General features: G+C 65.2%; 50 protein-coding genes (2 of these 50 only partly in view). 26 read left to right on the forward strand and 24 right to left on the reverse strand.

The genetic code is table 11. The features are described 5' to 3' along the window. On the reverse strand, window positions 1–369 hold the 5' portion of the coding sequence (locus tag ASC45_RS08030) for a TatD family hydrolase (RefSeq protein WP_055450664.1). It extends 495 nt beyond the left edge of the window; only the first 369 of its 864 coding nucleotides appear in the window; it begins with the start codon at window positions 367–369; the stop codon falls past the left edge of the window. Between the two features lie 203 nt (window positions 370–572). Here ASC45_RS08030 and ASC45_RS08035 point away from each other — a divergent pair, with 203 nt between their 5' ends. From ASC45_RS08035 to maiA, 10 genes are all read left to right on the forward strand, one after another. Then, window positions 573–3,467 (forward strand): bifunctional glycoside hydrolase/polysaccharide deacetylase family protein, encoded by a 2,895-nt coding sequence (locus tag ASC45_RS08035; protein WP_055450520.1) that lies wholly within the window; start codon window positions 573–575, stop codon window positions 3,465–3,467. A gap of 16 nt (window positions 3,468–3,483) precedes the next feature. Beyond that, window positions 3,484–7,161 (forward strand): tetratricopeptide repeat protein, encoded by a 3,678-nt coding sequence (locus ASC45_RS08040; protein ID WP_055450521.1) that lies wholly within the window; start codon window positions 3,484–3,486, stop codon window positions 7,159–7,161. Between the two features lie 37 nt (window positions 7,162–7,198). Further along, entirely contained in the window at window positions 7,199–7,765 is a 567-nt protein-coding gene (locus tag ASC45_RS08045; protein WP_072243015.1) for a penicillin-binding protein activator LpoB, read from the forward strand. 28 nt (window positions 7,766–7,793) lie between these two features. Further along, a complete protein-coding gene (locus ASC45_RS08050; RefSeq protein ID WP_055450523.1) occupies window positions 7,794–9,284 on the forward strand; it encodes a hypothetical protein in 1,491 nt (496 codons plus the stop codon). Beyond that, complete coding sequence (locus ASC45_RS08055; RefSeq protein WP_055450524.1) at window positions 9,281–10,429, forward strand: hypothetical protein; 1,149 nt, start codon at window positions 9,281–9,283, stop codon at window positions 10,427–10,429. The genes ASC45_RS08050 and ASC45_RS08055 overlap by 4 nt, the downstream gene beginning before the upstream one ends. A gap of 22 nt (window positions 10,430–10,451) precedes the next feature. Beyond that, on the forward strand, window positions 10,452–12,158 hold the full coding sequence (gene pelF / locus ASC45_RS08060) for a GT4 family glycosyltransferase PelF (RefSeq protein ID WP_055450525.1): 1,707 nt from the start codon (window positions 10,452–10,454) through the stop codon (window positions 12,156–12,158). Beyond that, on the forward strand, window positions 12,159–13,529 hold the full coding sequence (gene pelG, locus ASC45_RS08065; RefSeq protein ID WP_055450526.1) for an exopolysaccharide Pel transporter PelG: 1,371 nt from the start codon (window positions 12,159–12,161) through the stop codon (window positions 13,527–13,529). A 73-nt stretch (window positions 13,530–13,602) separates the two neighbouring features. After that, window positions 13,603–14,148: a VOC family protein gene (locus ASC45_RS08070; RefSeq protein WP_055450527.1), complete on the forward strand. Its 546-nt coding sequence runs from the start codon at window positions 13,603–13,605 to the stop codon at window positions 14,146–14,148. After that, window positions 14,145–15,158, forward strand: a complete 1,014-nt coding sequence (locus ASC45_RS08075; RefSeq protein WP_055450528.1) for a fumarylacetoacetate hydrolase family protein — start codon at window positions 14,145–14,147, stop codon at window positions 15,156–15,158. Before ASC45_RS08070 ends, ASC45_RS08075 begins: the two co-directional genes overlap by 4 nt. Next, window positions 15,155–15,799, forward strand: coding sequence for a maleylacetoacetate isomerase (gene maiA / locus ASC45_RS08080; RefSeq protein ID WP_055450529.1), 645 nt, complete (start codon window positions 15,155–15,157; stop codon window positions 15,797–15,799). The genes ASC45_RS08075 and maiA overlap by 4 nt, the downstream gene beginning before the upstream one ends. A gap of 6 nt (window positions 15,800–15,805) precedes the next feature. On the opposite strand, the gene phhA is transcribed toward maiA, so the two are convergent. After that, window positions 15,806–16,657 carry a phenylalanine 4-monooxygenase gene (phhA, locus tag ASC45_RS08085; protein WP_055450530.1) on the reverse strand — a complete coding sequence of 284 codons (852 nt, stop codon included), beginning with the start codon at window positions 16,655–16,657 and terminating at the stop codon, window positions 15,806–15,808. A 15-nt stretch (window positions 16,658–16,672) separates the two neighbouring features. Next, entirely contained in the window at window positions 16,673–17,779 is a 1,107-nt protein-coding gene (gene hppD, locus ASC45_RS08090; protein WP_055450531.1) for a 4-hydroxyphenylpyruvate dioxygenase, read from the reverse strand. A gap of 335 nt (window positions 17,780–18,114) precedes the next feature. Here hppD and kynB point away from each other — a divergent pair, with 335 nt between their 5' ends. The 5 genes from kynB to ASC45_RS08115 all read left to right on the forward strand — a co-directional run bounded on the left by kynB (window position 18,115) and on the right by ASC45_RS08115 (window position 22,061). Beyond that, window positions 18,115–18,762 (forward strand): arylformamidase, encoded by a 648-nt coding sequence (gene kynB, locus ASC45_RS08095; protein ID WP_055450532.1) that lies wholly within the window; start codon window positions 18,115–18,117, stop codon window positions 18,760–18,762. Further along, complete coding sequence (gene kynU / locus ASC45_RS08100; protein ID WP_055450533.1) at window positions 18,759–20,042, forward strand: kynureninase; 1,284 nt, start codon at window positions 18,759–18,761, stop codon at window positions 20,040–20,042. The genes kynB and kynU overlap by 4 nt, the downstream gene beginning before the upstream one ends. Then, a complete protein-coding gene (gene kynA, locus ASC45_RS08105; RefSeq protein WP_055450534.1) occupies window positions 20,039–20,896 on the forward strand; it encodes a tryptophan 2,3-dioxygenase in 858 nt (285 codons plus the stop codon). Before kynU ends, kynA begins: the two co-directional genes overlap by 4 nt. Before the next feature lie 6 nt (window positions 20,897–20,902). Then, window positions 20,903–21,391 (forward strand): Lrp/AsnC family transcriptional regulator, encoded by a 489-nt coding sequence (locus tag ASC45_RS08110; protein WP_055450535.1) that lies wholly within the window; start codon window positions 20,903–20,905, stop codon window positions 21,389–21,391. A gap of 127 nt (window positions 21,392–21,518) precedes the next feature. Next, on the forward strand, window positions 21,519–22,061 hold the full coding sequence (locus ASC45_RS08115) for an NUDIX hydrolase (protein WP_055450536.1): 543 nt from the start codon (window positions 21,519–21,521) through the stop codon (window positions 22,059–22,061). A 4-nt stretch (window positions 22,062–22,065) separates the two neighbouring features. Here ASC45_RS08115 and ASC45_RS08120 read toward each other — a convergent pair whose 3' ends face one another. Beyond that, on the reverse strand, window positions 22,066–22,806 hold the full coding sequence (locus ASC45_RS08120; protein WP_055450537.1) for a sulfite exporter TauE/SafE family protein: 741 nt from the start codon (window positions 22,804–22,806) through the stop codon (window positions 22,066–22,068). A 58-nt stretch (window positions 22,807–22,864) separates the two neighbouring features. Between ASC45_RS08120 and ASC45_RS08125 the strand changes: the two genes are divergently transcribed. Further along, window positions 22,865–23,602, forward strand: a complete 738-nt coding sequence (locus tag ASC45_RS08125) for a helix-turn-helix domain-containing protein (protein WP_055450538.1) — start codon at window positions 22,865–22,867, stop codon at window positions 23,600–23,602. Window positions 23,603–23,671: 69 nt separating this feature from the next. Here the strand turns inward: ASC45_RS08125 and ASC45_RS08130 are convergent, their stop codons facing one another. The 9 genes from ASC45_RS08130 to hrpA all read right to left on the reverse strand — a co-directional run bounded on the left by ASC45_RS08130 (window position 23,672) and on the right by hrpA (window position 35,829). Beyond that, the gene (locus tag ASC45_RS08130; RefSeq protein WP_055450539.1) at window positions 23,672–24,151 is read right to left on the reverse strand and encodes a FixH family protein; all 480 of its coding nucleotides are present in this window, start codon (window positions 24,149–24,151) and stop codon (window positions 23,672–23,674) included. A gap of 23 nt (window positions 24,152–24,174) precedes the next feature. After that, window positions 24,175–25,602, reverse strand: a complete 1,428-nt coding sequence (gene ccoG / locus ASC45_RS08135; RefSeq protein ID WP_055450540.1) for a cytochrome c oxidase accessory protein CcoG — start codon at window positions 25,600–25,602, stop codon at window positions 24,175–24,177. A gap of 105 nt (window positions 25,603–25,707) precedes the next feature. Further along, window positions 25,708–26,652, reverse strand: coding sequence for a cytochrome-c oxidase, cbb3-type subunit III (gene ccoP, locus ASC45_RS08140; RefSeq protein WP_055450541.1), 945 nt, complete (start codon window positions 26,650–26,652; stop codon window positions 25,708–25,710). Further along, the gene (locus ASC45_RS08145; protein ID WP_055450542.1) at window positions 26,649–26,843 is read right to left on the reverse strand and encodes a CcoQ/FixQ family Cbb3-type cytochrome c oxidase assembly chaperone; all 195 of its coding nucleotides are present in this window, start codon (window positions 26,841–26,843) and stop codon (window positions 26,649–26,651) included. The genes ccoP and ASC45_RS08145 overlap by 4 nt, the downstream gene beginning before the upstream one ends. A gap of 8 nt (window positions 26,844–26,851) precedes the next feature. Continuing rightward, entirely contained in the window at window positions 26,852–27,493 is a 642-nt protein-coding gene (ccoO, locus tag ASC45_RS08150) for a cytochrome-c oxidase, cbb3-type subunit II (RefSeq protein ID WP_055450543.1), read from the reverse strand. A gap of 19 nt (window positions 27,494–27,512) precedes the next feature. Then, window positions 27,513–28,955 (reverse strand): cytochrome-c oxidase, cbb3-type subunit I, encoded by a 1,443-nt coding sequence (gene ccoN, locus ASC45_RS08155; protein ID WP_055450544.1) that lies wholly within the window; start codon window positions 28,953–28,955, stop codon window positions 27,513–27,515. A gap of 159 nt (window positions 28,956–29,114) precedes the next feature. Beyond that, window positions 29,115–29,324, reverse strand: a complete 210-nt coding sequence (ccoS, locus tag ASC45_RS08160; RefSeq protein WP_055450545.1) for a cbb3-type cytochrome oxidase assembly protein CcoS — start codon at window positions 29,322–29,324, stop codon at window positions 29,115–29,117. A 9-nt stretch (window positions 29,325–29,333) separates the two neighbouring features. After that, window positions 29,334–31,850 (reverse strand): heavy metal translocating P-type ATPase, encoded by a 2,517-nt coding sequence (locus ASC45_RS08165; RefSeq protein WP_055450546.1) that lies wholly within the window; start codon window positions 31,848–31,850, stop codon window positions 29,334–29,336. 76 nt (window positions 31,851–31,926) lie between these two features. Next, a complete protein-coding gene (gene hrpA, locus ASC45_RS08170; RefSeq protein ID WP_055450665.1) occupies window positions 31,927–35,829 on the reverse strand; it encodes an ATP-dependent RNA helicase HrpA in 3,903 nt (1,300 codons plus the stop codon). A gap of 50 nt (window positions 35,830–35,879) precedes the next feature. Between hrpA and argA the strand changes: the two genes are divergently transcribed. The 4 genes from argA to ASC45_RS08190 all read left to right on the forward strand — a co-directional run bounded on the left by argA (window position 35,880) and on the right by ASC45_RS08190 (window position 40,598). Further along, window positions 35,880–37,205, forward strand: a complete 1,326-nt coding sequence (argA, locus tag ASC45_RS08175; protein WP_055450547.1) for an amino-acid N-acetyltransferase — start codon at window positions 35,880–35,882, stop codon at window positions 37,203–37,205. A 60-nt stretch (window positions 37,206–37,265) separates the two neighbouring features. Further along, a complete protein-coding gene (locus ASC45_RS08180; RefSeq protein ID WP_055450548.1) occupies window positions 37,266–37,538 on the forward strand; it encodes an oxidative damage protection protein in 273 nt (90 codons plus the stop codon). A gap of 266 nt (window positions 37,539–37,804) precedes the next feature. Then, window positions 37,805–39,097 carry an OmpP1/FadL family transporter gene (locus ASC45_RS08185; protein WP_055450549.1) on the forward strand — a complete coding sequence of 431 codons (1,293 nt, stop codon included), beginning with the start codon at window positions 37,805–37,807 and terminating at the stop codon, window positions 39,095–39,097. Window positions 39,098–39,191: 94 nt separating this feature from the next. Next, window positions 39,192–40,598 carry an exonuclease domain-containing protein gene (locus tag ASC45_RS08190; RefSeq protein WP_055450666.1) on the forward strand — a complete coding sequence of 469 codons (1,407 nt, stop codon included), beginning with the start codon at window positions 39,192–39,194 and terminating at the stop codon, window positions 40,596–40,598. 15 nt (window positions 40,599–40,613) lie between these two features. Here the strand turns inward: ASC45_RS08190 and fdx are convergent, their stop codons facing one another. From fdx to iscR, 7 genes are all read right to left on the reverse strand, one after another. Beyond that, window positions 40,614–40,952, reverse strand: a complete 339-nt coding sequence (gene fdx / locus ASC45_RS08195; RefSeq protein WP_055450550.1) for an ISC system 2Fe-2S type ferredoxin — start codon at window positions 40,950–40,952, stop codon at window positions 40,614–40,616. Window positions 40,953–40,981: 29 nt separating this feature from the next. Next, window positions 40,982–42,877, reverse strand: coding sequence for a Fe-S protein assembly chaperone HscA (hscA, locus tag ASC45_RS08200; protein WP_055450551.1), 1,896 nt, complete (start codon window positions 42,875–42,877; stop codon window positions 40,982–40,984). Window positions 42,878–42,963: 86 nt separating this feature from the next. Continuing rightward, window positions 42,964–43,491 (reverse strand): Fe-S protein assembly co-chaperone HscB, encoded by a 528-nt coding sequence (hscB, locus tag ASC45_RS08205; protein ID WP_055450552.1) that lies wholly within the window; start codon window positions 43,489–43,491, stop codon window positions 42,964–42,966. Further along, window positions 43,491–43,814 (reverse strand): iron-sulfur cluster assembly protein IscA, encoded by a 324-nt coding sequence (gene iscA, locus ASC45_RS08210; protein ID WP_055450553.1) that lies wholly within the window; start codon window positions 43,812–43,814, stop codon window positions 43,491–43,493. The genes hscB and iscA overlap by 1 nt, the downstream gene beginning before the upstream one ends. Before the next feature lie 34 nt (window positions 43,815–43,848). After that, entirely contained in the window at window positions 43,849–44,274 is a 426-nt protein-coding gene (gene iscU / locus ASC45_RS08215; RefSeq protein WP_055450667.1) for a Fe-S cluster assembly scaffold IscU, read from the reverse strand. A gap of 203 nt (window positions 44,275–44,477) precedes the next feature. Then, a complete protein-coding gene (locus ASC45_RS08220; protein ID WP_055450554.1) occupies window positions 44,478–45,698 on the reverse strand; it encodes an IscS subfamily cysteine desulfurase in 1,221 nt (406 codons plus the stop codon). 109 nt (window positions 45,699–45,807) lie between these two features. Then, window positions 45,808–46,344 (reverse strand): Fe-S cluster assembly transcriptional regulator IscR, encoded by a 537-nt coding sequence (gene iscR / locus ASC45_RS08225; protein WP_055450555.1) that lies wholly within the window; start codon window positions 46,342–46,344, stop codon window positions 45,808–45,810. A gap of 281 nt (window positions 46,345–46,625) precedes the next feature. On the opposite strand from iscR, the gene ASC45_RS08230 reads away from it, so the two are divergent. The 4 genes from ASC45_RS08230 (at window position 46,626) to ASC45_RS08245 (ending at window position 51,205) form a co-directional block, all read left to right on the forward strand. Continuing rightward, window positions 46,626–47,516, forward strand: coding sequence for a LysR family transcriptional regulator (locus ASC45_RS08230; RefSeq protein ID WP_055450556.1), 891 nt, complete (start codon window positions 46,626–46,628; stop codon window positions 47,514–47,516). Between the two features lie 20 nt (window positions 47,517–47,536). Beyond that, entirely contained in the window at window positions 47,537–48,601 is a 1,065-nt protein-coding gene (gene selD / locus ASC45_RS08235; protein WP_055450557.1) for a selenide, water dikinase SelD, read from the forward strand. Between the two features lie 210 nt (window positions 48,602–48,811). Continuing rightward, window positions 48,812–49,405: a TRAP transporter small permease subunit gene (locus ASC45_RS08240; protein WP_055450558.1), complete on the forward strand. Its 594-nt coding sequence runs from the start codon at window positions 48,812–48,814 to the stop codon at window positions 49,403–49,405. Next, on the forward strand, window positions 49,406–51,205 hold the full coding sequence (locus tag ASC45_RS08245) for a TRAP transporter large permease (protein ID WP_055450559.1): 1,800 nt from the start codon (window positions 49,406–49,408) through the stop codon (window positions 51,203–51,205). 68 nt (window positions 51,206–51,273) lie between these two features. Here the strand turns inward: ASC45_RS08245 and ASC45_RS08250 are convergent, their stop codons facing one another. Next, window positions 51,274–51,888: an SCO family protein gene (locus tag ASC45_RS08250; RefSeq protein WP_055450668.1), complete on the reverse strand. Its 615-nt coding sequence runs from the start codon at window positions 51,886–51,888 to the stop codon at window positions 51,274–51,276. 160 nt (window positions 51,889–52,048) lie between these two features. On the opposite strand from ASC45_RS08250, the gene ASC45_RS08255 reads away from it, so the two are divergent. Beyond that, on the forward strand, window positions 52,049–52,303 hold the full coding sequence (locus tag ASC45_RS08255) for a hypothetical protein (RefSeq protein WP_055450560.1): 255 nt from the start codon (window positions 52,049–52,051) through the stop codon (window positions 52,301–52,303). Here ASC45_RS08255 and ASC45_RS08260 read toward each other — a convergent pair. Continuing rightward, window positions 52,295–52,909 carry an SCO family protein gene (locus tag ASC45_RS08260; RefSeq protein WP_072243023.1) on the reverse strand — a complete coding sequence of 205 codons (615 nt, stop codon included), beginning with the start codon at window positions 52,907–52,909 and terminating at the stop codon, window positions 52,295–52,297. The genes ASC45_RS08255 and ASC45_RS08260 overlap by 9 nt on opposite strands. 208 nt (window positions 52,910–53,117) lie before the next feature. Between ASC45_RS08260 and ASC45_RS08265 the strand changes: the two genes are divergently transcribed. Then, window positions 53,118–54,077, forward strand: coding sequence for a substrate-binding domain-containing protein (locus ASC45_RS08265; protein ID WP_141655760.1), 960 nt, complete (start codon window positions 53,118–53,120; stop codon window positions 54,075–54,077). Window positions 54,078–54,119: 42 nt separating this feature from the next. Here ASC45_RS08265 and clpB read toward each other — a convergent pair whose 3' ends face one another. Continuing rightward, window positions 54,120–56,705: an ATP-dependent chaperone ClpB gene (gene clpB, locus ASC45_RS08270; protein WP_055450670.1), complete on the reverse strand. Its 2,586-nt coding sequence runs from the start codon at window positions 56,703–56,705 to the stop codon at window positions 54,120–54,122. A 94-nt stretch (window positions 56,706–56,799) separates the two neighbouring features. Next, on the reverse strand, window positions 56,800–57,671 hold the final stretch of the coding sequence (locus ASC45_RS08275) for a Tex family protein (RefSeq protein WP_055450562.1). It continues 1,531 nt past the right edge of the window; the window shows 872 of its 2,403 coding nt (coding positions 1,532–2,403); its start codon lies beyond the right edge, outside the window — the gene reads right to left on this strand; it ends in the stop codon at window positions 56,800–56,802.

Here is a 57,671-nt window from a genome sequence, read left to right on the forward strand (position 1 = left end):
GTCTCGGGCCAGACGCAGTTGCGCCGCATAGAAGTGCTGCTGGCGTTCGCGGTCCAGGCCGGGCACGAAAAAGTCCAGCCCGATTTCGCCGATACCGACGAAATGCGGATCGTGCAGCGCCCGCTCCACGGTCTGCCGCAGCTCGTCGAGGTCAGTGTCCAGCGCACGACCGACATACAGCGGGTGGATGCCCAGCGCGTAAGCCCAGCCGCTGGCGCGCGCCAGGGTCTGCACGGTGGCGAAGTTGGCCTTCTCCACTGCCGGAATCACGCCGCAGGCCACGCCGACAAGGCGCGCGCGCTCTGCCGCCACTGCACCCCGTCCTTCGAATTCACCCGCGTCGAGATGCGCGTGGGTGTCCACCCAGATCGGCTCGAAGGGAGCGCTTGGCGCGGAACGAGGTATCAGAGACATGAACGGCAGGGTAAAAAATCACAAACTCGTCAAGCATTTTGCCCAAACATAGAGTCAGGCGCCTGAAAAATGAAGAAAATCATGGGTATACCGGAACCGGCTGCCAAGGCGCATGAAGCTTTAACCCATCCGGGCACCGCACTTCACCTGATCCGATCATGCAACGCCGACGCTTTCTTCAATCTCTCGCCCAGACCCGCCTGTTCTCCAACCCGCTGGGACGCCGAGGCCTGCTGGGCCTGGGCCTGCTCGCGGCGGGCAGCGGGCGTGCCATGGCGCAGACCGCCTGCACCTGCGGTGATTGTCCATCCTGTCTGCAAGGCACGGCCGCTGCCAGCCCGGCGGACGCGCCATCGGTGGCTTTTTACTATGGCTCGCGCATTCCGGTGGACGACCTGCGGGCGTTCGACTGGGTGGTGCTGGAGCCACAGCACGCGCTGGCGCAAGACCCGAAGATCGTTTCCGCGCTCGGCCCCGACACCCTGGCGCTGGCTTATGTGTCGGTGGGCGAAGTCACGCCCGATCGCCCCTACTACGCCGACATGCCCAAGGCTTGGCTGCCCGCCTCGAATGCCGCCTGGGGCTCGAGGGTGGTCGACCAGACGGCCGCCGGCTGGCCCGCATTTCTGCGCGAACGCATCGTCAAACCGCTGTGGGATGCGGGCTTTCGCGCGTTTTTCCTCGACACCCTCGACTCCTACCAACTGCTCGCCAAAACGCCCGCCCAGCGCCAGCAGCAGGCCCAGGCGCTCACCGAAACCCTGCGCGGGCTGGTGGCTGCTTTTCCCGGCATCCGGCTGATGCTCAACCGCGGCTTCGAGCTGGTGGATGCCACGCTGGCGCCCAGCATCGTGGCGGTCGCCGCCGAGTCGCTCTACCGCGGCTGGAATCAGGGCGATTCGTCCTTTGTAGAGGTCGCCGCAGCCGACCGGGAATGGCTGCTGGCACGCTTTGCCGAGATGCGCGGGCAGTTCAAGCTGCCCGGCATCGCCATCGATTACTGCGCGCCGAAGGATCGCGCGCTGGCGCGGCAGACCGCGCAAAAAATCGCCGCGCATGGGCTCATTCCCTGGGTGGCCGATCCACAACTCGAAAGCCTGGGCGTGGGCAGTGTGGAACTGGTGCCAAGGCGTGTGCTGCTTCTGCACTCCTGCGAACAAGGCGACAGCCCCGAACTGCAATTACAGAGCGCGCATCTGTACGGCGCCATGCCGCTGGAATACCTCGGCCTGGTGCCCGAATACCGCTTCGTGGGAGCACCCGCCATCACCGAGCCGCTGGCCGGGCGCTATGCGGCCATCGTGCTCTACCCCGACGACGGCAAGGTGTCCGGCGAGGTGCGGACCATGCTCAGACGGGCGCAGGCCGAAGGCGTACCCGTGGCGATCCTGGGCTACACCGACTTCGACGTGCTGGCCGAACTGGGCGCGATGGTCGGCGAGGGCCAGCTTGCCGCACCGATCGCGGTGCAGCGCCAGCCGGGCACGCCCAATGGCGAGGTCATTCCGCTGATCACCGCACAGAACTCGGTTCCGCTGGCCGCTGGTCCAGGCGCTCAGGTCTGGCTGCGAGCCACCGGCGCCGACGGTCAGGTGATGGACGGCGCCGCCATCACGCCCTGGGGTGGGTATGCGCTGGGATCGTTTGGCGTCTTCAACCTCCCCGGCAACACCGGCACCCGCTGGTCGGTGGAGCCGATCGCCTTTTTCCGTGCGGCGCTGCGCGTGGGGCAAGACCCCATGCCCGATATCACCACCCGCACCGGACGCCGGGTGTTTTTTGTGCATTTCGACGGCGACGGCTGGCCCAACGCCTGCGACCGGCCTGGCTCGCCGCTGGCCTGCGAAGTGCTGGTGAGCGAATTCCTCGAAAAGTACAAGGTGCCCACGCTGGCCTCGGTCATCATCGGCGAGATCAGCCACGAAGGGCTGTACCCCAAGACCGCCGACACCAGCCAGAAATGGGCCAAACGCATGTATGCCCTGCCCTGGATCGAAGTCGGTAGCCACACCTGGAGCCATCCCTTCAACTGGGTCGAGGCCAGCAAGACGCACAGCCTGGGTACGCCGAGCAAGGCCTACCCCTACGGTTTTTACCTGCCCCTGCCCAACTACACCTTCAGCACCCGCAGCAATGTCATCGGCGCGGCGGAGTACATCGACGACAAGCTCTGCCCGCCGGGCAAGAAGTGCAACATGATTCTGTGGCCGGGTGACTGCAATCCGCCCAACGAGGCTGTGGCCATGGCCTACGAGTACGGCCTTGGCAACATCAATGGCGGGGGCGCGCCGATCAGCAAGACCCGGCCCACGCTGTCGGACATCTGGCCAATGGGCATTCCCAAGGGCAAGTATTTCCAAGTCTATGCGCCGTGCTCGAACGAGGAGGATTACACGCACAATTGGACCGGCCCCTACTTCGGTTTCGAGCGCGTGATCGAGAGCTATCAGATGACCGATACTCCCCGCCGCTTCAAGCCCATCGACGTTTACTACCACCCCTACATCGTGACCAAGGCCGCTGGCGCCAAGAGTCTGCACACCGTCTATCAATGGGTTCTCAAGCAACCGACCCACGCCATCTACGGCCATCAATACTTCCGCAGTGTCAACGACTGGCGGCGGGCCACGGTGGCCAGGCGGCTGGCCGGAGGCTGGCGGTTGCGCGGCGGCGCCGAGTTGCGACAGTGGTGCCAGCCGATGGGAGCCACCCCGCCGCAACTGGCGCAGTGCCAGCACGTCGTCGGCTGGAACACGCATGGCGAGCAGCGCTACATCCACGTCAGCACCGGGCAGGCGGTGCTGCTGACCGGCACCGAAGGCGCGGCCGCGCCGCGGCTGGTCGAGGCCAACGCCGATGTCCGGCGCTGGGAGATGCAGACCGACGGCAGCGTGCGGATCGAACTGCAGGGGCATCTGCCCGTCGAGGCGGAGTTCCAGCTTCCCGCCGGGTGGACGGCGCAGACGGCAGCCGCCCAACAGGACAAAACCGACAAAGGGTTGCGCGTGCGCGCCAGCACCACCGCGCTTGCCCTCACGCTGCGCCGGGCCTGACCGACAATAGGCCCCAATGCCGGACACCAAGCGCCTTGCCCCTCGCGACCCGCTGCACATCTCGCCCGATGACCCGCGGCGCAGCAGGTTGTTTCCGCGCGGCACGCTGCTGGGGTTGGGCCTGCTCTGTGTCGGTACGTTGGCGCTGGTCTACCCTGGGCAGCGGCTCATGCAGCTGCTGGCTTCGAGCCCCGACAACACCCTGGCCATCGATTACCTGCGCCACCTGGTCGATCTGCGCGGCGGAGACATCGACCTGCGACTGATGCTGGCGCAACGCTACGAGAGAATCGGCCGTCAGCAGCAGGCGCTCGACACTCTGGGCAACCTGCAAAGCCCGCAGGCCGACGCACTGCGGCTGAAAATCTGGAAGACCCGCTGGTTCGACGCCCGCGCTCTGGGGCATCGCGCTGAAGAAGCGCAGGCCCGGCAGGCGCTCTCCGCCCTGCTTCAGCGCACCACGCCCACCCGCTTCACCGAGTGGCGCGACACCCTGCTGCTTCTGCAGGGCCTGGACGAACCCAAGGCGGTGCAGCGTCTGGCGGCGATGGTCACCCATTTCCTGCCGCTGCCACCCGCGGCGGCCATGCAGGCCGCACAGTTGCTCGTAGGGCTGCACGCCGACGCGCTGGCGGCGCAGGTGCTGTTCGATACCGCCAAGACCCAGGTCACCGATGCCGAGCGCCAAACCCTGCTCCAGGCCGGGGCTCGGGCGCTGCTGGCCTCGGGGCAACCGAAGCTGGCCTACCAGCGCACCGCGGCGGCGATGCAAGGCTTGAAGCCCGCGCCGACGATGGCCTGGTTCATGGTGCAGCTGGCACTGGGCGCCAACCAGCCGCAGAACGCCGTGCTCTGGCTGCGGCAGGCCGTCGATCTCGATCAGCCCGCGCCACAGCTCGGCAGGGCACTCACCCCGGCACAGCGCGAACTGGCCTGGCAGGTCCTGCTGGCCGGTGGCGACCTGGCGGGCGCGGTGCGCATGGCCGACGCCGCGCTGGCCCAATCTCCCGACCGCGCCTGGGCCGAGCGCCGCGCGCAGGTGCTCGAATGGAGTGGCAAGCCCGACGCCGCGATGCAGCAATGGATCGCCTTGCTGCGTGCCCAGTTCAGCCAGCACGCGCTCGATGAACTGCGTCGCCTTGCGCTGGCACTGCATTCCAGCAGCGGCATGGACGTCTACTGGGAGCAGCGCGCCGCGCGCGGCACCCTTCTTACTACCGACGAATGGCTGCAATACGCCCAGGCGCTGGAAGTGCGCGGCCACCCGGAGCAGGCGGTGCGCATCCTGCGGCAGGCGTCGGCGAAAGAACCCGGAGTCCTGACCGCTCTGGCCTGGCTGCTGGGCAATATGGGCGAGGTCGAGGCGTCGCTCTCCACCTATGCACAGGCGCTGCAGCGTGGCTCGCTCGACCTGCGCGGCAGCATCGACTACGCCATCGCCCTGCTGCAAAGCGGCCAGTTCGCGCAGGCGCGGCAGGTGCTCGAAGCCACGCAGCGCCTGCCGGGCGCCGACGATCTGCGCGCCACGCACCAGGGTCTACTGGGCGACATCGCCTGGGACATGGGCGAATCGCGCAGCGCCGAGGAGGCTTACGACAGCATCTGGCAAAGCCTCGCACTGCGCGACCGCATCAAGCCCTATCAGCTTCAGCGTCTCATCGCCCTGGTGCAGAAATCGCAGGGCGACGCCGCTGCGCTGCGCCTGCTGCCGCAGGCCTGGGCGCGCTCGCCCTCGGAGGCGCTGGGGCTGCTCTGGCTGCAGTCGCTGGTGCGCCAGCCCAGCCTGCAGGGCATCGACACCTGGCAGCGCATGGTGCTGGGCAGCGAAGCCGGGGCTCCGCTGCGCCATGATGCGCAGATGTATGCCGCACGTGCTCAGGTCTGGCGCGGGCTGGGCCGCACCGATCTGGCCCTGGCCGACCTGCGCGAGGCGCTGCGACTTGATCCACGCAACACCGACAACCAGATCGCCCTGCTGTGGATGCTGATCGACGCCAACCAGCTCGACGCCTTGCGGCAGGACATGGCGCTTTACAGCCGCAGCCTGACGGGCCTGCCCGAAGGGCTCGACGTGCTCAGCGCCGCGGCGCAGACGGTGGGCGATACCGCTGCCGCTTTGCGCTACAGCCAGCCGCTCTACCCGCGCAAGAAGTCCGATGCGCTGTGGCTGCTCAACTACGGCGATCTGCTGGCCCAGGCGGGCGACAGCCGTCGCGCCCGGGCCGCCTACGATCAGTCCTGGCGCCTGTTGCAGCGCCCGTCGGCCGCCGCACCTGCCGCAGCCAAGGGCGGCACCGACCGCACGCTTGACCCGCTGCTGGCACGACTGCGCCTGAGTCATGGTCGCCTCGACGGCGCAGGCCAGCAGGCGCTGCTGGCGCAGTTGCGCGACAAGCTGCACAGCGGCACGCTCAACGCGCAGCAGACCCTGCAAGCCAATGCCGCCATCGCCGACTGGCTGCTGCGTCTGGACACCGACTCCGCGGCGCGCTGGTGGCTGGCGCGGCGCGTGCTCACCCCGGCGGCGCGGCAGTCCATCGAGCTGCAGATGGCCCTGCGCGAAGGTGACCGCGAGACCGTCCGCCGCCTGCTGCAGCAAGGCGCTGCACGCCATCTGCTGCCACAAGACAGGGCTGAGGCCGAGCGCATCGCCGGTCATCCCATGCAATCGCTGGCCGAGGCCGAGCAAGTGCTGGAGCAAGCCGCCGAACGCGGCCAGGACAACCCGGCGCTGCAAGGCCTGGCAAGGCAGACCGCAGAGCAGCAGCTCGCGCTGGCGCATCGCGCCACACTCACAATGGAGCACCGACAAATCGACAACGTGGTGCGCCAGGGACCGGTGCTGCGGCTGTCGCTGCAACTGAGCGGCCAGTGGCGGGTACAGGCGCAAGCCAGCCGACAGGCCATGCACAGCAACAACACCGAGGCGCTGGTCGGCGTGCCCTCGACCTGGAATGACGCGCAGTTCGGCCTGCAGTGGCAGGGCGAGCGCTCGCGCCTGGGGGGCACCCTCTCGCACAACACCGCGGTGGGCAGCCTCAACGGCTGGCGCCTCGACGGCAGCACCCGCCTGCCCGGACAGATCGAGGCGCAGGTGCAGGCCGAATACCACGCGGTGGCCGATGAGTCCGGCCCGTTGCAGATCGCGGGCAGCCGCGACCGGCTGCAGCTGCGGCTGTCGCGCGATTTCGGCCGGGTCTGGGCGAACGTGAGCACTGCGGTGATGTCGTATGACACCCGCCGCGGCAATCCGCTGGGGCATGGCACCAGCACCCAGTTCGAACTGGGTCTGTGGCTGCGCCGCCAGGAGCCCGATCTCAGCGTCAAGCTGCTGGGCTATTCCAACCGGTTCAGCGCCAACGCCGGGCCACCACTGCCCGACTACGCGCCTCTGGTGCCGGGCGGTGGCGCGCCCACCGCCGCGTTCTTCATGCCCGCCGGCGACGACGTCTTCGGCCTGGGGCTGGGTTTCAACATGGCGCACGGCGACACCTACACCCGGCGCTGGCTGCCCTATGCCGAGGTCGATGTGCTGCAATCACGCCGGTTGGGGCTGACCAACAACCTGAATCTGGGCATCCACGGGCCGCTGTTCGGGCCCGATGAACTGTCCTTCAGTTACCAGCGCCAACAGAACACCTCGGGCCTGAACCGGCAGTGGAATCTGCAATACCGTTTATGGTTCGGTCGATGACCGCGTTCTTGTCACCCTGATGAAGCAGGAGAGTTCCATGACCCCATCCTCCCCCACTCGCCGCGTCTTGCTCGGCATCGCTGGTTCCGCGGCCGTGCTGCTTGCCGGTTGCGCCGTCACCGCGCTGCCCGGACAGTCGCTCACCGTGCCCGCCGACGCCAAGTTCGCGGTGCTTCCCCTGAGCAATGCCACCGACGTGCCGCTGGTCGAGCGCCGGGCACAGGCGATCACGGTGTCGCTGCTGCAGCAAAAAGGGCTGCGCAATGTGCTGGTCTATCCGCAAAAGAGCGGCGACAACCCGCTGGAGGCCGAACCCGTGGTGAACCCGGCGCAGGCTCTGGCCTGGGCCAGGCAGCAGGGCGCACGCTACGCGTTGTCGGGCACAGTCACCGAATGGCGCTACAAGACCGGGGTGGACAGCGAGCCCGCCGTGGGCATCACCCTGCAGGTGACCGACTTACCCACCGGCGAGGTGGTCTGGAGCGCCAGCGGCGGACGGTCGGGCTGGGGCTATCAGGCGCTGGCCGCCGTGGGGCAGTCGCAGATCGAAGCCTTGCTGCGCGGCATCCGCTTGACGGCAGCCCAACCCACCGCGGCAAAGTGAGCACGTCGCGCACGCACACGCACCGGGCATGAAACTCGACAAACTCTCCACCCGCGTCACCCGCCGCATGCGCAGCGAATCGGCGCTCATGCGCTGGCGCTGGCTGCGCTACTGGCGACCCAACACGCAGTCGGGGCGGCTGGTCGCCATGGTCGAGAGCGTGCTGCTGCCGGTGCTGGTGCTGTGGCTCGGACATCTGCTGCGCCCGCTCGACCCGCTAGGCGCGCATGCCGGATTTCCCTGGTCCTGGTTCGGCCCGTGGCTGATCGCGGTGCGCTACGGCGCGGGCTACGGCCTGTTCGGCGTGGCGTTCTACGCCGCCTTCTGGAAGTTTTCGCCGATGCTGCTCGGCTCGGCTGCGAACAGCGCATTTCCGGCCGAGTTCTTTCTCGGCGGCATGCTGATGACGCTGATCCTGGGCGAGTTCGGCGCGGCCTTCCGCAACCGTCAGGTGCTGCACCGCGAAGTGACCAAAGACCTGACCGCGCGGCTGGAGCGCACCAAGCGGCGTCTGTTCGTCGTCAAGGAGGCGCTGTCCACGCTGGAACAGGAGCTGACCGACCGCCCCATGACCCTGCGCGACGCCCTGCTCGACCTGCGCCGCACCTTCGCCTTTCAGGGCAATCGCGCCGCGCTGCCCGCCCCTGCCACCACGCCGGGCCTGCCTGCGGCTGCGCCGCTGCCCGATCCGCGCGCCTTCCTGCAACTGCTCAGCCAGTCGTGCCGGCTAGTGGAAGCCGGCATCTTCGTGCGCGAGATCAGCCCGCAGGGCCTGCAATGGCGGCTGGCGGCTTCGCTCGGCCAGGCGCTGCCGGCGCTCGACGTCGACGATGTGCTGATCAACCGCGTGCTGGAATCGCACCAGTCGGTACATATCGCCCAGGCTGCGCTCAACACCTCCGAGACCAACCCCTGGGTATTCGCCGCCCCATTGCGGCTCGACGAATACGACGAAGTCGATGCCCTGCTGGCGGTGCACGACATGCCCTTCATGGCGTTCGAGGAAAACAATCTGCAACGCCTGCAGGTGCTGTGCGCCTCCTACCTCGACTTCAGCCAGCTCGAACTCACGGTCGAGGATGTGCGCTCGGCCTGGGTGCAGGCGCCCATCAGCCTGCAGCAGGAATGGGCCCAGCTCAGCGAGCTTGGGCAGCGCTTCAAGTTGCGCAGCTATTGCGCCGTCTGGAGCGGACAGGGCCGCGTCAGTGACGATGTGCTGGCCGAGTTCGCCGGCATGCAGCCGGTGGAGAGTTCCACCTGGACGCTCAAGGGACGCGGCGGCAAACCGGCGCTGGTGGTGCTGCTGCCGCTGCTTAGCGCCGCCGGGCTGGCCAACTACCGACGCGACATGATCACGCAACTCGGGCAGATTCTCGGCCGCAGCAATCAGCGCCCCGATCAGGCCTTCGATCTCGACTTTCTCGAGGTTGCAGGGCCGGGCGGCTTCCTGGAACTCAAGCGCCTGCTCAGCAGCGCCGCACCGGCGCCAGGCGCGGCAGCCGAATCGGGCAAGGCATGAACCCGCTGTTCTACAAGCTCGGTTCGGTCATCGTCCTGCTGGAGACCGCGGCGGCCTGGCTGCTGGTCAGCCGTGACGATGTCGACCTCATGGCGTTCTGGCTGGTGCATGGCGCGGCTGCGGTACTGGTCGGCCTGCTGCTGTGGACGCTGCTGCCCGCCGATCTGCGCCGCCCGCGTCGGCTGTCGCTGAGCCTGCTTACCCTGCTGGCGCTGTTCTTCCCCATCGTCGGCGTCTTCGGTCTGCTGATCGCCGCGCGGCTGGCGCAGTGGCTGCCGCAACGGCACAAAGCTACTGACCACTTGCGCGAGGCGCCGCAACTGCAGGTGTTCTCCGTATCGCACCTCGACGACGACCAGCGCCGCGATCTGCCTGCCGGGCAGACCGCGCGCATCGCGCGCGACCAGAGCCAGCCCCAGGCACAGCGCATCCGCGCGGTGCTGGCACTGCGCGAGATGTCTCCGCGCATGACGCTGCCGGTGCTGCGACGCCTGCTTTCCGACCCTGACGAAGAAATCCGCCTGCTCGCCTACGGCATCAGCAATACCTGGGAGCAGCGCCTGACCGACAGCCTGCAGGACGCGCAGCGCGAACTGGAGATCCATCGCCACGGCAGCAGCGGCCCGGCACTGGCGCGCGCGGCACAGCGGGTGGCCGAACTGCAGATGGAGTTCATTTATCAGGGTCTGGCGCAGGGTGATCTGCGCGATTTCGCGCTGCAGCAGGCTCTGCACTACTGCGGCATGGCGCGTGACGCCCTGCCACAAGACACCGGCCTGCAGATGATGTACCTGCGGCTGTCCTTGGCCGCGGGCAAGACCGAAGACGCACGCCGCGTGCTCGAACGCCTCGCGGCGGAAGGCGCCAGCGCCACCCTGTGGCGTCCCTATGCCGCCGAGCTGGAGTGGACCCTGCGCCATTTCAACCGCATCTCAGCCACGCTGGCCCCGCTGGGCACGCGCCAGGTGGCACCGCGCCTGCGTCCCGTCGTGCGCGTGTGGCAGACGCTGACCGAGCCTCAGGCCGCCCCCCTGACCATCGGCGATGCCCCGGCCGTGCGTCGGCCAGGCGATACGGCCCCCAGACCGGCCAAAGGCTCTGAGCCGTCAGTCCCAGGTGCCGACGACGCATTGCTGCTGAGTTGAACCCCCGGTGAATCGAGCCCCCATGTCCCGACCCGACTTTTCCGACACCCAGCCACAGCCGCACGAGGCCGACGCCGACATCGACGTCATGCTGCTGCTCGAGGGCACCTACCCCTATGTCTCGGGCGGGGTGTCGAGCTGGGTGCACCAGATCGTCAGTGGCTTTCCGCACCTGCGGTTTCATCTGGTGTTCCTCGGTTCGCGCGAAGAAGATTACGGCAAGCAGCGCTACCAGTTGCCGCCCAATGTGGCCGGGCTCACCCACCACTATTTGTTCAGCGATGCCGTGCTGCCCGCAGCGCATGAAGAACGCGGAGACGCCCAGACGGCCCAGCTCGTGGAGCAACTGCACGAGCTGATCCGCGAAGGCAACGACCGCGACAGCCGCGCCGAGGTGCTTCGCGCCAGCCTGGAGGCCATGCAGGACAAGCTCGACCTGGATTACTTCCTGCACTCGCACCAGTCGTGGGCTTACCTCACTGCCCAGTATCAACTGCGCTGCACCGACCCGTCCTTCGTCGATTACTTCTGGACGGTGCGCACCATGCACACCCCCATCTGGACCCTGGCCACGCTGGCGCGCAAGCTGCCCCGGGCCAAGGTCTATCACACCGTGTCCACCGGCTATGCCGGGTATCTGGGCGCGGTGCTGGCGCGGCTGCACGACAAGCCGCTGATCCTGTCGGAGCACGGTATCTACACCAAGGAGCGGCGCATCGACCTGTTCTCGGCCAACTGGATCAGCGACAACACCCCGGTGCTCGAACGCACCGCGGGCGACGCCGGCTACTTCCGTCAGCTCTGGATCCGGCTGTTCGAGTCGCTCGGTCGCATGTGCTACGACGCCGCCGACCCGGTGATCGCGCTTTACGAAACCAACCGCCTGCGGCAGATCGCCGACGGCGCCAATCCGGTCACCACCTGCTGCATCGCCAACGGCATCAACGTGCCGCCGTTTGCCGCCACCCGCGCGCAGCGTCCGGCGCAGCCGCCGCTGGTGATGTGCCTGATCGGCCGCGTCGTGCCGATCAAGGACATCAAGACCTTCATCCGCGCCGTGCGCGTGGCGAGCAACCGCCTGCCCGGTCTCGAAGGCTGGATCGCCGGCCCCGAGGACGAACACCCCGAATACGCCCGCGAATGCCGGGAACTCGCCGCAAGCCTGCAACTGGGCGATACGCTCAAATTCCTCGGCTTCCAGCGCCTGACTGAACTGATGCCCAAGGTCGGCCTGGTCGTGCTGTCGTCCATCAGCGAGGCGCTGCCGCTGGTCATTCTCGAAGGCTATGCCGGCGGCGTGCCCTCGGTGACCACCGACGTGGGCTCGTGCCGCCAGCTTATCTACGGCCTGGGCGCGGAAGACGAAGCGCTGGGCGCCTCCGGCGACGTCGTCGGCATCGCCGACGCGCAGGCGCTGGGCGAGGCCTGCGCCGAGCTGCTGGGCGACACCGAACGCTGGCAGGCCGCCAGCCAGGCAGGCATCGCCCGCGTGGAGCGCTATTACACCCAGCCCATGATGTTCGACAACTACCGAGCCGTCTACGACGACGCCCTGCAGCGCAGCGCTGCCCGCGCCGCGGGCTTTCACGATTCGGTCGGCGCCGTGGCCACCTGGCTGCGCGGCGAACCGCCCCTTGATGAACCCGCCGCTGCCGCCGAGCCGCCTCAAGGCGGCGGCAGCCCCCCCGGGGGGCAGAGAGGGCAAAGCCCGAACGTGGGGGCCAACTAGATGGCCGGCATCGGCTTCGAGCTGCGCAAGCTGCTTCGCACCGAGTCCTATCTCGGGCTGCTGCGCGCTTACACCTACGCCTCGATCATCAGCTCCGGGCCGTGGGTGTTTTCCATCATCGGTCTCATCGCGGTGGGCGTGCTGTCGCTCGGCGTGGTCACGCCCGATGCGCTCATCACCCAGTTCCAGGTGACGGTGACCTATCTCATCATGGCCTCGCTCATCCTCACCGGCGGGTTGCAGCTGGGCTTCACCCGCTGGGTGGCCGACCGCTTGTTCGAGAAGCGCAAGGACGACATCGCCCCGGCCTATTTCGGCGTGGTGCTCGTCACCACCGCGGTCAGCGGCGGGCTGGGCTGGCTCACCGCACTGCTGGGCTTTCATGGCGTGAGCAATCTGTACCGCGTGCTCATCGTCGCCGGATTCACGCTGCTGTCCAATCTCTGGATCACCACGGTGTTCCTCTCGGGGCTGAAGCAGTACCGGGCCATCGTCGGGCTGTATGCGCTGGGTTATGGCATCTCGGTGCTGCTGTCCTACCTCTTCCGTCCCTGGGGACTGGAGGGACTGCTGCTGGGCTTTCTCGGCGGGCAGTTCATCATGTGGGTGCTGATGCTCTGGCTGGTGCTGCGCAACTTCCCCGTGGTGCGCCCCATCAGTCTGGCGTGCTTTCATCACAGGCAGATGTATCTCTCGCTGATTGCCGGCGGGGTGCTCTACAACCTGGGCGTATGGGCCGACAAGCTCACCTTCTGGTTCACCATGGGCACGTCCTCCCCAGTGATCGGGCCGCTGCGCGCTTCGACCATCTATGACCTGCCGGTGTTTCTCGCCTATCTGTGCGTCATCCCGGGCATGGGCATCTTTCTGGTGAAGTTCGAGACCGACTTCGTCGAGTGGTACGACAAGTTCTACACCGCCGTGCGCGAAGGCGGAGCGCTGCAGGACATCGCCCGCTATCACGACGGCATGCAGGGCGTGGTGCGTGAAGGGCTCTACCAGATCCTGAAGGTGCAGGCGCTGACGCTTCTGGCGGTCTACACCTTCGTGCCCTCGTTGTTTGCATGGATCGGCATCAGCAGTCTCTACATCCCGCTGTTCCTGGTGCAGGCCGTGGCGGCGAGCTTCCAGGTGATGCTGCTGGCCGTGCTCAACGTGTTCTATTACCTTGACCGCAGGCGCGACGTGGTCGTCATCACCGCCACGCTCACCGTGCTGAACTTCGCGCTGAGCATGCTCTCCATCCACCTCGGCCCGGCCTTCTTCGGCTATGGCTTCGGCGTGGCCCTGCTCATCACGCTGATGCTGGGCATGGGGCTGCTGCAACGCCTGTTTCGCAAGCTCGAATACCAGACCTTCATGCTGCAGTAGCCTCACCCTGAGCGGCTGCAAACGGCCTGGTTTGGGACTAGAGTTTGGGAGTTAACAAAACAGGAGACTCATCATGCTGGTCCACAAGATCCATCATGTTGCCTACCGCTGCAAGGACGCGCTGCAGACCGCACGCTGGTACGAGCAGCATCTGGGCATGAAGCTGGTGCTGTGCATCGCCGAAGACACCGTGCCCTCCACGGGCGAGGCCGATCCCTACATGCACATCTTTCTCGATGCGGGTCAGGGCAACATCCTGGCCTTTTTCGAGCTGCCCACGCAGCCCGCGATGGGGCGCGACCCCAACACCCCGATCTGGACCCAGCACCTCGCACTGGAGGTCGGCTCGATGGACGAACTTCTCGCCGCCAAGAAGCGGCTGCAAGAGGCCGGCATCGACGTGATCGGCCCCACCGACCACGCGCTGTTTCAGTCCATCTACTTCTTCGATCCCAACGGCCACCGCCTGGAACTGGCCTGCAACACCGCCAGCCCGAAGATGCTCGCCGCGCTCGACGCCGTGAAGTGGGACATGCTAGAAGAATGGGGCCGCACCCGCAAGGCCCCCAGACACGCCGCCTGGATGCACGACGGCCGTTACAAGGAGATGTTCCAGTGAGGCTGGCCACGCTCAAGACCACGTCGCCCGATGGCCAACTGGTCGTGGTGAACGACACCCTGACGCAGTGCCAGCCCGTGCCCGAGATCGCCCCCACCCTGCAGGCCGCGCTCGACGACTGGGCGCGCTGCGAGCCGCTGCTGCAGGGCGCGTCACAAGCGCTGCAGGCCGGACACGCCCGCCATGCCCGGCCCTTCGACCCTGCGGCCTGCCACTCGCCGCTGCCGCGCGCCTATCAGTGGGCCGACGGCTCGGCCTATCTCAACCACGTCGAGCTGGTGCGCAAGGCACGCAAGGCCGAAGTGCCCGCCACCTTCTACACCGACCCGCTGATGTACCAGGGCGGCTCCGATAGTTTCATCGCCCCCTGCGATCCCATTGTGGCGAAAGAGAGTTGGGGCATCGACTTCGAGGCCGAGGTGGCCGTCATCACCGGCGAGGTGCCGCTGGGCGCCACGCCTGCGCAGGCGGCGCAGGCCATCCGGCTGGTGCTGCTGGTCAACGACGTGTCGCTGCGCCATCTCATTCCGGCCGAGCTGGCCAAGGGCTTCGGCTTCTTTCAGAGCAAGCCCGCATCGGCTTTCAGCCCGGTGGCGCTCACGCCCGACGAACTCGGCGCCGCCTGGCGCGACCACAAGCTGCACTTGCCGCTGCGGGTGCAGGTCAACGGCAAGCCCTTCGGCCAACCGAACGCCGGGGTGGACATGAGCTTCGACTTCGCCCAGCTCATCGCCCACGCCGCCAAGACGCGACGACTGGCGCCGGGCAGCATCATCGGCTCAGGCACGGTGTCGAACAAACAGGGCGGGCTGTGGGGCTCCAAGGTCGAGCACGGCGGCGTGGGCTATGCCTGCATCGCCGAGGTTCGCATGTACGAAAGCATCGAACAGGGCGAGGCCGTCACGCCCTTTCTGCGCGACGGCGACTTGGTGGAGATCAGCATGCACGATGACCAGGGCAGGAGTCTGTTCGGCAGCATCCGCAACCGCGTGCAGGCGCTGCCGGAATGAAGCTCTACACCTACTTCCGCAGCTCGGCGGCCTATCGGGTGCGCATCGCCCTGCACCTCAAGGGGCTGGCGTTCGACGCGGTGCCGGTGCACCTGCTGCAGGGCGGCGGCCAGCAGCATGCCGCCGCCTACGCCGCGCTCAACCCGAACGAAACCGTGCCCACCCTGGACGACGACGGGCTGGTCCTGACTCAGTCGCTGGCCATCATCGAATATCTCGACGAGACCCACCCTGCCCCGCCGCTGCTGCCGGGCTCGGCCGCCGACCGCGCCCGCATCCGCGCCATCGCGCAAACGATCGCCTGCGACATTCACCCCATCAACAATCTGCGCGTGCTGCAGCACCTCACCCAAGCTTTCAGTCTGAGCGAGGCGCAAAAGAACGCCTGGTACTGCCATTGGGTCGAGCGCGGGTTGCAGACCGTGGAAAAGATGCTGGCCCGCGACCCGCGCACCGGCCGGTTCTGCCATGGCGACGCGCCCACGCTGGCCGACTGCTGTCTGGTGCCGCAGGTGTTCAACGCCCGGCGCTTCGGCTGCAGCGTGGCAGGGCTGAGCACCGTTCTGCGCATCGGTGCCGAATGCGAAAAGCTGGATGCGTTTGCCCGCGCCGCTCCTGGCAACCAACCCGACGCGGAGTGAGCAACCTCATACCGCCTCGTCCACCTCGCCTGGCAGCACCGCGCCGGCCTCGATCTCGGTCTGGGCGGCGGCTTGGGCGTACAGCGGGGTGAAGTCGGGCGCGGTGGCTTCAAACAACTGCTCGAAGCTGTCGATGATGAAGTAGGTCGCCTGAAAGGTGTCGATGCGGTAGCGGCTGCGTAGCAGGCGCGGCAGGTTGAAGCGCAGGCGCCGCGCCTGCGGGGTGTGCAGGCTGTGCTCCACTTCGCCCCCCGACGACAGAATGCCCGCGCCATAAATCCGCAAGCCCTGATCCGACCGGATCAGGCCGAACTCCACCGTGTACCAGTACAGCCGCGCCAGGTATTGCAGCGCATGCTGCCCCTGGGCCTTGAGGCCACCTTGGCCGAAGGCCTGCATGTAATCGGCGAAGCGGGGCTCGAACAACAGCGGCACATGGCCGAACAGGTCGTGAAACAGATCGGGCTCGACGATGTAGTCGAACTCCTCGGGTCTGCGCAGCCAGACCGTCACCGGAAAGCGCCTCTGGCTCAGCAGCGTGAAGAACGCCGACTCGGGAATCAGCCCGGGCACGGCCACGATCTCCCAGCCCGTCTTCGGCTTCAGCCGCGCGTTGATGTCCGCAAAGCGCGGAATGCCGCTGTGCGCCTGCAGATGCGGCAGGGCGCGGACAAAGGCCTCGCAAGCCCGCCCCGGCACCAGTGCCATCTGCCGCGCGTAGAGCCGGGCGAACAGCGCGTGCTGGTCGGCGGTGTAGCGCTCCCAATGCTGCGCGCAGGTGTAGTCGGCGCGGCAATGAGCGTAGTCGCCGCGGGGGGTGATGCTGGCTTCGCCATAGGTCACGGGCACGCTGGACATGATGGCCTCCGCGGCTCAGGCGGTTTGCGTCTCCAGCACGCCGCGGCGCATCTGATCGAGTTCGATGCTCTCGAACAGCGCCTTGAAGTTGCCCTCGCCGAAACCCTGATCGCCCTTGCGCTGGATGATCTCGAAAAAGATCGGGCCGATGACGGTCTGGGTGAAGATTTGCAGCAGCAATCGGCGTTGCGGTTGCGTCGCGCCATCGAGCAGGATGCGGTCGTCGCGCAGACGCTCCACCGCTTCGCCATGGCCGGGCAGGCGCTTGTCGAGCAACTCGTAATAGGTGTCGGGCGTGTCGAGAAACTGCACACCGGCGCGGCGCAGGTCTTCCACGGTGGCGTAGATGTCGTCGGTCGCCAGCGCGATGTGCTGGATGCCCTCGCCGTGATAGCGGTCGAGGTATTCCTGGATTTGCCCGGCCTTCTCCTGCCCCTCCTCGTTGATGGGGATGCGGATCTTGCCGCACGGGCTGGTCATGGCCTTGCTCTTGACCCCGGTCACCTGGCCCTCGATGTCGAAGTAGCGGATCTCGCGGAAGTTGAACAGCCGGGTGTAGAAATCGGCCCACTCACCCATGCGCCCGCGGTGCACGTTGTGGGTGAGGTGATCGATCTCGGTCAGGCCTGCACCAAAGTGCGCGTCGCTGGCATCGTCGATCGGCTCGAAGTCCACGTCGTAAATCGAGATGTCCCCGATCCCGCCAGACCGTCCGCCCTTGCCGCGCCAGCGGTCGACGAAGTAGATCAGGCTGTCGCCGATGCCCTTGATCGCTGGGATATTCAGCTCCATCGGGCCGCTGTGTGCGTCGAACCCCCAGGCGCCGAGCTCCAGCGCGCGCCGGTAGGCAGCCGCCGCGTCGTTCACGCGAAACGCAATGGCGCAGATGCTCGGACCGTGCAGCCGCACGAAACGCTGGGCGAACGAGTCGGGTTCAGCGTTGACGATGAAGTTGATGCCACCCTGGCTCCAGAGGGTCACATTCTTGTGGCGATGGCGAGCGACGGCCTTGAAGCCGAGTTGCTGGAACAGCGCGCCGAGCTGGGCGGGATCGGACGCCGCGTATTCGACGAACTCGAAGCCGTCGGTGCCCATGGGGTTGGAGGAAATGGCGGTATCCATGCAGTGCGCTCCTGGTTTGCGGGTGAGCGAAATCTAGGCCCAGGCCCGCGCAGGTTTTCGTCGTTCTGCGCGCGTTTTGAAAAGAATTCGGGTAAATCCTGCGCAGCATGGGCCATACGATGGAATAAGCTGCATAGATAGGTAAGGCCGCATCCAAGGCCTAGTGCAGTGTTTCACGCTATCTGGAGCATAAAACCGCGTCTTTGCCGCCAGGGCGGCGTTGCAAATCCGCGCGATACCTCCGGGTATCGCTGTGGTTTGCGCCTTGCCCTGACGCCAAATCCATCGGTTTTCTTTGCTCCATCAAGCGTGAAACACTGCACGAGCGACGCACCATGACCCGTCTGTGGGACATTTCCCCCACCACCTCGCCTTCCGCCCCGATTTTTCCGGGTGACGCTCCCTACAGCCTGGAGTGGACCGCCCGGCTCGGCCCCGGCTGCCCGGTCAACCTCAGCGCGGTGCGCATGTCGCCGCATGTCGGCGCCCACGCCGACGCGCCATTGCACTACGCGAGCGATGCCCCGAGCATCGACGCGGTCGACCTCGCCCCCTACCTTGGCCCCTGCCGGGTGATCCATGCGCTGGACTGCGGGGAACTGATTGCCGTGCGCCATCTGCAGCACGCTGCCGCCGGCCTGCCGCCGCGCGTACTGGTGCGGACCCGCCAACGGGCGCTGACTGCTTGGTCCGACCAGTTCGCGGCGTTCGCCCCCGAAACCTTGGACTGGCTGGCCGCACGCGGCGTGCGGCTCGTCGGCCTGGACACGCCCTCGGTCGATCCTGCCGCCAGCAAGACCCTGGACAGCCACGCCCGCCTGTTGCGCCACGATCTGCGCGTGCTTGAAAACCTGGTGCTCGACGACGTGCCCGAGGGCGACTATGAACTGATCGCCCTGCCACTCAAGCTTCAGGGTGCCTGTGCCTCGCCGGTGCGTGCCGTGCTGCGCCGCCCCGATCCCTCTGCCGCGCCATCGCCATGACCCTCATCCAACGCACAGACTGCAGCGCGCTCGACGCCACCGATCCCCTGGCCAAATTGCGCGATCAATTCGTTCTGCCGAGCGACGTGATCTACCTCGACGGCAACTCGCTCGGCGCCCTGCCCCGCGCCACCGCTGCCCGCGTGCAGCAGGTGCTCACCGAGGAATGGGGCCAGGGGCTGATCCGCAGCTGGAACACGGCGGGATGGATCGACCTGCCCCACCGAGTCGGCGACAAGATCGCCCGGCTGGTGGGCGCCGCGCCGGGAGAACTGGTGGTAACCGACTCCACCTCGATCAATCTGTACAAGGTGCTTTCCGCAGCTCTTTCCCTGGCCCGGATCGACGCGCCGCAGCGCCGCGTCATCGTCTCCGAGCGCGAGAACTTCCCGACCGATCTGTACATGGCGCAGTCGCTCGCCGCGCAGCATGGCATGCGTCTCGAGCTGGTGGAACAAGGCCGGGCCACCAGCCACCTGCGCGACGATGTCGCCGTGCTGCTGCTCACCCAGGTGAACTACCGCAGCGGCGCGATGCACGACATGGCCGCCGTGACCGCTGCCGCGCATGCCGCAGGCGCGCTGACCATCTGGGATCTGGCGCATTCGGTCGGTGCCGTGCCGGTCGACCTCAACGGCGCGCAGGCCGACTTTGCCATCGGCTGCGGCTACAAGTATCTCAACGGCGGCCCCGGCGCGCCTGCCTTCGTCTGGGTGCATGCGCGCCATGTCGACCGGGTGCAGCAGCCGCTTTCCGGCTGGCACGGCCACGCCGCGCCCTTTGCGTTCACCTCCTACTATCAACCGGCGCACGGTATCGCCCGCTATCTCTGCGGCACCCCGCCCCTGTTGTCGCTCGCCGCACTGGAATGCGGCGTGGACACCCTGCTGGCCGCCGAGCCGCTGGGCGGCATGCCCGCGCTGCGGCGCAAATCGGTGGCCCTCACCGATCTGTTCATCCGGCTGGTGCAGCAACAACTCGGCGCCCACAAGGTGACGGTCGCCACCCCGATCGAAGCCGAGCGGCGCGGCAGCCAGGTGTCCTTGATCTTCGACGGCGACGGCTACGCCGTGATGCAGGCGCTGATCGAACGCGGCGTGATCGGCGACTTCCGCGCCGGCGACAGGGCAAGAGGCGACCCCGATCTACTGCGCTTTGGCTTCACCCCTCTGTACCTGCGCCACGTCGATGTGTTCGATGCGGTGGCGGCGCTGCGCGAGGTGCTCGATGGCGGCATCTGGCGCGAGGCACGCTTTGCCCGCAAGGCGGCGGTGACATGAACAGCCCCGCTACCGGAGCCAGCGGCGAAGACATCGTGCACGCCGAAGGCGCGCAGCTCGATTTCTCTGGCGCAATGAGCTACGGCGACTACCTGCAGCTCGACACCCTTCTCAGCGCACAGCGCCCGCTGTCGCCCACACACAACGAGATGCTGTTCATCATCCAGCACCAGACCAGCGAGCTGTGGATGAAGCTGATGCTGCACGAACTGCACGCCGCACGCGACCAGATCCGCGCCGACGCGCTGCAGGCCGCGTTCAAGATGCTGTCGCGCGTGTCGCGCATCATGGAACAGCTGGTGCATGCCTGGGACGTGCTCGCCACCATGACCCCGAGCGAATACACCGCGCTGCGACCGTATCTGGCATCGTCCAGCGGGTTTCAGAGCTGGCAGTACCGCTGCATCGAATTCCTGTTGGGCAACAAAAACGCGGCGATGCTGCGCCCTCACGCCCACCGCGGCGACCGTCTCGCCGCGGTGCAAGCCGAGTGGCGTGCGCCCAGCCTGTACGACGAAACGCTGCGACTCCTCGCCCGCCGTGGGCTGCCGATTGCGCAAGATCATCTCGAACGCGACTGGACCCAGCCCTACACCGCCAGCGACACCGTGCGGCAGGCCTGGCTCAGCGTCTACCGCGCACCGGAGCAGCATTGGGAGCTGTATCAACTGGGCGAGGAACTGGTCGATCTGGAGGATGCGTTTCGGCTGTGGCGCTTTCGCCATGTCACCACGGTCGAGCGGATCATCGGCTTCAAGCGCGGCACGGGCGGCACCAGCGGCGTGTCCTACCTGCGCAGGAAGCTCGACACCGTTCTGTTCCCCGAACTGTGGGCCGTGCGCACCGATCTGTGAGACCCCATGCGCAAGCCCCCACCCGACGCACTCGACCGCATCGACCGCAAGCTGCTGGCCCTGCTGCAGCAGGATGCGCGGCTGACGCAGGAAAGACTGGCCGAGCAGATCGGCCTGTCGGCCTCGGCGGTGCAGCGCCGCATCCGGCATCTGGAACAGATCGGCGTGATCGGCGGCTATCGCGCCGTGGTCAGCCCCCGCGCCCTCGGCCTGGGGCTGAGCGCCCTGCTCAGCGTGCGCCTGGAAAAACACCGCGCCAGCAGCCAGCGCTCGCCGCAGGAACTGTTCGGCGCGGCGGTGCAGGGTTGGCCGGAAGTGGTGGAGTGCCTGGCCATGACCGGCGAAATGGACTATCTGCTGCGCGTGAATGTGCAGGACATGGATCACTACGCCCACTTCGTGCTCGAAACCCTGCTCAAGCATGAAAGCGTCGAAGACGTGAAATCGAGTTTCGTCCTTACCGAGGTCAAGCCCTTCACTGGTGTATCGGTCTGACCGCCCGTCCTATGGGCAAGCTCGCGTCGCCCGAACCCAGCGTCGCGTGCGAGCCATGAAATCGCACCGCAACGCCAGCAACCGAGCGTTTCGCAATAAGCTTGCGGTCTGATCCTTCGACAAGCTCATGCACAACCCGCCCATACGCCATTGCACCGCCTGTGGCTCTCCGGTCATCTATCGCGTGCCAGAGGGCGACTCGCGCCCCCGTGCCGTCTGCCCGGCCTGCGGCCATATCCAGTACGAAAACCCGCGCAATATCGTGGGCACCATTCCAGCCTGGGGCCAGCAGGTGCTGCTTTGCAGGCGGGCGATCGAGCCGCGCTACGGTCTGTGGACCCTGCCCGCGGGTTTCATGGAAATCGGCGAAAGCACCGAAGGCGGGGCGCTGCGCGAAACCCGCGAGGAAGCCGGCGCGGAAGTGGCGCTGAGCGGGCTGTATGCGGTGATCAATGTTCTGCCCGCGAATCAGGTCTATTTCTTCTACCGAGGCGAGCTTACCCAACCGCATTGGCAAGCCGGGGAGGAAAGCCTGGAGGTCAGGCTGTTCCACGAGACCGACATTCCTTGGGAGCAACTCGCTTTCCGCAGCGTGGCGCAGACGTTGCAGCGCTACTTCGCCGACCAACGCGCCGGGCGCTTTCAGATCCACACCTTCGACATCGCCTGACGATTCAGGCGCAGCCCCCCATGGGCAATTCGGTACTGGCGTTGAACAATTTCCAGAATCCGTAAGCGGCAAACAGCAGCAGCACCGCACCTGCGGCGACATGAAACCAGCGCTGATTGGTGCGCTGGCTGATCCATCGCAGGGTGTGCCCTGCAAACAACATGTGCGGCAGCGTGCCCACGCCAAAGGCCAGCATGGCCAGGGCACCCTCCCACGCCGTGGCACTGAGAAAGGCCAGCGACAGCGCGGAATACACCAGACCGCAGGGCAACAGCCCCCACAGCAGCCCGGCGCCGAGGCGCTTGGGAAAGGTGTTGAACGGCAGCAGCCGGGAGAGCAAGGGCTGGGTCAGCCGCGTCAGCCCTCGCCCCACCCAACTGCCGCCCAGCCATTTCTGCTGCCAGGCCAGCCAGCGCGGCGAGAGCACCTGCTGCAGAATCATCCAGAGGCCCACCGAAACAAGCACCAGATTGCCGAGAGTGAACAGGCTCAATTGCACCGGGCGCGCGCTCGCGGCCCAGACGCCCGCACCCACCAGCCCGGCGATTCCCCCGAGAATCGTGTAGGAAAGCACCCTGGCGGTCTGCAATTGCAACTGATTGCGGAACAACTGCCGCGCCGGAAGCAACACATGCTCGGCCTGCGCACGCTCGGAGGCCACCACCAGCCCGCCGCACATCGCGGCACAGTGCAACCCGCCCGTGAGGCCCATCAACAACAGAGTCAATGGAATGGTTGTATTCATGGCGTTCTGCTGTATTCTGTAAACATCAACTCAAGTAAATATCGCAAGATCTCAATCCATGAAATCGACCCCGACGCCAGCGGCCACGCAGATGGACAAACCCCATCCCTGCGATGTCTGTTTCCAGAGCAAATTCTGCCTCCCGATCGGGTTGCCCCAGGCTGAAATGGGCCGAATCCGCGACGTGATTCAGGCGACCGTCCGGGTGCAAAAGGGCGAGACCCTGTTCAGCGCCGGCCAGCCCATGACCAAGGTCTATTCGGTGCACGCCGGGTCGTTCAAATCGTATGTCACCAGCCCAGACGGGCGCGAGCAGATCGTGGGTTTCCACATTCCGGGTGAGATGATGGGATTGGAAGGTCTCGGCCAGCATACCTATTTCACCGATACGGTCGCGCTCGAAGACAGCGAAGCCTGCGAAATCGATCTGCGCGCCCTCGAAACCACCACTCGCGACCTGCCTTCGCTGCAACATCAGTTGCATTGCATCGTTGGCAACAAGCTCGTGCGCGCGCAGCAAGACCAGTTTTCGCTGGGCAGCATGCACGCCGACGAGCGACTCGCGCGGTTTTTGCTCGACCTGTCGGAGCGGTTCAAGGCGCGAGGGCTTTCGCCCGACGAATTCGTGCTGCGCATGAGCCGCGAAGAGATCGGCAGTTATCTCGGCCTCAAACTCGAGACCGTCAGCCGTCTGATGTCCAAATTTCACTCGGCTGGCCTCATTCATGTGGCGCAGCGGCAGATTCGCATCACCGATCGCCGTGCCCTGGCCGAATTGCTCATGCCGCAAACCTGATCGACACCACATCAAGGCAAGAGTCGCAAAGGGCCCTGAAAGAGGGCCCTTTTTTTGAGCCTTCCTTGTTTACACGCCCGGTTCGAGCGTCAGTACCTTGCCCGGCACCCAGACCCCGGCAAGCCGCCAGTCAGCCGTCTCGAGATGCACGCGGTAGCGCACCGCCTCCAGCGGCGGAGAAAACGCGCTGTAATCGCCTGAGGCATTGCGATGCAGGTCGATCTGCACGTCCTTTTGCTGGCTCAAGGGGTGCCGCAACATCAGATGCAAGGTGTCCTGGGCGATTTTCTGATTCAGGTGAAGCTCGATGCGCCCAGCCGCGATGGACATCTGACCCGACAGCCGCAAGGCTTCGGCATGGCGCTCGCGCTGGATGTCGCCCCCCACCGCCAGCCCTTTCTTGTAATAGTGGTCCGTCACCAGACTATCGGGGGTTCGACTGGCCAGATAGATGGTGTAAACGCTGGCCAGAACGGCTATCAGCGGCAGGGCGATCAGAAACCAGGGCCAGGGTTCACGGTACCAGGGACGAGTGGCGGCGGGATGCATGATGACTCCTTGAAAATCTAAATTCAGGGCACGATGAAGGTGGTCTTGCTGCTGGCCGAGATCGGCTGGTCACCTTCGGATGTCGCGGTGATTTCGATCTTGTAGATGCCCTTCTTCGCGTTGTCGACCGGAATGGTCACTTCCAGCGGTTCGAGGATGTTGGTCGAGGCCGGCAGGTTGTAGAGATCGCGGTCGTGAACCGCCGCGCCCTCAAGGCCGTCCAGCCCTTTGACCGACACCCGAATCTTGCGTGGCTTTTCGGTCGTGTTCATCAACTGGATCTGGTAGACGTTCTCCACCAGACCGCCAGGAATTTCACGGGAAAGCACGCCGCGATCGCGCATCACGTTCATCTTGAGGGGATCGCGCGTGGCCAGCCCACCGACGAACAGACCCACCATGACCAGCAGCAGAGCCGAATAGATCAGAATGCGTGGCCGCAACAGATGCGCCCATTGCTGGCGCTTGGTCCATTTGTTCTTGATCGCATTCTCGCTGCTGTAGCGGATCAGCCCCCGGGGGTAGCCCACCTTGTCCATGACCTGGTCGCAGGCATCGACGCAGGCACCGCAGCCGATGCACATGTATTGCAGGCCATCACGGATATCGATGCCGGTCGGACAGACCTGAACGCAGATGCTGCAGTCGATACAGTCGCCCTTGCCTTCCGTGCGGGGATCGACGTTCTTGCTGCGCTTGCCGCGCGGTTCGCCGCGCTCGGTGTCGTAAGTGACGATCAGCGTGTCCTTGTCGATCATCACCGACTGAAAGCGGGCGTAGGGGCACATGTATTTGCACACCTGCTCTCGCATGAAACCAGCGTTGCCGTAAGTGGCAAAGCCGTAGAACAGAATCCAGAACGTCTGCCAGGGCCCGAGGCTGGCGCTGATGACCTGACCGGCGAGCACCGTGATCGGCGTGAAATAGCCCACAAAAGTGAAGCCCGTCCACAGCGCCACGGCGGCCCACAGACCATGCTTGAGCGCCTTCTTGCCGATCTTCTTCGCGTTCCAGTCGGAGCCGTCCAGACGAATGCGCGCCAGTCGATCACCCTCGACCTTGCGCTCGATCCACATGAAGATCTCGGTGTAAACCGTCTGCGGGCAGGCGTAGCCACAGAACAGCCGCCCTGCAATGGCCGTGAACAGGAACAGGCCATAAGCGGAGATGATCAGCAGCAAGGCCAGGAAAATCACGTCCTGCGGCCAAAGAATCATGCCGAAGAAGTAGAACTTCCGGGTGCTGAGATCGAGCAGGACGGCCTGGCGGCCGTCCCACTGCAACCAGGGCAAGCCGTAGAACAGCGCCTGCGTGAACACCACCATGGCGACGCGCCAGTTGTTGAACCAACCGGTGACGGATCGGGAGTAGATCTTCTTGCGAACCTCGTAGAGAAACTCTTCCGAGGCGGTGATGTCGTCTTCGCTGGGATCGGGCGCCTTGGCGTTCATGGCGTGGTAGGGCTTTCGAGACTAAGGGGCTGGCTGAAACAAACCGGGGGCGCAGTGTGCAGTGCGCCCCCAGCAAGTCCGACGAATGGAGACGAGGCGCGCGGATTACTTCGCGGCTTGCGCTCCGTGACTGATGCTGTAGACGTAGGCCGCAAGCAGGTGAATCTTCTCGGGCGAGAGGAAATCATTCTGTGCGGGCATCTGGCCAGCGCGCCCCTTTTCGATGGTGTGCGAAATAGTTTCGATGCTGGAGCCGAACAGCCACTGACGCTTGGGATCGGCCAGATCGGGAGCACCCAGCGCCTTGTTGCCCGTGCCGTCGGCGCCATGGCAGGCGGCGCACGCGGTGGCAAACAGCGGCTTGCCCTGCGCCGCCAGCTTGGCATCATGCGGCATGCCACTGAGGCTGCGCACATAATTGGCCACGGCCAGCACGCCGGGTTTGCCCCCCACCGCAGCTTCCATCGGCGGCATCATGCCCATGCGACCATTGGTGATGGTTTCCACCAGAACGTCGGGGCTGTTGCCGTAAAGCCAGGCGTTGGCGTTGTGAATGGTGAGGTTGGGAAATCCCTTGGTGCCACCCGCATCGGAGCCATGGCATTGCGAGCAGTAGGTCAGGAACATGCGCTGCCCCGTGGCCATCGCCGTGGGATTGGCGGCCAGCTCGGGAATGGGCGTCTTCATGTAGGCAGCGTAGAGCGGCTCGATGCGCGCGTCGAACGCGGCAGATTCCTGCTGGTACATCTTGTCGCTGGAAAACCCCAGGTAGCCCTTGTAGAAGGCCAGGCCGCCGTATAGCGCGAGGTACGCGATGCCGAAAACCAGGGTCAGGATGAACAGCCCCATCCACCAGCGAGGCAGCGGGTTGTTGAACTCCTGAAGGTCGCCGTCCCAGACATGGCCGGTGGTGGCGATGGGGTTGCCCGCCTTGTCGCGGAACACGGTCTGCTTGGCCGTTCCGCGCAAAAACACGAACAGGGCGATGATGGAAACAATGGTGACGCCGCCGATCCAGAAGGCCCACCCGGGGGAATAGAACTGGTTCATGATTTGGACTTGTCGGAGGTCTTGGAGTCATCGCCCTTGTCGAAGGACTCGGGCGGATGATTCTTGGAATCGAGGAAGGGGATCATCCCGTCCTTCTCATGCGTCTTCTTGAAACGCGGCGAAAACGCCCACCACACGATGGCAGCGAAAGCCACCACGGAGAGCAAGAGAACGATGGAACCGAAGGACATGGCTTATCTCAGTAATTGACGTAGTTGGCCTTGGACTTGTAGTTGCTCAGCACCGTGCCGAGCCCCTGCAAATAGGCGATGAGCGCGTCTTCCTTGGTCTTGCCTTCGAGCTCCTTCGGCGCCGCGGCAATCTCGGCATCGGTGTAAGGCACGCCCAGGGTGCGCATGGCGCGCATCTTGGCCTGGATCATGTCGGCCTCGGCGGGCTGATGCTGCAGCCAGGTGTAGGCCGGCATGATGCTCTCGGGCACCACGTCGCGCGGCTGGCGCAGATGTAGGCGCTGCCATTCGTCGGAATACTTGCCGCCAACGCGCGCAAGATCGGGGCCCGTGCGCTTGCTCCCCCACTGGAAGGGGTGGTCATAGACCGACTCACCCGCCACCGAGTAGTGGCCATAACGCTCGACCTCGGCACGCAAGGGACGGATCATCTGCGAGTGGCAGAGGTAGCAGCCTTCGGCCAGATAGACATCGCGGCCTTCAAGCTGCAGGGCGGTGTAGGGCTTGACCCCGGGAATGGGCTGGGTCGTGCTCTTGTCGAAAAACAGGGGCACGAGCTGAACCAGCCCGGCGATGCTGACGACGATTGCCACCAGCACGATCATCAGACCAACGTTCTTCTCGATGGTCTCGTGACTAAAAGTTGCCATGAATATCTCCGAATCGTGATCAGGCGTGGGCGGCGCTGAGTGCAGGCACCGGGGCGTCGACGGGCTTGCCCTGACGGATGGTCTTCCAGGCGTTGTAAACCATCAGGCACATGCCGAAGAGATAGATCGAGCCGCCGATGGCGCGAATCACGTACAGCGGAATGACGGCGGTGACGCTCTCGATGAAGCTGTAGGTCAGCGAACCGTCGGCCTGCATGGCGCGCCACATCAGACCCTCGGTCACACCGGCAACCCACAGCGAGGCGATGTAGAGCACCACGCCGATGGTGGCCGTCCAGAAGTGGACTTCGATGAGCTTCTTGCTCCACATCTGCGTCTGACCCCACAGCCGCGGGATCAGGTAGTACAGGCTGCCCATGGTGATCATGCCCACCCAGCCCATCGCGCCGGAGTGAACGTGGCCGATGATCCAGTCGGTGTAGTGACCCAGGGCACTGACCGTCTTGACGGAGAGCATCGGCCCTTCGAAGGTGGACATGCCGTAGAACGACAGCGCGGTGATGAGGAACTTGAGAATGGGATCTTCACGCAGCTTGTACCAGGCGCCCGACAGGGTCATCATGCCGTTGATCATGCCGCCCCAGCTCGGAGCCAGCAGGATGAGCGAGAACACCATGCCCAGCGATTGCGTCCAGTCGGGCAGCGCGGTGTAGAGCAGATGGTGCGGGCCGGCCCACATATAGGTGAAGATCAGCGCCCAGAAGTGCACGATCGAAAGGCGGTAGGAATACACCGGACGCTCGGCCTGCTTGGGGATGAAGTAATACATCATGCCCAGGAAGGACGTGGTGAGGAAGAAGCCCACGGCGTTGTGGCCGTACCACCACTGGATCATCGCGTCCTGCGCACCGCCATACACCGAGTAGCTCTTCCACGACAGCAGGCTGATGGGCAGCTTGATGTTGTTGACGATGTAAAGCAAGGCGATAGTGATGATGTAGGCGCCGAAGAACCAGTTGGCCACATAGATGTGCGGTGTCTTGCGCTTGAACACCGTGCCGAAGAACACGATGGCATACGCCACCCAGGTGACCACGATCAGCAGGCTGATGGGCCACTCCTGCTCGGCATACTCCTTGGCGCTGGTGATGCCCAGCGGGTAGGTGATGGCGCACAGCACGATCACCGCCGTCCAGCCCCAGAAGGTGAACTCGGCCAGCTTGGGCGCGAACAGCGGCACCTGACAGGTGCGCTGCACGATGTAGTACGAGGTGGCGAAAAGCGCGGTGCCGCCGAAACCGAAAATCACCGCATTGGTATGCAGCGGGCGCAGACGGCCCCAGCTCAGCCATTCGACGCCATAGGTCATGTCGGGCAAGACCAGTTGAACCGCGATGAACACGCCGACGAGCATGCCCACCACGGCCCAGACCAGAGTCATGACCGTGAATTTGCGCACCAGCGCGTAGTTGTATGTCTGCTTAAGCGTCAGATCGCTCATCTGCTCCACCTGTCGAGAAAAAGAAACGAAACGTAATGTAGAACATCGTCATTTACTTATGGACACACCAGCTTGACATGTATCAACACATTGCCGGGAGTAAGGGAAAGCACTAGGGATGGGCGTGTGTCAATGCGACACTCTGCCGCATCGGGAGGATCATTCGCGCCGCGCTTCAGGCGGTTGCGAGGCGTCGGTCTCGGCCGCTTTCGCCTCGGGTTTGGGGCGGTCGTCATCCATCAGAATGGCGTGCGCCGGGCCTTCCATGTCGTCGAACTGACCGCTGCGCGCAGCCCACCACAGCACGCCGACGATCAACAGCACCAGCAGCACGCTGATGGGGATGAGGATGAGCAAAGAGCCTTCCATGATCGAGATTCAGCGATGTCCAGATGTACCGCGCTCACGGCGCGCCAGCCTCGCGGCGTTGAGCACCACCAGCAGCGAGGAAGAACTCATGCCCACGGCCGCCCAGACCGGCGTGATGAACCCGGCTACGGCCAGCGGAATGGCGATCAGGTTGTAAACCACGGCCCAGATCAGGTTCTGCCGCATCACCCCCACCGTGCGGCGGCCCGTGATCACCAGCCGCGGCAGCGCCCGCATGTCGGGGTGATGCAGAATGACGTCGGCCCCGGCGCGGGCGATGGGCGCAGCCCCCGCGAAGCTCACCGACAGATCGGCCGCAGCCAGCACCGGCGCATCGTTGACGCCGTCGCCCACCATCGCCACCACCTGGCCCTGCTCGCGCCACTGCCGCACCCTCGCCAGTTTGTCTTCCGGGCTGAGCCCGCCTTCGGCGCGATCCAGCCCGAGCCGGGCGGCCCAGGCGGCGACCGTGCGCGGCGCATCTCCCGACAGCATGGCCACCTGCGCCCCACCCTGCCGCAGCGCATCCAGCGCCTCGCGCGCGCCGGGACGCAGGGTCTCGGCGATGTCGAACACGGCCAGTGCGCGTCCGTCCAGGCTCAGCCCGAGACGGGTGAGGGGGATGTCGGCGTCGCCCGGTGCGGCGGCTTCGGCCACGCCGCTGAATTCGGCATGGCCCAGACGCAAGGTTTGCCCTTGCCACTGCGCCTGCATGCCGCCGTGCGGCACGGCATGCAGATCGGTCAAAGGTTCGAGGCGCCCGTTCTCGGGCGCATCGGCGAGAAAAGCGCGCGCCAGCGGGTGTTGCACGCCTTGTTCCAGCGCGCGGGCCAGCGCCAGCACCTGTTCGCGGCTGAATGCCGGGTCGAGCACCCGCACCTGCGCCACCACCGGTTCGGCCGTGGTGAGGGTACCGGTCTTGTCGAACAGCCACAGATCGACCTTGGGCGCGCGATCGAGCGCATGGCCGCGCGCCAGCAGCACGCCGTGGCGCGAAAGCTGCGCGGTGGACGCCGCCAGCGCCGCCGGCACGGCCAGCGACAGCGCGCAGGGGCAGCTCACCACCAGCACCGCAACCAGCGTGGGCACGATGCGCGCCGGGTCCAGCCACCACCACAGCAGCACGGTCAGCAGCGCCACCAGCAGCAGGCCCGCGGTGAACCATTGCGCCGCAACATCAGCCAGCTGCGCCGAACGCGGCTTGCTCGCCAGCGCGTGCTGCATCAGCTCGACCATCTGGGCGATGCGGGTGCCCGCGCCGGTCTGCGTGGCGCGCACCACCAGCGGCGACTGACGGTTCATGCTGCCGGCGAGAACGGCATCGCCCGGCTGTTTGGAGACGGCGCGGCTCTCGCCGGTCAGCAGGGCTTCATCGACCTGAGAACTGCCGGCGATCACCACGCCGTCCACCGCGGCGGCACTGCCGCTGGGCAGTTCCACCTCATCGCCCGGGCGCACCTGGGTGATGGCCACGCTGCGCCACTCTTCCTGCGCGTTGGCTCGCACGCGCACCGCGGCAGGCAGTTGCTCCATCAGCTCTTCAGCGGCGTTGAGGCTGCGCTGACGCAAGCCGTCCTCGATCAGCCGCGCGGTCAGCAGCAGCGCGAGAAACATCACCACCGAGTCGAAATAGACGTGGCTCTGCCCTTGCGACACGCTCCACACGCTGGCGGCGAAGGCGCTCCACAGCCCGAGAGTGACCGGAACGTCCATGCCAAGACGGCGGTTGCGGATATCGCGCAGCGCCCCCATCAGGAAGGGCCAGCCCGAGAACAGCAAGGCGGGCAGCGTGAGCGCCAGACTGCCCCACTGGAAGATGCCCTGCTCGGCCGTGTTCAGTCCTTCGGGGTCGATGTAGCCGGGCCAGGCGAACATCATCACCTGCATCATCGCCAGCCACGCCACCAGGGTGCGCAAAATCGCCAGACGACGCGCGCGGCGGTGGCTGAGTTCGCTCTGATGCCGCGCATTGGGCAGCGGCCTGTAACCCACTTCGGCCAGGGCCTGAAACACCTGCGGCAGCTGCACCTTGCGCGCATCCCACTGCAAGGCGACGCGGCGCGTGGAGTAGTTGACCGTCGCCGCGAGCACGCCGGGGATGGCGCGCAGACGCTGCTCGATCAGCCAGACGCAGGCGCCGCAGTGAATGCCGTCCACGGCGATTTGGGTGCTCCACTTGTCGTCACCCAGCGATGTGGCGTAGGCGGTGAGAAAAGCAGGGTCGGCCAGCGCCATCCATTGCTGATGCAGGCGAGAAATCTCTTCGGGCGGCAGCGCGGCAATGGCGCCTTCGCCCGTGGTGCGGCGGTCGTAATAGGCGCAAAGACCGCCCTGAACGATGATTTCCGCCGCTGCGGCGCACCCTTGGCAGCAGAAACTGCGCCACTGCCCGTCGAGTTCCATGCGCACCGGGGCGTTGCCCAGCGGCAGACCGCAGTGATAGCAACCCGATTCGCCTGAAGGCGGCACAGACTCGGCGCCGCGCTGGCCCGACGCGGCCTGCAGAGGAAGGGTGGAACTCGACATGGTCGCATCCTAGGGAGTCGGATCGCAGCAGACCTTGAGATGTATCAAGAAGTTTCTATCTATCGATCAAGGAATTTCATACCTGTTCCCACTGCGCCCAGACTTTTTCCAGGCGCTTGAGCGACACCGGCATGGGCGTGCGCAGCTCCTGGGCGAACAGGGAAACGCGCAGTTCTTCGAGCAGCCACCGCAGCGTCTGCAGCCGCTCGGGCAAGGCGCCCCGGTACGCCGCCGCTTCGCGCTGCCAACGCGACAGCCAGGGGGCGAGCTGGGCGCTGAGTTGGGCGTCGCGTGCGGGGTCGGTGCGGAATTTATCCAGCCGCCGCGCAATGGCTTGCAGGTAACGGGGAAAGTGCGCGATCTGCGCTGGCGGGGTCTCGGTGAGGAAGCGCGGCGGCAACAGCGCCTGCAACTGGGCGCGGATGTCGCCGAGCAGCGCAGGCTGGTTTTTGAACCCTGCCAGCTTTTTCTGCACCTGGGCATGCTCCTCCAGAATCTGCCCGGCAAGCCGCGCCATTTCTGCGGCGAGAAGCTGAAAACGCGGCTTGCCTTCGCTCAGACGCTGCGCGAAGGCCGCCTTGTCGGTCGGCAGGGGCTCGGCCAGAAAGGCGCGGTCGAGCGCCGCATCGACGATCTGCGAGCGCAGCAGATCGGCCGTGCCCAGCGCCATGAACAGCATGGCCGCCTGCTGAAACCCGGGCAGACCCTTCTCCGCATGCTTGATCTGCTCGCGCAGTTGCAGGGCGAACAGGCGGCGCAGCCCAGCGCGATGCAGGCGCGCGGCTTCCTCTGCGGTATCGAACACTTCCACATCGACTGCGTTGCCCTTGTCCACCAGGGCGGGAAAGCCGATCAGGGTATGCGCACCGCGACGCAGTTCCAGCAGCTCGGGCAAGGCGTCGAAGGTCCAGTCGGTCAGGCCTTGCAGGGTGTCGGTGGGCACAGGGCTGGCGTCTGCGGCGGGACGCGCGCCCGCCTCGCCCGGGGATGTCGCGCCCTGCGGCTTGGCTTCGTTCGACGGCGGCAGACGGGTTTTGAGCTTGGCCAGCTCCGCGAACGCGTTGCGCGAGGCCTGGCCGTGGTCGGCACGCAGCTTGTCGATATCGCGCCCGGCGTCGATGCGCCGCCCATGGGTATCGATCACCTGCACGTTGAAGAACAGATGCGGGCCGAGGGTTTCGAGCTTGAAGTCGGTCCGCGGAAGCAGCAGCCCGGTGTGCTCGCGTACCAGGTCGCGCAGGGCGTCGAGCAGATCGCCCTGGCCGAAGCGGTCGGCCGCGGTGAGGCGCGTGGCGAAGGTCTCGGCAGTCTGCGGCAAGGGTACGAGGCGTGAGCGCGGCCGCTGCGGCAGGCTCTTGAGAAGCGCGAGGATTTTCTCCTTGAGCAGCCCCGGAACCAGCCATTGCAGGCGTTGCGCCGGGATCTGGTTGAGCGCGGCCAGCGGCGCGATCACGGTGACGCCGTCGCGCGCGCCTCCGGGGTCGAAGGTGTAGTCGAGCTGCAGCTCCAACGCGCCCAGCCTGAGGCGATTGGGAAAGGCCTCGGTGGTGATGCCCGCAGCTTCGTGGCGCATCAGCTCGTCGCGTTGCAGGAACAGCAGCTTGGGGTTGGCGCGCACCGCGTCGCGGTACCAGCGGTCGAAGCTGGCGCCGCTGTGCACCTCGGCGGGCACCTGCTGGTCGTAAAAGGCGTAGATGAGTTCCTCGTCCACCAGCACGTCGAGCCGCCGCGCCTTGTGTTCGAGCCGTTCGATGTCGGCGATCAACGCCCGGTTGTGCTGGAAGAACGTCCAGCGGCAGTCCCACTCGCCCGCCACCAGCGCCTCGCGCAGAAAAATCTCGCGCGCCTGGGCGGCATCGAAACGGCCGAAATCGACCCGACGCTGGTTGTAGACGACCAAGCCATAAAGCGTCGCGCGCTCGAAGGCGGTGACCTGCGCCGGTTTTTTCTCCCAATGCGGATCGAGCAGGCTGGTCTTGAGCAGATGTGCACCCACACGCTCCAGCCATTGCGGCTCGATGCGCGCCACGCCACGGGCGTAAAGCCGTGTCGTCTCCACCAGCTCGGCAGCCATGATCCAGCGCCCGGCCTTTCGGCCCAGCGGCGAAGACGGATGAATGGCGAATCGAATACCCCTCGCGCCGAGGTACTGGGTGTCCTCATCCCCCTTGTAGCCGATGTTGCCGAGCAGGCCGGCGAGCAAGGCGCAGTGAATCTGCTCGTAAGTCGCCTCGGTGGTGTTGAGGCGCCAGCCCTGCTCAGCCACCAGGGTGTGGAGCTGGCTGTGCACGTCGTGCCATTCGCGCAGGCGCAGCGGCGACAGATATTGCGCGCGCAGCTCGCTCCAGAGCTTGCGCTGCGATTTTTTATGAGCAATGGCCGCGTGATAGTGCGCCCAGAGCTTGAGCCAGCCGAGAAATTCGGAGCGCTCGTCGCTGAACTTGCGATGCGCTTCGTCGGCGGCCTGCTGCGCCTCGGCGGGGCGTTCGCGCGGGTCCTGCACCGACAGCGCCGCGGCGATGATCAGCACCTCGGTCAGCGCTTCGCGGTTGCGCGCTTCGAGAATCATGCGGCCTATGCGCGGGTCGACAGGCAGGCGTGCGAGTTCGCGGCCCAGCGGCGTTAGTGCATTGCGGTCATCCACCGCGCCCAGCTCGGTGAGCAGCTGGTAACCGTCGGCGATGGCCTTGCCCGGCGGCGGCTCAATGAAGGGAAACTGCTCGATCGCGTCCAGCCCTAGCGCCTTCATGCGCAGGATGACGGCCGCCAGCGAAGAGCGCAGGATTTCCGGCGTGGTGAACCGCGACCGTTCGGCAAATCCGGCTTCGTCATAAAGCCGGATGCACACACCATTCGCCACCCGCCCGCAGCGCCCGGCGCGCTGCTGCGCCGCGGCCTGGCTGACGGCCTCGACCTGCAGCATTTCCACCTTGTTGCGGTAGCTGTAGCGCTTGACCCGCGCCAGCCCCGAGTCGATGACATAGCGGATGCCCGGCACGGTCAACGAGGTCTCGGCCACATTGGTGGCCAGCACAATGCGCCTCGCCCCGCCCGAGGCGAACACCCTATCCTGCTCGGCCTGCGACAGCCGGGCGTACAGCGGCAGGATTTCCACACCGGCACGCTTCGTGTCCAGATGGTGCTTGCGCAGCGCCGCCTCGGCCTCGCGGATCTCGCGCTCACCGGGCAGGAAAACCAGTACATCGCCGGGGCCCATGCGCCACAACTCGTCCACGGCGTCGCAGATGGCCGCCGAAAGGTCGCGGTCGTCGCCCTTGTCCACACCGAAGGGCCGCCAGCGAATCTCCACCGGATACAAACGCCCGGAAACCTCGATGACGGGCGCGGGCCGACCCGAGGCATCGGCGAAATGCCGGGCAAAGCGCTCGGCGTCGATGGTCGCCGAGGTGACGACGATTTTCAGATCGGGCCTGCGCGGCATCAACTGCCTGAGATAACCCAGCAGCACGTCGATGTTCAGGCTGCGCTCGTGCGCTTCGTCGATGATCAGGGTGTCGTAGGCGCGCAGCAGGGGATCGGTCTGCGTTTCCGCCAGCAGGATGCCGTCGGTCATCAGCTTGATCGAAGCCCCGGGCTGCAATCTGTCGTTGAAGCGCACCTTATAGCCTGCGATGGCGCCCAGCTCGCTGTCGAGCTCCTGGGCCACGCGTCTGGCGATGCTGATGGCCGCCAGCCGCCTCGGCTGGGTGTGGCCGATCAGTCCCTTGCCGCCCGCGCCCAGTCCGCGTCCGATGGACAGCGCGATCTTGGGCAACTGCGTGGTCTTGCCCGAGCCGGTTTCGCCGCAGACGATGACCACCTGATGCTCGCGCATGGCCTGCGCGATGTCTTCTCGCCGCTGGGAAACCGGCAGCTCCGGCGCAAACCGCACCTCGCCCACCGGCGTGGCAGGCCCCGGCGTGCGTGGGGGCACGGGCCTGCGGGTTCGAGGCGGGCGGGAAGCGGTCGGTTCAGACATGAAAGACAGGGCATGCGGAAAACAACCCGTCATTCTCGGATAATCACGCCATGATCGCCACGCAGGAACAATTCGTCGATTGGCTGCGCTCCGTCGCACCCTACATCCACGCTCATCGCGGCAAGACCTTCGTGGTCGCCATCGCCGGCGAATTGATCGCTGCCGGACGCCTCAACGCCCTGGTACAAGACGTGGCCCTGCTCACCGCCATGGGCGTGCGCATCGTGCTGGTGCACGGCTTTCGCCCGCAGGTCGAGGCGCAGTTGCGCGAAAAGGGCGTGGGCTCGCGCTACTCGCACGGCATGCGCGTGACCGACGAAGTGGCACTCGACGCCGCGCAGGAGGCAGCCGGGCAACTGCGATTCGAGATCGAGGCGACGTTCTCGCAAGGGCTGCCCAACACGCCCATGGCCGGCGCCACCGTGCGCGTGGTCTCGGGCAATTTCATCATCGCCCGCCCCGTGGGCGTGATCGACGGTCTGGACTTCCAGCACACCGGGCTCGTGCGCAAGGTCGACGCGCCCACCATCTCCCGCGCGCTCGAATACGGTGCCGTCGTGCTCATGTCGCCCTTCGGCTACTCGCCCACGGGCGAGGCCTTCAACCTCAGCATGGAAGACGTCGCCAGCAGCGTGGGGGCCGCCATCAAGGCGGAAAAACTGGTGCTCATCACCGAAGTGGACGGCGTGATCGACGCCGAGCACAACCTCGTGCCCGAAATGACCGTGGCGCAGGCCGAGAGTCTGCTCTCGCGCCTGCCCGACCCGCAACAACCCACCGACACCGCGTTCTATCTGCGGCATGCCGTGCGCGCCGTGCGCGGCGGGGTGACGCGCGCGCACATCATTCCGTATGCGCTCGACGGCTCGCTGCTGCTCGAACTGTTCACCCACGACGGCGTAGGCACCATGATCGCCGACGAGCATCTGGAACATCTGCGCCAGGCCACGGCCGACGATGTGGGCGGCATCCTGCAGCTCATCGAGCCGTTGGAAGAACAGGGCGTACTGGTCAAGCGCAGCCGCACCGAAATCGAGCGCGACATCGCCAATTACACCGTTCTCGAACACGACGGCATCATCTTCGGCTGCGCCGCGCTCTACCCCTACCCGGAGCAGAAAACCGGCGAAATGGCCGCGCTCACCGTCCACCCCTCGGCCCAGGGTCAGGGCGACGGCGAGCGCATTCTCAAGCACATCGAACAGCGCGCACGCGCGCTAGGCCTGCAGAGCATTTTCGTCCTCACCACCCGCACCATGCACTGGTTCATCAAGCGAGGCTTCGTGCTGGTGGAGCGCGAATGGCTGCCACCCGACCGCCGCCTGCGCTATGACGACCAGCGCCGATCGCGGGTGCTGGTCAAACATCTCTCCTGATTGTCCCGCGTCATCCGCATGGCATGGCGCGACCCGCCCCTCCCCACCAAGGAACTCTCCATGACTCGAATGGTTCAATGCGTCAAACTCGGCCGCGAAGCCGAAGGCCTCGATTTCGCCCCCTACCCCGGCGAACTCGGCGCGCGCATCTACAACAACGTCTCCAAGGAAGCCTGGGCCGCCTGGCTCAAGCACCAGACCATGCTGGTCAATGAAAACCGCCTCAACCTGGCCGATGCCCGAGCCCGGCAATATCTGGCGCGGCAAATGGAGAAGTACTTTTTCGGCGAAGGCGCGGAAATGCCGCAAGGCTACGTGCCGCCGACGGCCTGAACGCCCGTCCCGGACTCACCGAGCGACGCCCATCTCAAGGGCCACCCAATACCCCCGTTAGTATTTTCTGGGGATTTTTCGCGCTCTCGTACAACAATTCGCAAAGTTGCGCAATCAACACTAAACACAATGTGGTGTATGCGCGTGCGCCCCTACCATCACGGCAGCCCTCAATACTCAATTGAGTATTTTGAGTCTGGGCCGCTCTTGCGGCGCAATCAACCACCGATGGAGGCCGGGTCGTTCGCCCGGTAGGAGACACAAGAATGCAACTCAAGAAACTGGCACTCTCGCTGGCCCTGGCCGGCATCGCCCTTCCCGCTGCTCACGCGACCAATGGTTATTTTCAACCTGGTTTCAGTGTGAAATCCGTGGGCATGGGTGGCGTTGGGATCGCTTTCCCGCAGGATGCCCTGGCTGCCGCAATCAACCCTGCTGGAATGGTCGATATTGGCAATCGCCTGGATTTTGGCGTGAGCGCATTCGAGCCCAAGCGTGACGCCAGCCTCAGCTCGAACGCGACCGTGTACAGCCCCCAGGCTGGCCAGTCGTTCCCGATTGGCGGCAGCTACGGCGGCAACGATACCAAAACGTTCATCATTCCTGAATTTGGCGTTAACTACATGCTCAACCCGACGATGTCGGTTGGCTTGAGCATCTACGGCAACGGCGGCCTGAACACCGGTTACTCAAAGATCTTTCCTCCGTTCGCCCCTGGCACCGGTGTTGATTTGCAACAGTTGTTCTTCGCGCCCTCGTTCGCGATGAAGGTCAATTCGTCCAACTCCATTGGTGTCAGCCTGAACATTGTCCATCAGTCGTTCCGTGCCAACGGTTTGACTAATCTGTGCAATGCACCGGTACCTGGTGCGCCTGCAGGCACGACCTTGTCAGCCAACCCAGCAGCGTGTACCGACAACGGTCATGCTGACTCTAACGGCGTGGGCGTGCGCATCGGCTGGATCGGCCAGCTCACTCCGACATTGGCAGTTGGTGCGACCTATCAGTCCGAAACCCATATGCAGGGGTTTGACAAATACAGAGGTCTTTTCGCGAATGCGGGTCAGTTCAACATCCCAGCCAACTTTGGGATCGGTCTGGCGTGGAAAGCGACCCCCGCTATGACTATCGCTGCCGATATTGTGCGTATCGATTACGGCAGTATCCCGGCGATTGCGAACGGCATGCTGCCGGGTCAATTGGGTGGCCAGACCAATGGACCAGGCTTTGGCTGGAAGAGCATCAATGTCTACAAGCTTGGGGTCGCTTATCAATACAACGAAGCGCTCACCTTGCGTGCTGGTTGGAATCACGGCGACAACCCAATCGACTCGTCGAATATTTTGTTCAACACCCTGGCTCCGGGCGTGATCAAAGACCATCTGACTCTGGGTGCGACCTACGCCATTGCGAAAAACATGGAGCTCTCGTTTGATTACGTTCATGCGTTCGGCAATTCTGTTACTGGACAGCTGCCCGGCAACTTCGGTTTCACTGGGACAGAGACTCTCAGCATGAGTCAGAATGTGCTGGGGGTGACTCTTGGATGGAAATACTGATTCCAGCCGACCCCAATCAAACCGCAGCCTCGGCTGCGGTTTTTTTATGCCCTCGAAGTCCGCCCCCGGGGCCGGTTCACCGACAATGCCGTCCATGCTGCCCTGTTATGTATTGCTGGACCTCGAAACCACCGGCGCCCATCCGGTGCATGACCGCATCACCGAAGTGGCGGCCATGCGTATCGAGGGCGGGGAAGTGGTGGCGAAGTGGAGCCGTCTGATCGATCCGGGGCAGCGCATTCCGCCGTTCATTCAGCAGCTCACCGGCATCACCGACAGCATGGTGGCGGGTGCTCCGAACTTCGGTGCGGTGTTGCCCGAGTTGCTCACGCTGCTCGATGGCGCCGTGCTCGTGGCGCACAACGTGCGGTTCGATCATGGTTTCCTGAAACAGGCCGCCGCACGCGAAGGGGTAGATCTGCGGGTGAAGACGCTATGTACCGTGCGTCTGTCGCGCAAGCTGTATCCACAGGCGCGGGGGCATGGGCTGGATGCGATCATGCGCCGTCATGGCCTGCACACCACGGCTCGGCATCGGGCCATGGGCGATGTCGAGTTGCTGCATCAATGGCTGGCCATCGCTCAAACGGAACTGGGTTCCGAGGCGGTGGAAAGCGCGGCGTACAGCTTGTTGCGCAGCAGCGCCAGCTTGCCGCCGCACCTGGAAACGCCGATGGACGAGGTTCCCGACACGCCCGGGGTCTACCTGCTCTTCGGCGAGGGCGACATGCCGCTTTACATCGGCAAGAGCGTGCGTCTGCGCAGTCGGGTGCTCGCGCACTTTCAGGCGGATCACCGCGACGCGCGCGAACTCCGCCTGGCTCAGGAGGTCCGGCGGGTGGAGTGGCAGCAAACGGCGGGAGAGTTTGGCGCCCTGCTGCTGGAAATGCGGCTCATCAAGGAACGACAGCCCCTGCTCAATCGCCAATTGCGCCGCGAACGGCAGCTCTGCTCTTGGGAGTTGAGCGACGATGCCCAGGCGCGGCCGCTGCTGCGCCTGGTGCGCGGCGAGGAACTCGATCCGCGATCGTTTTCCCGTCTCTTCGGCTGCTATCGCAGCAAACGGCAGGCCGTGGACGAACTGCGCTCGCTCGCCGAGCGTCATACGCTCTGTCCCCAGGCTCTGGGGCTGGAATCGGGCAAGGGCCGTTGCTTCGCCCACCAGATCGGTCGATGCAAAGGCGTGTGCTGCGGGCTTGAACCGCCACAGCAGCATCTCGCACGGCTGCAACTGGCGCTGGCCGCCGATCGACTGCGCACCTGGCCCTATGCCGGGCCCATCGGTCTGCGCGAACACGACCCGGCGCAAGACCGCACCGATGTGCATGTGTTCGACCAATGGCGCTATCTGGGCACGGCACGCAGCGAGCCCGATCTGGCTGCGCTGGCGGAGGGCCCACACGAGATCGAGTCAGGTGGCTTCGACCTCGACCTCTATCGTCTGCTTCTCGGTCGTCTGATGGGCGCCAAAGGCCCGCCGCCCGATCTGATCCGGCTGTGAGCGCGCAACGGCGAATCAGCCGTGTTCCTTGGCGTGGTTGATGGAGTACTTCGGGATCTCGATGGTCACGTCTTCGTCGGCAAGGATAGCCTGGCACGACAGGCGCGACGTGGGCTCCAGCCCCCACGCGCGGTCGAGCAGATCTTCTTCGCTCTCGTCGAGTTCGCCCAGGCTCTCATAACCCTTGCGCACGACCACATGGCAGGTGGTGCAGGCGCATTGCATGTCGCAAGCGTGCTCGATCGGCACGCCGTTCTCCAGCAGGGCTTCGCAGATCGAGGTGCCGCGCGCTGCGCTGACCTGCTTGCCTTCCGGGCAGTATTCGGGATGCGGCAGTACCGTGATGATGGGCATGGTGCGAATGAGATGAGAACGTCGGGGCGTCAGAGCGTTGTATTCGGCGGCGTGTCGGCGAGTTGCGCGATGCGATCGACCGACTGACCCGCCAGCGCGCGCTGAATGCTGCGATTCATGCGGCGAGCCGCGAACGCATCGGTCTGCCGGGTCAGTGCGTCGAGGGCCTGGCGGATCTGCTCGATGTCGCCTCCCTGCTCGGCCCGCGCCAGCGCCGCCATGCTGTCGTGAATCTGTGCATCTTCGTCGGCGGTCAGCAGATCGCGGTCGAGCTGCATGGCGGTTCGCGTGGCGGCCAGCAGGGCCTGGGCATCCACCCGCGCTTCCTGCAGCATGCGGACGTCGCGGTCGTCCTCGGCATGGGCCACGCTGTCTTGCAGCATCTGTGCGATCTGCGCGTCGTCCAGGCCATAGGCCGGCTTGACCTGCACCTGGGCCTGCACGCCGGTGGTCAGCTCCTGCGCGCTGACTTCGAGCAGACCGTCGGCATCGACGGCGAAGGTCACACGAATGCGCGCGGCGCCCGCCACCATGGGCGGAATGCCCCGCAGCTCGAAGCGCGCCAGCGAGCGGCAGTCGCTGACCAATTCGCGCTCGCCCTGCACCACATGAATGGCCATGGCGGTCTGCCCGTCGCGAAAGGTGGTGAAGTCTTGCGAGCGTGCCTGGGGAATGGTGCTGTTGCGCGGCAGAATGTGCTCGACCAGCCCCCCCATGGTCTCGATACCCAGCGACAGGGGAATGACATCGAGCAGCAGCACGTCGTCGGCCCCGGCATTGCCCGCCAGGGCATTGGCCTGAATGGCAGCGCCCAAGGCCACGACCTGATCGGGATCGAGATCGGTCAGCGGCGCCTTGCCCATGGCTTGCTCGACCGCGCGGCGGATCATGGGCATGCGCGTGGCGCCCCCCACCAGCACCACGCCCTGCACCCCGGCGGCGCTCACCCGCGCGTCGTTCAAGGCGCGGCGCAGCAGGGCAAGGGTGCGTTGCACGAGGTCGGCGCAGGCCTGCTCGAATTCCTCGCGCAGCAAGGTGCCGGTGTGAAGCGAACCATCGGGCAGCGCCACGGTATACGCGGCGGTCTCGGCCTGGCTCAGGGTCTCCTTGGCCTGGCGGGCCGTCATGCGCCATTGCCGCTGCTCGCTTGCCGACAGCTCGGGTTCTCCGGCCTGCTGCCGCATCAAGGCTTCGAGGCGGAGGTCGAAGTCGTCGCCCCCGAGCGCCGTGTCGCCGCTGGTGGCGACGACCTCGAACACGCCCTTGGTCAACCGCAGCACGGAGAGATCGAAAGTGCCGCCGCCGAGGTCGTAAATGACATACAGTCCCTCGACACCGCGATCGAGCCCGTAGGCCAGCGCCGCCGCCGTGGGCTCGTTGATCAGGCGCAGCACGTGCAAGCCCGCGAGCTGCGCGGCATCCTTGGTCGCCTGACGTTGGGCGTCATCGAAGTAGGCCGGTACGGTGATCACCGCGCCGACAAGTTCTCCGCCCAGGGTGTCTTCGGCACGCCAGCGCAGCACGCGCAGGATGTCGGCGGAGGCCTGAATCGGCGTGATCTCGCCCGCCGCGGTCTCGAAGCGGACGACTCTGGCGTCGTCGGCGATGCGGTAATGCGCCAGTGCGGCGGGCGGCAGATCGCTCGGAGCTCGCCCCATGAAGCGCTTGACCGACACCAGGGTGTTGGCCGGATCGAGCGCCTGCTCTTCGCGCGCGCGAAGCCCCACTTCGGCGCGGCCATCGGCGTGATAGTGCACGACTGAAGGCAGCAGCACCTGCCCTCGGTCATCGGGCAGACATTGCGGTGTGCCGCTGCGAACGGCGGCGACGAGGGAATGCGTCGTCCCCAGATCGATGCCCACGGCACGACGGTGCTGGTGTGGGTCGGGCGATTGTCCGGGTTCGGAGATTTGCAACAGGGCCATGGGCAGGGGCAAAAGGTGGCTGGCTTCGGGCTTCGACCTTGCTGACCGAAACCCGCAGACAAAGAATCAATGGGGCATCAAACAGCCTAGGGCACGAGATGTTCGGATGCCCGCCGCAGCTCCTCGACAAAACGGTCGAGGAACAGCAAGGCCCTCACCTGCTCGGCTGCTCTGTGTGGTGCGTTGTGTTCATCGAGCGCCTGACGCACGGCCTCGAGTCGCTCGGCCCGCTGGGCCAGCACTTCGGTTTCAAGCACCTTGAGCCCGGCGCCATCGGCCGCGTCGCGCAGCTCGTCCAGCGTTTCGCGCCAGGCCATCTGCTGCATCAGAAAATCGGCAGGCATGGCGGTGTTGTTTTCGGCCTGAATCGGCACGCCACGCCGCTCGCACAGGTAGGTGGCACGCTGCACCGGATTCTTGAGGGTGAGGTAAGCCGCATTGGCCTGTGCCGCCCATTGCATGGCAAGCCTTCGGTCGCGATCGCTGCCCGCGGCGAATCGGTCGGGATGGACCTGCGACTGCACCGCCAGCCGCGCTCGCTCGAGTTGCGCCAGATCGAGGGCAAAAGTCTCGGGCAGCCCAAACAGTGCGAAGTAAGACTGATCGAGATCCATCAGACCCGGAACGACTCGCCACAGCCGCAGCGGTCGCGTTCGTTCGGATTGTTGAATTGAAAGCCCTCATTCAAACCCTGTCGCACAAAGTCGAGCTCGGTGCCATCGACATAGGCCAGGCTCTTGGGATCGACCAGGATCTTGACGCCATGACTCTCAAAGGTCAGATCTTCGTCTGCGGCCTGATCCACGAACTCGAGCTTGTAGGCCATGCCGGAGCAGCCCGTGGTCTTGACGCCCAGACGCACGCCGATCCCGGCACCGCGTTTGGCAAGATGGCGCTGCACCTGCTGGGCAGCGCGTTCGGTAAGGGTGACTGACATGATCGATTCCTTCGTCGGTCTTGTCGCGCGGCCATCAGGCTGGCTGGGCCTGTTTGGCCTGCGCTTGTGGCTCTGCCTTCTGACCATGACGTTGCTGGTAATCGCTGACCGCCGCCTTGATGGCGTCTTCGGCCAGGATGGAGCAGTGAATTTTCACCGGCGGCAAGGCGAGTTCCTCGGCGATCTGGCTGTTGCGGATTTCGAGCGCCTGGTCGAGGGTCTTGCCCTTGACCCATTCGGTCACCAGGGAAGACGAGGCGATGGCCGAGCCGCAGCCATAGGTCTTGAAGCGCGCGTCTTCGATGACACCCTGATCGTTGACGCGGATCTGCAGCTTCATCACGTCGCCACAGGCCGGAGCACCCACCATGCCTGTGCCGACCTGCGGGTCGTCCTTGGCGAAGGAACCCACATTGCGCGGGTTTTCATAGTGATCCACCACTTTGTCGCTGTAAGCCATGATCTTGTCCTCCTCGAAGCGCCCGCCGAGAGCGGCGGACGACACATCCAATATTTCCGACCTCTATTGTCGGCTATTTGCACAACCCTGATGCGCATAGGCGCTTGAGCGCCCTTGGTGGCTCTCAAGAAAACGCAGGGCCGTCCCAAGTTTTCTTGACCCCCACGGGGGGCGGGCTGGGCGCAGCCCGGCCCTCGGGGCGCTCAGTGCGCCGCCCACTGGATGGTGCTGATGTCGATGCCTTCCTTGTACATGTCCCACAGCGGAGAAAGGTCGCGCAGCTTGGCCACGCTCTCGCGCAGTTGGCGCACGGCGGAATCGATCTCCTCTTCGGTGGTATATCGACCGATGGTCATGCGCAGCGAGGAATGCGCCAGCTCGTCGCTGCGCCCCAAGGCGCGCAGCACGTACGAAGGCTCCAGGCTGGCCGAGGTGCAGGCCGAGCCGCTGGACACCGCAATGCCCTTGATCGCCATAATTAGCGATTCGCCCTCGACGTAGTTGAAGCTGATGTTGAGGTTGTGCGGCACGCGGCGCTCGAGGTCGCCGTTGACATAGACCTCTTCGATGTCCTTCAGGCCGTCGAGCAGGCGCTTTTGCAGCATGCGCGCCCGCTCGATGCTCGCCCCGAGCTCGGCCTTGGCGATGCGGAAAGCCTCTCCCATGCCCACGATCTGATGCGTGGGCAGCGTGCCCGAACGCAGCCCGCGCTCGTGGCCGCCACCATGCATTTGCGGAATCAACCGCACCCGCGGCTTGCGCCGCACATAGAGCGCGCCGATACCCTTGGGGCCGTAGGTCTTGTGAGAGGCCAGGCTCATCAGATCGACCGGCCAGGCCTGCAGATCGATCACCATCTTGCCGGTGGCCTGGGCCGCATCCACATGAAAGATGATGCCGCGCTCGCGGCAGATCCGGCCGATTTCGGGAATATCCTGGATCACGCCGATCTCGTTGTTGACCAGCATGACCGACACCAGAATGGTGTCGGGCCGAAGCGCCGCCTTGAACTGGTCGAGATCGAGCAGGCCGTTGGACTGCACATCAAGGTAGGTGGCATCGAACCCGCGGCGCTCCATTTCGCGCACCGTGTCGAGCACCGCCTTGTGTTCGGTCTTGACGGTGACGATATGTTTGCCCTTGCCCTGGTAGAACTCCGCCGTGCCCTTGATGGCGAGATTGTTCGATTCCGTGGCGCCCGACGTCCAGATGATTTCCTTGGGGTCGGCGTTGATCAATTCGGCCACCTGAGCCCTGGCCTTTTCGACGGCTTCCTCGGCTTCCCAGCCCCAGGCATGGCTGCGCGACGCCGGATTGCCGAAGTGCTCGCGCAGCCAGGGAATCATGGCATCGACCACCCGCGGATCCACGGGCGTGGTGGCAGCGTAGTCCATGTAAATGGGTAGATGGGGCGTGGTAGACATGATGTAGAGAATCAGGGAATGTGGGGGTTACGGCCCAAATGCGATGCACCGGGCTGTCCATGACGCGCAAAGAACGCCGAAGCGCGGCCGCCAGGCCGCCGCTGCAGCATCAGCCCAGAGTCTGGGCCAAATTGAAGACCGAATTGGGCGCCTTGACCTTGATCGGCTTGGCCGTCACCGGCAGAGGCGAAACCGGCTTGCGCGCCACGGCAACTTCTTCTACCGTGACGCCTTTGGCAAGGTTTTGCTCCACCAGGGCCTTGAGATTGACCGAGTCGAGAAACTCGACCATCTTGGCGTTGAGCTGTGCCCACAGGTCGTGGGTCATGCACGGGCCGCTGTCTTCGCCGTTGCAGTTTTCCTTGCCGCCGCACTGCGTCGCGTCGAGGGGCTCATCCACCGCGATGATGATGTCGGCGATGCTGATCTCTTCCGACTTGCGCGCCAGCGTGTAGCCGCCGCCAGGACCACGAACCGAATCGACCAGTTCGTGACGGCGCAACTTGCCGAACAACTGTTCAAGGTAAGAGAGGGAAATGTGCTGGCGCTGGCTGATGCCGGCCAGAGTTACGGGACCCAGATGCTGACGCATGGCCACGTCGATCATGGCGGTCACGGCAAAACGTCCTTTGGTTGTCAGTCGCATGGCGGCTCTCCTCAACACATGAATGGCGGCCAGTTGCAAGGTCGGAGGCGGTCGCCCGGGGCGGGCTTGCAGCAGACATTACACAGTGCCGGAATGAAAAAATCCGACGAAACAGTAGGGGTGATGGTACGAATCCCGATCGTTTTCGTCAACTACTCAGACTTTTCCGGCCTCGCAAAGTTCCGGGCTGAAGTGGGTTTTTTTCTATGAAGGAAGTGTGGGTATTCGAAACATGTGGTTTATCCTTAGTGCTCAATCAATCTAGCGAATAGATCGAATTCATGCGACTCACCCTGCGGCAAATGGAAGTGCTGGTGGAAATCGCGCATAGCCGCAGCGCCACCGCGGCGGGCGATTCGCTCGCCATGTCACAGTCGGCCGTCAGCGCGGCGCTGGCCGAGCTCGAAACGCAGTTGGGCGAGCGCGTGTTCGACCGCGTTGGAAAGCGTCTGGTTCTCAACGACTCCGGCCGGCTTCTGCTTCCGCGCGCCATGGCCATTCTCGACCAGACGCGCAGCATCGAGGCGCTGTTCAGCGCCGGCGCCGCAGCGCTGCGCATCGGCGCCAGCAGTACCGTGGGCAACGCCATCCTGCCGGGGATCATGGCGGCGTTCTGCCGCGAATTCCCCGCCGCACAGTTCTGCCTACGCGTGGGCAACACCCAGGCCATCGCGGAAGCCGTGGCCCAGTTCGAAGTCGATCTCGGCTTAGTCGAAGGCGCCTGCCATCGCGACGATCTGGCCATACAACCCTGGCTGCAGGACGCGCTGGTCGTGGTCTGCGCTCCCGACAGCCCCTTGGCCGGACGCGAGGTCAGCCTCGGCGAGCTTCGCGCCGCACGCTGGCTCTTGCGCGAGGCCGGCTCGGGCACGCGCGAAACCGTGGAAGCGCTGCTGCTCGAACATCTGCACGGCTTCGAGCAGGTCATGGTGCTCGGCAGTTCCGAATCGATCCGTGGCGCGGCCATCGCCGGGCTGGGCCTGGCCTGCATTCCGCGGCGGCTGGTGCGCGAGGATCTGAACCACGGCAAACTCGTGACCGTGCGCAGCGCCCTGCCCTCGATGCACCGCACGCTGTATATCGTTCATCACCAGAAAAAGACGTTCTCCCAACCCCTGCAGCGCTTCCTGCAGTTCTGCCAGACCTGGCAGGACGATTCGCTGCCCGCCTGACCCTCAGCATCCTGCTTCTCATGACCTCTGCTCACTCCGCCCAGGCTGCCCCCCGCCTCACCTCGCTCTCGCACGGCGGTGGCTGTGGCTGCAAGATCGCGCCCAACGTCCTGTCCGAAATCCTCAAGAAGCACGCGCCCATGCTGCCTCGACCCGAGGCGCTGCTGGTGGGCACCGAATCGTCCGACGACGCCGCCGTCTACCTGCTCAACCCCGAGCAGGCGCTGATCGCCACCACGGACTTTTTCATGCCCATCGTGGACGATCCCTTCGACTTCGGGCGCATTGCCGCAACCAACGCCCTTTCCGACGTCTACGCCATGGGGGGCACCCCCATCATGGCGCTGGCGCTCGTGGGCATGCCCATAGGCGTCATCCCGCTCGAGACCGTCTCGGCGATTCTGCGCGGGGGTGAATCGGTGTGCGCAGAGGCGGGCATTCCCATCGCGGGTGGCCACAGCATCGACTCGGTCGAGGCGATTTACGGTCTGGTCGCCATGGGCTTGGCACACCCCAGCCAGATCCGCCGCAATGACAGCGCCCGGGCGGGCGACGTCATCGTGCTGGGCAAGCCGCTGGGTGTGGGCATTCAGTCGGCGGCGCTCAAAAAAGAGGCGCTCGACGCCGAGGGCTACGCCCGCATGATCGCCAACACCACGCAGCTCAACACGCCGGGCAGACATCTGGCGAAACTCGGCGGGGTGCACGCCATGACTGACGTCACCGGTTTTGGCCTGCTGGGCCATCTGCTGGAGGTGTGCCGGGGCTCACAGTTGAGGGCACGACTGAACTTCGCTGATGTGCCCATCATCGAGGGCGTCGCCGAGCTGGCTGCCGCGGGCATGAGCACCGGCGCCTCGGGCCGCAACTGGGCCAGTTACGGCGCCGAAGTCAACCTCGCGCCAAGCCTGCCAGCACTGGCCCAGACCTTGTTGACCGACCCGCAGACCTCCGGGGGGCTGCTGGTGGCGTGCGCTCCCGAACAGGTCGACGAAGTGCTGGGCATCTTCCATAGCGAAGGCTTTGCCCAGGCCGCCGCCATCGGTACCTTGGATTCGGGCCTGCCCGGCATCGACGTGCGCTGACGCGCGGCTATTACCTTCACAGCGCGCAAGACTGCTTCACACCATCGACCCCGGGCAAACCCGAGGCCGGGTTTTTCAATGCGCGTCTGTTACATCTTTATACTTCGGCCGCGGACTGTTGCAGGTCTGTCGTGCAAACCCGGTATTGCATGACAAGCCAGCGCCTGGACAGCCGACACTACACCGTTCACAAAACCATCGGGAGATGTCTTGAAAGCCCTACTAGCCCTGTCCCGCGGGATTGACTGGCTCAACGAGCGCGTGGGCCGCATGGCCCTCTGGCTCATCCTGGCCTCCGCCATCGTCAGTGCCCTCAATGCCGTGGTGCGCAAAGCCTTCGACTACAGCTCGAACGCTTTCTTGGAAATCCAGTGGTATCTGTTCGCCGCCGTGTTTCTTCTCGCAGCCGGCTACACCTTTCTGCACAACGAGCATGTGCGCATCGATGTGCTGTCGAGCAAGCTATCGCCGCGCGGCCGCAACTGGATCGACATCATCGGCATCGTGTTCTTCCTGTTTCCGTTCGTGTATGAAACCGTGCGGCTGTCGCTGCCCGTGGTAATCAACGCCATCGCTTCCGGCGAGATGTCGAGCAATGCCGGTGGATTGATCCGCTGGCCGGTCTACATCCTCTTGCCCATCGGCTTTTCCCTGCTGGGATTGCAGGGCGTATCGGAGTTGATCAAGCGCGTGGCGTTTCTGCGCGGGCTGATCGACGATCCGCTGGTGAAAAAGAACGAGAAGACGGCCGAAGAGGAGCTTGCCGAGTTCGTGCGCGCCAAGCAGCAGAAGGAGGCGAACTAAATGACCGCCTTTCTCATTGCCAATATCGCGCCCATCATGTTCGGGGCGCTGGTGCTGTTTCTGCTGGTGGGCTTTCCGGTCGCGTTCAGCCTGGCGGCCTGCGGCTTGCTGTTCGGCTTCATCGGCGTCGAACTGGGGCTGATGCCCCAGGCGCTGCTTGAGGCCATTCCGCTGCGCATCATCGGCATCATGCAGAACGACACGCTGCTGGCCATTCCTTTCTTCACCTTCATGGGCCTGCTGCTGGAGCGCAGCGGCATGGCCGAAGACCTGCTGGAGACCATTGGCCAGTTGTTCGGCCCGATCCGCGGCGGGCTGGCCATCGCTGTGATTCTGGTGGGCGCCCTGCTCGCGGCCACGACCGGCGTGGTGGCCGCTTCGGTGATCTCGATGGGCTTGATCTCGCTGCCCATCATGCTGCGTTACGGCTACGACCGCCGCGTGGCCACGGGCGTGATCGCCGCCTCCGGCACGCTGGCGCAGATCATCCCGCCCTCGCTGGTGCTCATCGTCATGGCCGACCAGCTCGGTCGCAGCGTGGGCGATATGTACAAGGGCGCTTTCATTCCGGGCTTCGTGCTCACCGGGCTGTACCTCGCCTATGTGATCGGCGTGTCCTTGCTCAAGCCGCAATGGGCGCCGGCGCTGCCGCCCGAGGCCCGCACCATCCGCGAGCCCAATGGCGACAGCGGCCTGCGTTCGCTGGCCGTGCTGTTCGGCGTGGTGTTGATTTCCAGCATCGTGCTGGCCAAGAACTATGACGCGCTACTGAGTTGGCGTGCGGGCCACGAAGTCACCGCCGCCCTGGACGAGACCATCGTCGTGGCCATGACCTTCGGCGTGATTCTTTCGCTGGTGCTGTCGCTGCTCAACCGCGTCTTCCGACTCAACCTGTTGTCGCAGATGGCCGAGCGCGTGACCTTCGCGCTGGTGCCGCCGCTCACCCTGATTTTCCTGGTGCTGGGCACGATTTTTCTCGGTGTGGCCACGCCGACCGAAGGCGGGGCGATGGGCGCAGTGGGCGCACTGATCATGGCGTTCAGCCGCAAGCGGCTCAACATGACCCTGCTCAAGCAGGCGCTCAACACCACGACCAAGCTGTCCACCTTCGTGCTGTTCATTCTGATCGGCTCCACGGTGTTCAACCTGGTGTTCCAGGGTCTCGATGGCCGCGTCTGGGTGGAGCATCTGCTCACCAGCCTGCCGGGCGGGGTGCTGGGCTTCCTCATCGTGGTGAACATCCTGGTGTTCGTGCTGGCGTTCTTCCTCGATTTCTTCGAGCTGGCGTTCATCATCATTCCGCTGCTCGGCCCGGTCGCGGAGAAGCTGGGCATCGATCTGATCTGGTTCGGCGTGCTGCTGGCGGTGAACATGCAGACCTCGTTCATGCACCCGCCTTTCGGCTTCGCGCTGTTCTACCTGCGCAGCGTGGCCGCCAAGGACGACTACACCGACAAGGAAACCGGCAAGCGCATCGCGCGCGTCACCACAGGGCAGATCTACTGGGGTGCGGTGCCCTTCGTGATCATCCAGATCATCATGGTCGGTTTGGTCATTGCCTTCCCGGGGCTGGTCACCAGTGGCCTGGGGCACCACAAAGAGGTCGATATCGACAAAGTGCAGATCACCGCCCCCATGGACGACAACAGCTATGAGTCGATTGTCCCGCCGAGCTTCGGCGGCTCGGAGGCTGCCCCGGCCGACGGCGCCAGTGCCCCTGCTGCGGCCGAGGAAGACCCGGCCGCCGCGGTGATGCGATCGTTGCAGGCGGAGCAACCGGCCAGCGCAGCGTCGAAGTAAACCGACGACACCCATGAAAAAAGCCCGGGCAATCCGGGCTTTTTCCATCTTCTGCCGCGCGATGGCCGTCAGGCTTCGTCGGCGATCAGTTGCTTGAGATCATGCACCCAGGCGGTGGGCGGATTGGTGTCGGAGGCCAGCAGGCGGATGCGTCCGTTGGGGCCGAAGATGTACACGCCGGCGCTGTGATCGACCACATAGTTGCCCTGCGCATCGGGCTTGCCGTAGCTGAAGGCCACGCGGTAGCGTCGGGTGATGGCGTCGATCTCCTTCATCGTGCCGGTCAGACCGATCGCATTCGGACTGAAGGCTTGGGTGTAGGCCTTGAGAATCGTGTTGCTGTCTCGCTTGGGGTCGACGCTGACAAACAGAATGCGCACGTCCTTCGCCTCGGGCCCGAGTTGCTGCACCACGTTGGCCATGAGCTGCATGGTGGTCGGGCACACGTCCGGGCAGTGGGTGTAGCCGAAATACAGCAGCACGATCTTGCCCTTGTAGTTCTCCGCCGTGACCTTCTGCCCGAGGTCGTTGGTGAGGTTGAACTGCAGATCGGGCATCACGCCGGTGATGTTGTTGAGTTGCCAGGTCTGGTCGGACTTGTGGCCGCAGCCCGCCAGGGGCAGGGCCAGCGCGGCCAGCAGCAACAGGCGGCGCGCGCGGGATGGAACTTGGGTTGACGACATCACGATTTCGCTGACTTCCAATGTTTCTGAGACACGCCGTATTGTGCCGCTGGCCTGAACCCCGCTACGGTTCGCACCTGTCACAACTGTTTACCACCTGCGCTGCAACCCACGGTCGCCAGAGCACTCCAAAGCACTCGATGCCACTGCGGAGTGCCCCATGTCCAAAGCCCCCCTGATCAAAGCCCTGTTGGCCGCAGGGCTCACCACCTTGGCCACCGCGGCGCTGACGGTTCATGCCGCCAATGCGCCACACGCACCGCGAAACGCCATCGACGTGCTGCACCTGACCCCCTCCCCAGGCGGCGCGCTGTCGCTCACCGCCCTGCCGCCGGGCGAGGGCGTCGTGGTCATCAACGAGATGCACCGCGCGCTGCAGATCCAGGGCGTTGCCCGCGGCGGCTACTCAGACTAGCTTCTGCCACCAGCTCTTGTTCGCATCGGCCAGGAGCTGACGCACATCGTGCGCAATGCCCTCGGGCGGCGTGAGTTCGGTGCCGATGAGTCGGCCCGTGCCGTGCGGCCCGAACACATAGATCGCCGCGCTGTGGTTGACCACGTAGTTGCCATGCGCGTCGGGTTTGCCGTAGGAGTAATTGACGTGATAGCGCTCGGCCAGGGTCTTGGTCTGGGCCACCGTGCCGCTGAGCCCGATGGCGCTGGACATGAAGGCATGCACATAGGCGTCGAGCACCTTGGGCGTGTCGCGCTTGGGATCGACGGTCACGAAGATGACCTGCACATCCTTGGCCTGCGGCCCCAGCAACTGCTCGGCCCGGGCCAGATGCGCCATGGTGGTCGGGCACACGTCCGGGCAGTGGGTGTAGCCGAAATACAGCACCACCACCTTGCCGAGGAAGTCCTTTGAAGACTCGGGCTGGCCGCTGCTCGACGCGATGTCGGTGAACTCCAGGGGCTGCATGATCTTCGGGCCGATGTAGTCCATCGCCCATTTCTGCTGATGCTCTTGCTGCGCGCAGCCCCCCAGGAGCAGCGTCAACGCCAGGGTCGCAAATGACAAACGAAACAAACCGTCCTCCCGAGCATTTGAGGGTGATGAGAACGAGAGCCAACGAAAACAGATTGGTTCTTGCGCCTAGCCTGGTGACACAACTCTCACACTTTGTCTTGCCTGAGGAAAACCCGCTCCGCCGATAGCGGCATCAAATGTAAATTGACCAGCGGAGCAACAGACTCCGCCTGCTTACAACCTTTTCGGAGACGCATTCATGCTGGACTTCATTGGCCGACGCGCCAAGCGGCCTTGGCACCCCAGCGGCATGGTCGCGGGTCTGTGCGTATGGGTTCTGGTCAGCTCTATGCTGTCTGTCACGGCCCACGCCGCAGCCGCCAAGAGCGCAACCGCGACTGCACAGCCCAAGGCGCTGTTGGGGCTGAATTTCGGTCTGGCCGTCGCCAACCAGCAGGAGCAGTACGTTGCGGCCCAGGCGCTTTCGACCCTGCTTGGCGATGCCGTCCATCGCAACACCATCTGGGAAACCGGCTTCAACCTCGGCAAATCCCACGCCGTCAACGGGACCGGCACGCCGCCTTACCGGTACGCCTTCATCAAACCGCCCAATCTCACCGCAGCCTTGCTCGCGGCTGGTTGGCATCTGGTCGCCGTCGCCAGGGACACCATTGACTTCGGCACCGACCTGATCGCCGCCTCGTGCCCCGGCCAGCCGGGCAAGGTGCTGCTCGGTGGCGACTCGCTGAGCATCCTCGACATGGGTACGCGGCCCGCGCAAACCTGCGTCACGCCGGATCAGGTCTGGCAATCCTCGTCTGCGGTCATGCTCGCGCCGAAGGCAGGCAGTCTCGTCGATCTCGTGGCGCAGAAGATCTGGCGCGAGCACGGCGCGCCGCCCCGGTACATCGCGCGGGTGCAGACGCAGAATGCCGTGCTCGGGCTGATGCGCGATATGCATGTGGCCGCTGTCGGGGTCGTCACGCCGGTCGTCGCCAAGGCCTGGGCAAAACAAGGCGGCATCGTGCTGGCGCATCGCCCCATGCCCTTCTGGGCCTTGGTGGCCGCCCCGGACGTGCCGACGCAGGAGATTGCCGATGCCCGCCGCGCGTTGATGAGTCCGCCTGCGGCCTCGGTGAATCAAGCGCTTCACATTCCCGGCTGGATCGACGGCGACCCCAAGCAGTACGCCGACTTCCTCAAGTGGCTGAAAGGCTGAAGAGATGAGGGGCTGAAGACATCAGCCCCTCAGCCCCGTGCGTCAGACGCGCTCGAACACGATCTCGCCGCCGCGCACGTTCACCGGAATCACATCCTTCGGACCGAAGCGGCCTTCGAGGATGAGCTTGGCCAGCGGATTCTCGATGCGTTGCTGGATGGCCCGCTTGAGCGGCCTGGCGCCGAACACTGGATCGAAGCCGGCACGGGCGATTTCCGCCAGCGCTTCGCTGCTGACGTCCAGCCGCATCTCGAGCTGCGCCAGACGGCCCTCCAGACCACGCAACTGAATCCGCGCGATGTCGGCGATCTGCTTCTCGCCCAGGGCGTGAAACACCACCACCTCGTCGATGCGGTTGAGGAATTCCGGGCGGAAATGCGCCTTCACCTCCTCCCACACCGCATCGCGTATGGCTTGTTGCGGCTGCCCGGTCATCGCCATGATGTGGTGCGAGCCGAGGTTGCTGGTCATCACGATCACCGTGTTCTTGAAATCCACGGTGCGACCCTGGCCGTCGGTGAGCCGCCCGTCGTCGAGCACCTGCAGCAGCACGTTGAACACGTCCGGGTGCGCCTTCTCCACCTCGTCGAACAGGATCACGCTGTAAGGCTTGCGGCGAACGGCCTCGGTCAGGTAGCCGCCCTCGTCGTAACCCACGTAGCCCGGAGGCGCGCCGATCAGGCGGGCGACCGAGTGCTTCTCCATGAACTCGCTCATGTCGATGCGCACGATGTGCTCATCGGTGTCGAACAGGAACTCGGCCAGCGCCTTGGTCAGCTCGGTCTTGCCCACCCCGGTGGGGCCGAGGAACAGGAAGGAGCCGTAGGGCCGGCGCGGATCGGACAGGCCGGCACGCGACCGGCGGATGGCGTCCGATACGGCGCGGATGGCCTCGTCCTGCCCCACCACCCGGCGGTGCAGGCGCTCTTCCATGTGCACCAGCTTGTCGCGTTCGCCCTGCATCAGCTTGGACACGGGAATGCCGGTGGCGCGGCTCACGACCTCGGCAATTTCCTCCGCGCCCACCTGGGTGCGCAGCAGCCGACGCGAGGGCGCCGATCCACCCGCCTCGGTTTCCTTGGCCTGGGCCTCATGCAGCTTGCGTTCCAGTTCCGGCAGCCTGCCGTATTGCAACTCGGCCACCTTGTTGAAGTCGCCCTTGCGCTTGAACTCCTCAATCTCGAAGCGCAGCTTGTCGAGTTCTTCCTTGATCTGCGCCGAGCCCTGCACCGCCGCCTTCTCGGCCTTCCAGATTTCCTCCAGGTCGGCGTATTCGCGGTCGAGCTTGGCCAGCTCTTCCTCGATCAGCGCCAGACGCTTGCGCGAGGCTTCGTCCTTCTCCTTTTCCACGGCGGCGCGCTCGATCTTGAGCTGGATGCGTCGACGGTCGAGCTTGTCCATCGCCTCGGGCTTGGAATCGATCTCGATCTTGATCTTGGCCGCGGCCTCGTCGATCAGGTCGATGGCCTTGTCGGGCAGAAAGCGGTCGGTGATGTAGCGGTGGCTCAGCTCGGCCGCGGCGACGATGGCCGGGTCGGTGATGTCCACGCCGTGGTGCACCTCGTATTTCTCCTGCAAACCGCGCAGGATGGCGATGGTGTCTTCCACGCTGGGCTCGTCCACCATCACTTTCTGGAAGCGGCGCTCCAGCGCGGCATCCTTTTCGATGTACTTGCGGTATTCGTCCAGCGTCGTGGCGCCGATGCAGTGCAACTCGCCGCGCGCCAGCGCCGGCTTGAGCATGTTGCCCGCATCCATCGCGCCCTCGGCCTTGCCCGCGCCGACCATGGTGTGGATCTCGTCGATGAACACGATGGTCTGTCCGGCATCCTGCGCCAGTTCCTTGAGCACGTTCTTCAGCCGTTCCTCGAACTCGCCGCGGAACTTGGCCCCGGCCAGCAGCAGCGCGATGTCGAGCACCAGAAGGCGCTTGCCGCGCAGGCTGTCGGGCACCTCGTCGTTGACGATGCGCTGCGCCAGCCCTTCGACGATGGCGGTCTTGCCCACGCCGGGCTCACCGATGAGCACCGGGTTGTTCTTGGTCCGACGCTGCAGCACCTGGATGGCACGGCGGATTTCGTCGTCGCGGCCGATCACCGGGTCGAGCTTGCCCTGGCGGGCTCGCTCGGTGAGGTCGAGGGTGTATTTCTTCAGCGACTCGCGGGCGCCTTCGGCCTCCGCGCTGTTGACGTTCTGCCCGCCACGCACCGCCTCGATGGCGCTTTCCAGCGACTTGCGGGTCAGGCCGTTCTCGCGCGCGATGCGGCCTGCCTCGCCCTTGTCGTCGGCCACGGCGAGCAGGAACAGTTCGCTGGCGATGAACTGGTCACCGCGCTTGGTCGCCTCTTTTTCCGTGACGTTGAGCAGACCGTTCAACTCGCGGCTGACCTGCACATTGCCGTCGGTGCCTTCCACTTCCGGCAGACGGTCGATGGCCTGGGCCGCTGCGGCCGTCATGCCGGGCACGTTCGCGCCGGAGCGCGCCAGCAGCGCCTTGGGGCCGTCCTGCGTCAGCAGCGCGTGCAGCAGGTGCACCGGCTCGATGTAGGCGTTGCCGTGATTGACCGCAAGCGACTGCGCGTCGCCCAGGGCCTCCTGAAACTGGGTAGTGAGTTTTTCGATCCGCATGGAATCCTCCGTCCTGAACTGCCGCATAGATACGGCGTCTGCAAAAGATTTTCAAGCTTGCGCATGTCAATCCGGTTGATCTGCCACGGTGTTCTCAGCGCTTGAGTCTGGCGAAGGCGTCGGCCATGGCCGTGTTCTGCGGCGCTGCGGCATTCGTACGGGCGCTTCCGCCCCGGCCACCGCCGTCGTGACGCTGCGTGCGCACGGGCATGCCCTGCCCCGACCGTGGGCGCGCGCCGTCGCGCTCGGGGTCTGCCGGACGCATCGACAGCGCAATGCGCTTGCGCGCCACGTCCACCTCGACCACCCGCACCTTGACGATGTCGCCGGTCTTGACCACTTCGCGGGCGTCGTTCACGAAGCGCTGCGCCATCTGCGAGACATGCACCAGCCCGTCCTGATGCACCCCCAGATCGACGAAGGCGCCGAAAGCGGTGACATTGGTGACCGTGCCTTCGAGCTGCATGCCGGGTTCGAGCTGGGTGATGTCGTGCACGCCGTCGAGCAGCCTGGCGGTGCGGAATTCAGGGCGGGGATCGCGGCCCGGCTTTTCAAGCTCGGCGAGCACGTCGCGCACGGTGAAGGCGCCGAAGCGATCATCGACGAACTGCTCCGGGCGCAGCCGCTGCAGGGCGTCGCGGTTGCCCATCAGCGCATCGATGGGGCGACCGGCCGCCTCCAGCAGCTTTTGCACCAGCGGATAACTCTCGGGATGCACGCCGGTGCGGTCGAGCGGGTTGTCGCCGCCGTTGATGCGCAGAAAGCCCGCGGCCTGCTCGAAGGTCTTGTCGCCCAGGCCGCGCACCGCCTTGAGCGCCTCGCGGTTGGCGAAGGCGCCGGACTGGTCGCGGTGCAGCACGATCTGCTCGGCGATGCGCCCACTCAGCCCCGCCACGCGCGCCAGCAGCGGCGCCGAGGCGGTGTTCAGATCCACGCCAACCGCGTTCACGCAGTCTTCGACGATGG

The organism is Thiomonas bhubaneswarensis (assembly GCF_001418255.1).
Taxonomy (GTDB): domain Bacteria; phylum Pseudomonadota; class Gammaproteobacteria; order Burkholderiales; family Burkholderiaceae_C; genus Thiomonas; species Thiomonas bhubaneswarensis.

Coding starts and splice junctions, on each gene's coding strand:
- ASC45_RS08035 (WP_055450520.1), top strand. CDS start 573: ATGCAACGCCGACGCTTTCTTCAATCTCTCGCCCAGACCCGCCTGTTC.
- ASC45_RS08040 (WP_055450521.1), top strand. CDS start 3,484: ATGCCGGACACCAAGCGCCTTGCCCCTCGCGACCCGCTGCACATCTCG.
- ASC45_RS08045 (WP_072243015.1), top strand. CDS start 7,199: ATGACCCCATCCTCCCCCACTCGCCGCGTCTTGCTCGGCATCGCTGGT.
- ASC45_RS08050 (WP_055450523.1), top strand. CDS start 7,794: ATGAAACTCGACAAACTCTCCACCCGCGTCACCCGCCGCATGCGCAGC.
- ASC45_RS08055 (WP_055450524.1), top strand. CDS start 9,281: ATGAACCCGCTGTTCTACAAGCTCGGTTCGGTCATCGTCCTGCTGGAG.
- pelF (WP_055450525.1), top strand. CDS start 10,452: ATGTCCCGACCCGACTTTTCCGACACCCAGCCACAGCCGCACGAGGCC.
- pelG (WP_055450526.1), top strand. CDS start 12,159: ATGGCCGGCATCGGCTTCGAGCTGCGCAAGCTGCTTCGCACCGAGTCC.
- ASC45_RS08070 (WP_055450527.1), top strand. CDS start 13,603: ATGCTGGTCCACAAGATCCATCATGTTGCCTACCGCTGCAAGGACGCG.
- maiA (WP_055450529.1), top strand. CDS start 15,155: ATGAAGCTCTACACCTACTTCCGCAGCTCGGCGGCCTATCGGGTGCGC.
- phhA (WP_055450530.1), bottom strand. CDS start 16,657: ATGTCCAGCGTGCCCGTGACCTATGGCGAAGCCAGCATCACCCCCCGC.
- hppD (WP_055450531.1), bottom strand. CDS start 17,779: ATGGATACCGCCATTTCCTCCAACCCCATGGGCACCGACGGCTTCGAG.
- kynB (WP_055450532.1), top strand. CDS start 18,115: ATGACCCGTCTGTGGGACATTTCCCCCACCACCTCGCCTTCCGCCCCG.
- kynU (WP_055450533.1), top strand. CDS start 18,759: ATGACCCTCATCCAACGCACAGACTGCAGCGCGCTCGACGCCACCGAT.
- kynA (WP_055450534.1), top strand. CDS start 20,039: ATGAACAGCCCCGCTACCGGAGCCAGCGGCGAAGACATCGTGCACGCC.
- ASC45_RS08110 (WP_055450535.1), top strand. CDS start 20,903: ATGCGCAAGCCCCCACCCGACGCACTCGACCGCATCGACCGCAAGCTG.
- ASC45_RS08115 (WP_055450536.1), top strand. CDS start 21,519: ATGCACAACCCGCCCATACGCCATTGCACCGCCTGTGGCTCTCCGGTC.
- ASC45_RS08120 (WP_055450537.1), bottom strand. CDS start 22,806: ATGAATACAACCATTCCATTGACTCTGTTGTTGATGGGCCTCACGGGC.
- ASC45_RS08125 (WP_055450538.1), top strand. CDS start 22,865: ATGAAATCGACCCCGACGCCAGCGGCCACGCAGATGGACAAACCCCAT.
- ASC45_RS08130 (WP_055450539.1), bottom strand. CDS start 24,151: ATGCATCCCGCCGCCACTCGTCCCTGGTACCGTGAACCCTGGCCCTGG.
- ccoG (WP_055450540.1), bottom strand. CDS start 25,602: ATGAACGCCAAGGCGCCCGATCCCAGCGAAGACGACATCACCGCCTCG.
- ccoP (WP_055450541.1), bottom strand. CDS start 26,652: ATGAACCAGTTCTATTCCCCCGGGTGGGCCTTCTGGATCGGCGGCGTC.
- ASC45_RS08145 (WP_055450542.1), bottom strand. CDS start 26,843: ATGTCCTTCGGTTCCATCGTTCTCTTGCTCTCCGTGGTGGCTTTCGCT.
- ccoO (WP_055450543.1), bottom strand. CDS start 27,493: ATGGCAACTTTTAGTCACGAGACCATCGAGAAGAACGTTGGTCTGATG.
- ccoN (WP_055450544.1), bottom strand. CDS start 28,955: ATGAGCGATCTGACGCTTAAGCAGACATACAACTACGCGCTGGTGCGC.
- ccoS (WP_055450545.1), bottom strand. CDS start 29,324: ATGGAAGGCTCTTTGCTCATCCTCATCCCCATCAGCGTGCTGCTGGTG.
- ASC45_RS08165 (WP_055450546.1), bottom strand. CDS start 31,850: ATGTCGAGTTCCACCCTTCCTCTGCAGGCCGCGTCGGGCCAGCGCGGC.
- hrpA (WP_055450665.1), bottom strand. CDS start 35,829: ATGTCTGAACCGACCGCTTCCCGCCCGCCTCGAACCCGCAGGCCCGTG.
- argA (WP_055450547.1), top strand. CDS start 35,880: ATGATCGCCACGCAGGAACAATTCGTCGATTGGCTGCGCTCCGTCGCA.
- ASC45_RS08180 (WP_055450548.1), top strand. CDS start 37,266: ATGACTCGAATGGTTCAATGCGTCAAACTCGGCCGCGAAGCCGAAGGC.
- ASC45_RS08185 (WP_055450549.1), top strand. CDS start 37,805: ATGCAACTCAAGAAACTGGCACTCTCGCTGGCCCTGGCCGGCATCGCC.
- ASC45_RS08190 (WP_055450666.1), top strand. CDS start 39,192: ATGCTGCCCTGTTATGTATTGCTGGACCTCGAAACCACCGGCGCCCAT.
- fdx (WP_055450550.1), bottom strand. CDS start 40,952: ATGCCCATCATCACGGTACTGCCGCATCCCGAATACTGCCCGGAAGGC.
- hscA (WP_055450551.1), bottom strand. CDS start 42,877: ATGGCCCTGTTGCAAATCTCCGAACCCGGACAATCGCCCGACCCACAC.
- hscB (WP_055450552.1), bottom strand. CDS start 43,491: ATGGATCTCGATCAGTCTTACTTCGCACTGTTTGGGCTGCCCGAGACT.
- iscA (WP_055450553.1), bottom strand. CDS start 43,814: ATGTCAGTCACCCTTACCGAACGCGCTGCCCAGCAGGTGCAGCGCCAT.
- iscU (WP_055450667.1), bottom strand. CDS start 44,274: ATGGCTTACAGCGACAAAGTGGTGGATCACTATGAAAACCCGCGCAAT.
- ASC45_RS08220 (WP_055450554.1), bottom strand. CDS start 45,698: ATGTCTACCACGCCCCATCTACCCATTTACATGGACTACGCTGCCACC.
- iscR (WP_055450555.1), bottom strand. CDS start 46,344: ATGCGACTGACAACCAAAGGACGTTTTGCCGTGACCGCCATGATCGAC.
- ASC45_RS08230 (WP_055450556.1), top strand. CDS start 46,626: ATGCGACTCACCCTGCGGCAAATGGAAGTGCTGGTGGAAATCGCGCAT.
- selD (WP_055450557.1), top strand. CDS start 47,537: ATGACCTCTGCTCACTCCGCCCAGGCTGCCCCCCGCCTCACCTCGCTC.
- ASC45_RS08245 (WP_055450559.1), top strand. CDS start 49,406: ATGACCGCCTTTCTCATTGCCAATATCGCGCCCATCATGTTCGGGGCG.
- ASC45_RS08250 (WP_055450668.1), bottom strand. CDS start 51,888: ATGTCGTCAACCCAAGTTCCATCCCGCGCGCGCCGCCTGTTGCTGCTG.
- ASC45_RS08255 (WP_055450560.1), top strand. CDS start 52,049: ATGTCCAAAGCCCCCCTGATCAAAGCCCTGTTGGCCGCAGGGCTCACC.
- ASC45_RS08265 (WP_141655760.1), top strand. CDS start 53,118: ATGCTGGACTTCATTGGCCGACGCGCCAAGCGGCCTTGGCACCCCAGC.
- clpB (WP_055450670.1), bottom strand. CDS start 56,705: ATGCGGATCGAAAAACTCACTACCCAGTTTCAGGAGGCCCTGGGCGAC.